The organism is Cyanobium sp. PCC 7001 (genome assembly GCF_000155635.1).
GTDB lineage: Bacteria > Cyanobacteriota > Cyanobacteriia > PCC-6307 > Cyanobiaceae > NIES-981.
This window is the reverse complement of record NZ_DS990556.1, coordinates 1,727,079-1,781,806: the sequence shown is the minus strand read 5'-3', so window position 1 is coordinate 1,781,806 and position 54,728 is coordinate 1,727,079. Positions and strand designations below refer to the sequence as shown.

The 54,728-nt window shown below is 69.9% G+C and carries 54 protein-coding genes (1 of these 54 only partly in view); 33 read left to right on the top strand and 21 right to left on the bottom strand.

The features are described from left to right. The 3 genes in view from CPCC7001_RS08860 to CPCC7001_RS08850 are tightly spaced (at most 22 nt apart) and all read right to left on the bottom strand, a layout consistent with a single transcriptional unit that may run on beyond the window. Positions 1-1,453, bottom strand: the 5' portion of a protein-coding gene (locus tag CPCC7001_RS08860; protein WP_006910528.1) for a class I adenylate-forming enzyme family protein. Its footprint begins 101 nt before the window's first position; only the first 1,453 of its 1,554 coding nucleotides appear in the window; its start codon is at positions 1,451-1,453; its stop codon lies off the left edge, out of view. Positions 1,454-1,470: 17 nt separating this feature from the next. Continuing rightward, the gene (locus tag CPCC7001_RS08855) at positions 1,471-2,499 is read right to left on the bottom strand and encodes an HEXXH motif-containing putative peptide modification protein (RefSeq protein ID WP_043368853.1); all 1,029 of its coding nucleotides are present in this window, start codon (positions 2,497-2,499) and stop codon (positions 1,471-1,473) included. Positions 2,500-2,521: 22 nt separating this feature from the next. Next, on the bottom strand, positions 2,522-2,722 hold the full coding sequence (locus CPCC7001_RS08850; RefSeq protein WP_006910953.1) for a hypothetical protein: 201 nt from the start codon (positions 2,720-2,722) through the stop codon (positions 2,522-2,524). A 359-nt stretch (positions 2,723-3,081) separates the two neighbouring features. Here CPCC7001_RS08850 and rplJ point away from each other — a divergent pair, with 359 nt between their 5' ends. Further along, positions 3,082-3,615: a 50S ribosomal protein L10 gene (rplJ, locus tag CPCC7001_RS08845; RefSeq protein WP_006909818.1), complete on the top strand. Its 534-nt coding sequence runs from the start codon at positions 3,082-3,084 to the stop codon at positions 3,613-3,615. 80 nt (positions 3,616-3,695) lie between these two features. Beyond that, on the top strand, positions 3,696-4,079 hold the full coding sequence (gene rplL / locus CPCC7001_RS08840; RefSeq protein WP_006910959.1) for a 50S ribosomal protein L7/L12: 384 nt from the start codon (positions 3,696-3,698) through the stop codon (positions 4,077-4,079). 295 nt (positions 4,080-4,374) lie between these two features. Here rplL and CPCC7001_RS08835 read toward each other — a convergent pair whose 3' ends face one another. Beyond that, positions 4,375-5,178 carry a DUF3747 domain-containing protein gene (locus tag CPCC7001_RS08835; protein ID WP_006911274.1) on the bottom strand — a complete coding sequence of 268 codons (804 nt, stop codon included), beginning with the start codon at positions 5,176-5,178 and terminating at the stop codon, positions 4,375-4,377. Positions 5,179-5,266: 88 nt separating this feature from the next. Here CPCC7001_RS08835 and CPCC7001_RS08830 point away from each other — a divergent pair, with 88 nt between their 5' ends. From CPCC7001_RS08830 to CPCC7001_RS08775, 12 genes are all read left to right on the top strand, one after another. Beyond that, the gene (locus CPCC7001_RS08830; RefSeq protein ID WP_006910763.1) at positions 5,267-6,067 is read left to right on the top strand and encodes a ribonuclease H; all 801 of its coding nucleotides are present in this window, start codon (positions 5,267-5,269) and stop codon (positions 6,065-6,067) included. A gap of 9 nt (positions 6,068-6,076) precedes the next feature. Then, entirely contained in the window at positions 6,077-7,282 is a 1,206-nt protein-coding gene (locus tag CPCC7001_RS08825; RefSeq protein ID WP_043368848.1) for a quinone-dependent dihydroorotate dehydrogenase, read from the top strand. A gap of 126 nt (positions 7,283-7,408) precedes the next feature. Then, positions 7,409-8,227, top strand: a complete 819-nt coding sequence (locus tag CPCC7001_RS08820; protein ID WP_043368846.1) for a hypothetical protein — start codon at positions 7,409-7,411, stop codon at positions 8,225-8,227. Then, positions 8,224-8,925: a PilN domain-containing protein gene (locus CPCC7001_RS08815; RefSeq protein WP_043368845.1), complete on the top strand. Its 702-nt coding sequence runs from the start codon at positions 8,224-8,226 to the stop codon at positions 8,923-8,925. Before CPCC7001_RS08820 ends, CPCC7001_RS08815 begins: the two co-directional genes overlap by 4 nt. Further along, the gene (locus CPCC7001_RS08810; RefSeq protein ID WP_006910364.1) at positions 8,922-9,689 is read left to right on the top strand and encodes a hypothetical protein; all 768 of its coding nucleotides are present in this window, start codon (positions 8,922-8,924) and stop codon (positions 9,687-9,689) included. Before CPCC7001_RS08815 ends, CPCC7001_RS08810 begins: the two co-directional genes overlap by 4 nt. A gap of 539 nt (positions 9,690-10,228) precedes the next feature. After that, positions 10,229-12,379, top strand: coding sequence for a type II secretion system protein GspD (locus CPCC7001_RS15805; protein WP_225867210.1), 2,151 nt, complete (start codon positions 10,229-10,231; stop codon positions 12,377-12,379). Positions 12,380-12,474: 95 nt separating this feature from the next. After that, positions 12,475-13,422 carry a DUF4115 domain-containing protein gene (locus CPCC7001_RS08800; RefSeq protein ID WP_006909493.1) on the top strand — a complete coding sequence of 316 codons (948 nt, stop codon included), beginning with the start codon at positions 12,475-12,477 and terminating at the stop codon, positions 13,420-13,422. 77 nt (positions 13,423-13,499) lie between these two features. Continuing rightward, on the top strand, positions 13,500-14,879 hold the full coding sequence (locus tag CPCC7001_RS08795) for a nucleotide sugar dehydrogenase (RefSeq protein ID WP_043368843.1): 1,380 nt from the start codon (positions 13,500-13,502) through the stop codon (positions 14,877-14,879). A gap of 4 nt (positions 14,880-14,883) precedes the next feature. Continuing rightward, positions 14,884-15,831, top strand: a complete 948-nt coding sequence (locus CPCC7001_RS08790; RefSeq protein WP_006910239.1) for a UDP-glucuronic acid decarboxylase family protein — start codon at positions 14,884-14,886, stop codon at positions 15,829-15,831. After that, positions 15,828-16,862 carry an NAD-dependent epimerase gene (locus tag CPCC7001_RS08785; RefSeq protein ID WP_043368841.1) on the top strand — a complete coding sequence of 345 codons (1,035 nt, stop codon included), beginning with the start codon at positions 15,828-15,830 and terminating at the stop codon, positions 16,860-16,862. The genes CPCC7001_RS08790 and CPCC7001_RS08785 overlap by 4 nt, the downstream gene beginning before the upstream one ends. A 47-nt stretch (positions 16,863-16,909) precedes the next feature. After that, positions 16,910-18,175: a histidine--tRNA ligase gene (gene hisS / locus CPCC7001_RS08780; protein ID WP_006910465.1), complete on the top strand. Its 1,266-nt coding sequence runs from the start codon at positions 16,910-16,912 to the stop codon at positions 18,173-18,175. 91 nt (positions 18,176-18,266) lie between these two features. After that, positions 18,267-19,097 carry an LpxI family protein gene (locus tag CPCC7001_RS08775; RefSeq protein WP_006909129.1) on the top strand — a complete coding sequence of 277 codons (831 nt, stop codon included), beginning with the start codon at positions 18,267-18,269 and terminating at the stop codon, positions 19,095-19,097. A gap of 15 nt (positions 19,098-19,112) precedes the next feature. Here CPCC7001_RS08775 and hisB read toward each other — a convergent pair whose 3' ends face one another. Further along, positions 19,113-19,742 carry an imidazoleglycerol-phosphate dehydratase HisB gene (gene hisB / locus CPCC7001_RS08770; protein ID WP_006911431.1) on the bottom strand — a complete coding sequence of 210 codons (630 nt, stop codon included), beginning with the start codon at positions 19,740-19,742 and terminating at the stop codon, positions 19,113-19,115. 75 nt (positions 19,743-19,817) lie between these two features. Between hisB and CPCC7001_RS08765 the strand changes: the two genes are divergently transcribed. Beyond that, positions 19,818-21,200, top strand: coding sequence for a glycoside hydrolase family 1 protein (locus tag CPCC7001_RS08765; protein WP_006911033.1), 1,383 nt, complete (start codon positions 19,818-19,820; stop codon positions 21,198-21,200). On the opposite strand, the gene fabI is transcribed toward CPCC7001_RS08765, so the two are convergent. Then, a complete protein-coding gene (fabI, locus tag CPCC7001_RS08760; protein WP_043368838.1) occupies positions 21,201-21,983 on the bottom strand; it encodes an enoyl-ACP reductase FabI in 783 nt (260 codons plus the stop codon). 39 nt (positions 21,984-22,022) lie between these two features. Here fabI and CPCC7001_RS14075 point away from each other — a divergent pair, with 39 nt between their 5' ends. Together CPCC7001_RS14075 and CPCC7001_RS16020 are read left to right on the top strand one after the other, a co-directional pair. Further along, positions 22,023-22,784, top strand: a complete 762-nt coding sequence (locus CPCC7001_RS14075) for a 4'-phosphopantetheinyl transferase superfamily protein (protein ID WP_006911448.1) — start codon at positions 22,023-22,025, stop codon at positions 22,782-22,784. Next, on the top strand, positions 22,781-24,103 hold the full coding sequence (locus tag CPCC7001_RS16020; protein ID WP_006910119.1) for an FAD-binding domain-containing protein: 1,323 nt from the start codon (positions 22,781-22,783) through the stop codon (positions 24,101-24,103). The genes CPCC7001_RS14075 and CPCC7001_RS16020 overlap by 4 nt, the downstream gene beginning before the upstream one ends. 31 nt (positions 24,104-24,134) lie before the next feature. Here the strand turns inward: CPCC7001_RS16020 and CPCC7001_RS08745 are convergent, their stop codons facing one another. After that, on the bottom strand, positions 24,135-24,692 hold the full coding sequence (locus tag CPCC7001_RS08745) for a hypothetical protein (RefSeq protein ID WP_006911107.1): 558 nt from the start codon (positions 24,690-24,692) through the stop codon (positions 24,135-24,137). 18 nt (positions 24,693-24,710) lie between these two features. Between CPCC7001_RS08745 and CPCC7001_RS08740 the strand changes: the two genes are divergently transcribed. Further along, entirely contained in the window at positions 24,711-25,337 is a 627-nt protein-coding gene (locus tag CPCC7001_RS08740) for a thioredoxin family protein (protein ID WP_050757218.1), read from the top strand. 33 nt (positions 25,338-25,370) lie between these two features. After that, positions 25,371-26,621 (top strand): DegT/DnrJ/EryC1/StrS aminotransferase family protein, encoded by a 1,251-nt coding sequence (locus CPCC7001_RS08735; protein ID WP_006909515.1) that lies wholly within the window; start codon positions 25,371-25,373, stop codon positions 26,619-26,621. A gap of 21 nt (positions 26,622-26,642) precedes the next feature. Here the strand turns inward: CPCC7001_RS08735 and CPCC7001_RS14830 are convergent, their stop codons facing one another. The 3 genes from CPCC7001_RS14830 to CPCC7001_RS08720 all read right to left on the bottom strand — a co-directional run bounded on the left by CPCC7001_RS14830 (position 26,643) and on the right by CPCC7001_RS08720 (position 31,446). After that, entirely contained in the window at positions 26,643-28,466 is a 1,824-nt protein-coding gene (locus CPCC7001_RS14830; RefSeq protein WP_006911171.1) for a TIGR03032 family protein, read from the bottom strand. Then, positions 28,463-30,706, bottom strand: coding sequence for a tetratricopeptide repeat protein (locus CPCC7001_RS14070; protein WP_006910234.1), 2,244 nt, complete (start codon positions 30,704-30,706; stop codon positions 28,463-28,465). Before CPCC7001_RS14070 ends, CPCC7001_RS14830 begins: the two co-directional genes overlap by 4 nt. A 68-nt stretch (positions 30,707-30,774) precedes the next feature. Then, positions 30,775-31,446, bottom strand: a complete 672-nt coding sequence (locus CPCC7001_RS08720) for a bifunctional 2-polyprenyl-6-hydroxyphenol methylase/3-demethylubiquinol 3-O-methyltransferase UbiG (RefSeq protein WP_006909130.1) — start codon at positions 31,444-31,446, stop codon at positions 30,775-30,777. 139 nt (positions 31,447-31,585) lie between these two features. Here CPCC7001_RS08720 and CPCC7001_RS08715 point away from each other — a divergent pair, with 139 nt between their 5' ends. Both CPCC7001_RS08715 and CPCC7001_RS08710 read left to right on the top strand, forming a co-directional pair. Next, on the top strand, positions 31,586-31,840 hold the full coding sequence (locus tag CPCC7001_RS08715) for an antitoxin (RefSeq protein WP_043368837.1): 255 nt from the start codon (positions 31,586-31,588) through the stop codon (positions 31,838-31,840). Continuing rightward, positions 31,837-32,247, top strand: a complete 411-nt coding sequence (locus tag CPCC7001_RS08710; RefSeq protein ID WP_006910656.1) for a type II toxin-antitoxin system VapC family toxin — start codon at positions 31,837-31,839, stop codon at positions 32,245-32,247. Before CPCC7001_RS08715 ends, CPCC7001_RS08710 begins: the two co-directional genes overlap by 4 nt. A gap of 16 nt (positions 32,248-32,263) precedes the next feature. Here CPCC7001_RS08710 and CPCC7001_RS14065 read toward each other — a convergent pair whose 3' ends face one another. The 6 genes from CPCC7001_RS14065 to CPCC7001_RS08680 all read right to left on the bottom strand — a co-directional run bounded on the left by CPCC7001_RS14065 (position 32,264) and on the right by CPCC7001_RS08680 (position 41,277). Next, positions 32,264-36,046 carry an Ig-like domain-containing protein gene (locus CPCC7001_RS14065; protein WP_006910625.1) on the bottom strand — a complete coding sequence of 1,261 codons (3,783 nt, stop codon included), beginning with the start codon at positions 36,044-36,046 and terminating at the stop codon, positions 32,264-32,266. 371 nt (positions 36,047-36,417) lie between these two features. Continuing rightward, complete coding sequence (locus CPCC7001_RS08700) at positions 36,418-37,932, bottom strand: FAD-binding domain-containing protein (protein WP_006909119.1); 1,515 nt, start codon at positions 37,930-37,932, stop codon at positions 36,418-36,420. Continuing rightward, positions 37,932-38,498: an NUDIX domain-containing protein gene (locus tag CPCC7001_RS08695; protein WP_006910201.1), complete on the bottom strand. Its 567-nt coding sequence runs from the start codon at positions 38,496-38,498 to the stop codon at positions 37,932-37,934. Before CPCC7001_RS08695 ends, CPCC7001_RS08700 begins: the two co-directional genes overlap by 1 nt. Before the next feature lie 57 nt (positions 38,499-38,555). Then, the gene (locus CPCC7001_RS08690; RefSeq protein ID WP_006909128.1) at positions 38,556-40,253 is read right to left on the bottom strand and encodes a DUF6798 domain-containing protein; all 1,698 of its coding nucleotides are present in this window, start codon (positions 40,251-40,253) and stop codon (positions 38,556-38,558) included. Then, complete coding sequence (folK, locus tag CPCC7001_RS08685; RefSeq protein ID WP_369699361.1) at positions 40,250-40,753, bottom strand: 2-amino-4-hydroxy-6-hydroxymethyldihydropteridine diphosphokinase; 504 nt, start codon at positions 40,751-40,753, stop codon at positions 40,250-40,252. The genes CPCC7001_RS08690 and folK overlap by 4 nt, the downstream gene beginning before the upstream one ends. Positions 40,754-40,767: 14 nt before the next feature. After that, entirely contained in the window at positions 40,768-41,277 is a 510-nt protein-coding gene (locus tag CPCC7001_RS08680) for a DUF1993 family protein (protein ID WP_006910525.1), read from the bottom strand. Positions 41,278-41,392: 115 nt separating this feature from the next. On the opposite strand from CPCC7001_RS08680, the gene bchD reads away from it, so the two are divergent. Next, on the top strand, positions 41,393-43,537 hold the full coding sequence (bchD, locus tag CPCC7001_RS08675) for a magnesium chelatase ATPase subunit D (protein WP_006910211.1): 2,145 nt from the start codon (positions 41,393-41,395) through the stop codon (positions 43,535-43,537). A 15-nt stretch (positions 43,538-43,552) separates the two neighbouring features. Here the strand turns inward: bchD and CPCC7001_RS08670 are convergent, their stop codons facing one another. Both CPCC7001_RS08670 and CPCC7001_RS08665 read right to left on the bottom strand, forming a co-directional pair. Next, positions 43,553-44,590, bottom strand: coding sequence for an MlaD family protein (locus CPCC7001_RS08670; RefSeq protein WP_225867209.1), 1,038 nt, complete (start codon positions 44,588-44,590; stop codon positions 43,553-43,555). Positions 44,591-44,605: 15 nt separating this feature from the next. Beyond that, positions 44,606-45,418: an ABC transporter ATP-binding protein gene (locus CPCC7001_RS08665; protein WP_006909089.1), complete on the bottom strand. Its 813-nt coding sequence runs from the start codon at positions 45,416-45,418 to the stop codon at positions 44,606-44,608. Positions 45,419-45,622: 204 nt separating this feature from the next. Here CPCC7001_RS08665 and yvcK point away from each other — a divergent pair, with 204 nt between their 5' ends. Both yvcK and CPCC7001_RS08655 read left to right on the top strand, forming a co-directional pair. After that, positions 45,623-46,951, top strand: coding sequence for a gluconeogenesis factor YvcK family protein (yvcK, locus tag CPCC7001_RS08660; RefSeq protein ID WP_006909476.1), 1,329 nt, complete (start codon positions 45,623-45,625; stop codon positions 46,949-46,951). 9 nt (positions 46,952-46,960) lie between these two features. Then, entirely contained in the window at positions 46,961-47,770 is an 810-nt protein-coding gene (locus CPCC7001_RS08655; RefSeq protein ID WP_006911045.1) for a sulfotransferase family protein, read from the top strand. 20 nt (positions 47,771-47,790) lie between these two features. On the opposite strand, the gene CPCC7001_RS08650 is transcribed toward CPCC7001_RS08655, so the two are convergent. Genes CPCC7001_RS08650 through ndhC form a run of 3 tightly spaced genes read right to left on the bottom strand, consistent with a single transcriptional unit; the run spans position 47,791 to position 49,533 of the window. Beyond that, positions 47,791-48,348, bottom strand: a complete 558-nt coding sequence (locus CPCC7001_RS08650; protein WP_006910233.1) for an NAD(P)H-quinone oxidoreductase subunit J — start codon at positions 48,346-48,348, stop codon at positions 47,791-47,793. Continuing rightward, positions 48,341-49,159: an NADH-quinone oxidoreductase subunit NuoB gene (gene nuoB / locus CPCC7001_RS08645; protein ID WP_043369797.1), complete on the bottom strand. Its 819-nt coding sequence runs from the start codon at positions 49,157-49,159 to the stop codon at positions 48,341-48,343. The genes CPCC7001_RS08650 and nuoB overlap by 8 nt, the downstream gene beginning before the upstream one ends. A gap of 11 nt (positions 49,160-49,170) precedes the next feature. Then, a complete protein-coding gene (gene ndhC, locus CPCC7001_RS08640; protein ID WP_006911271.1) occupies positions 49,171-49,533 on the bottom strand; it encodes a photosynthetic/respiratory NAD(P)H-quinone oxidoreductase subunit C in 363 nt (120 codons plus the stop codon). Positions 49,534-49,640: 107 nt separating this feature from the next. On the opposite strand from ndhC, the gene CPCC7001_RS08635 reads away from it, so the two are divergent. From CPCC7001_RS08635 to CPCC7001_RS15555, 9 genes are all read left to right on the top strand, one after another. Then, entirely contained in the window at positions 49,641-50,153 is a 513-nt protein-coding gene (locus CPCC7001_RS08635) for a rubredoxin (RefSeq protein ID WP_006910958.1), read from the top strand. A gap of 10 nt (positions 50,154-50,163) precedes the next feature. After that, a complete protein-coding gene (locus tag CPCC7001_RS08630; protein ID WP_006911364.1) occupies positions 50,164-51,231 on the top strand; it encodes a photosynthesis system II assembly factor Ycf48 in 1,068 nt (355 codons plus the stop codon). Positions 51,232-51,335: 104 nt separating this feature from the next. Beyond that, a complete protein-coding gene (gene psbE / locus CPCC7001_RS08625) occupies positions 51,336-51,584 on the top strand; it encodes a cytochrome b559 subunit alpha (protein WP_006911727.1) in 249 nt (82 codons plus the stop codon). 6 nt (positions 51,585-51,590) lie between these two features. After that, entirely contained in the window at positions 51,591-51,728 is a 138-nt protein-coding gene (gene psbF / locus CPCC7001_RS08620; protein ID WP_006909199.1) for a cytochrome b559 subunit beta, read from the top strand. A gap of 11 nt (positions 51,729-51,739) precedes the next feature. Beyond that, complete coding sequence (locus CPCC7001_RS08615; protein WP_006909086.1) at positions 51,740-51,859, top strand: photosystem II reaction center protein L; 120 nt, start codon at positions 51,740-51,742, stop codon at positions 51,857-51,859. Between the two features lie 15 nt (positions 51,860-51,874). Next, positions 51,875-52,075 (top strand): photosystem II reaction center protein J, encoded by a 201-nt coding sequence (locus tag CPCC7001_RS08610; protein ID WP_006910540.1) that lies wholly within the window; start codon positions 51,875-51,877, stop codon positions 52,073-52,075. A 124-nt stretch (positions 52,076-52,199) separates the two neighbouring features. Continuing rightward, entirely contained in the window at positions 52,200-52,871 is a 672-nt protein-coding gene (locus tag CPCC7001_RS14060; RefSeq protein WP_006910121.1) for a lysophospholipid acyltransferase family protein, read from the top strand. After that, the gene (locus tag CPCC7001_RS08600) at positions 52,861-54,321 is read left to right on the top strand and encodes a 3-deoxy-D-manno-octulosonic acid transferase (protein WP_006910504.1); all 1,461 of its coding nucleotides are present in this window, start codon (positions 52,861-52,863) and stop codon (positions 54,319-54,321) included. Before CPCC7001_RS14060 ends, CPCC7001_RS08600 begins: the two co-directional genes overlap by 11 nt. Continuing rightward, positions 54,321-54,728: tetraacyldisaccharide 4'-kinase (locus CPCC7001_RS15555; RefSeq protein WP_198006475.1), on the top strand; the 408-nt coding region annotated here is incomplete at its 3' end. The genes CPCC7001_RS08600 and CPCC7001_RS15555, both read left to right, overlap by 1 nt.

Below are 54,728 nucleotides of genomic sequence, written 5' to 3'. Positions count from 1 at the left end.
GCGGGCCCAGAGCCGTGCGGCACCGCTCCATCAATGCGGCCAGCAGCGTGGCCGTCTCCCCGTCACCGGACCCTGCAGCACTCCGGGGTTGCAGCACCACAGCCGCCATGGGAACGGCACCATAGTGTTCGGAATTGGCTCCGAACGCCACGCAGTCGCGCACGCGCGGGTCGGCGCGCAGCACATCCTCGATCTCCAGGGGGGAAATCAGCAGGGAGCTGAACAGAAACACGTCGTTGGAGCGGCCGCCGAAGATGAGTGCGCCGTCGGCGCTGCGGGCGATCAGGTCGTTCGGGTTGAACGGCTCCTGCACGGCCTGCTGCACCTCCATGCCGCCCCCCTCCCGCTCCACCTGCCAGCGCGTGACCTTGCTGACCAGCACCTCGTGGAAGCCGAGCCCATCACGCTGCAGTCGGGGCGCGCCGATCAGCGCCAGCCTCACGTTGTCCAGCGGATGGCCCAGGCCTTCGCGGTGGTCCAGCAGCGCCTCGGGGCTCAGCCAGCTGATCGGGCCGCACTGGCTGGTGGCGTAGGTGATCCCCAGGCTGCAGCTGTGGAGCCGCCGCACGGCCTCCCGCAGGGCCATCGGCACCCGGTCGGCCCCTGTGACGACGAGGAAGGAACCGGGCAGCCGATCCAGCTGCCCTGCCTCAAGCCGCCGTCGCAGGGCCAGTGGCGCCATCGGCGTGCCGGTGCAGCCCTGGGCGAGCACATCCGGGCCGATCGGAGCGAGGGGATCGCGCACCACCAGGCCAGTCCCCTGCATGACGCATGTCAGCTTGAACAGCCGGGAGCTGTGGTGCTGCAGACCGGGTCCGAGCAGGGGTCTGTGCAGCAGCTGATAGGGCGACCAGTCCAGCCGCTGCACACCGCTCAGGATCTGGGAGGCGGTCGTTCGGTTGATGCCGGGGCGCCCTGAGCTGGTTCCCGAGGTGGTGGAGAGCAGGAGGGCCTCCTCCGCTTCTCCAAAGGCGGCATGGGCCTCGGGGGAACCATCGGATTGGAGACCTGCGGAGAGCGGCACCACGTCGAACTGCTCCGGACTGGCGGGGGCGCCCTCCCAGTCCCCTTCCCCCGCCAGCTCAGAAGTCCGGCCCTGCCACGCCTGGCCCACCAGCCAGTGGGTGAGGCCGTACCGCTGAGCGAGGCTGGCGCGCTCCACGCTGGAGGCATCGTGGGGCACGATCGCCTGCCTGACTCCGCTGAGCAGGCAGGCGATCGTGCTGATCAGCAGGGGCAGGCCATCCGGGGCAAGGTGGGCGATGCAGGGGCTGGATCCGTCCTTGAACATGGCCCGCCAGGCCTCGAACCAGGCGCACTCCGCCTGCAACCGCTCCAGCAGTTCCGCCGCCGTGACTGGACGCCCCGCCCAGTCGACCATCACCTCGGCGGGATTCCGGCCGAGGGTCCGTGCGGTGTCGCGCTTCAGCTGACGGATCAGGGCAGGAGCCATGGCTGCTGTGCCGGAGTTCAGGCCGGCACGCCGCTGGCCAGCCGGGCCGCTGCCGCCTCCACCACCGCCTCCCCCAGGGTTGTGAGCTGGGCATGGCTCCGGATCACGGCGAGCGAGGAGGCTCCGTACTCCTGCTGTTGGGCGATGAGCAGCCTGCAGGAAGCGGTGAGCTCTTCGAACGCATCGCTCGGGGGGATGCCGCGGCTCAGCGCCCGTTGCAGCACGGGGCACACCCTGGACACCACATGCAGAGCGTGAAGAATGCCGTTCATCGGTCGTGGGTCCGGCCGGATCCTCACGCTGTGCCGCTCGTCATCACCATTCAGACAGAGCGGACCGTCCTGGGCCAGCACGAACAGCTCCGCATGGGCATACTCATGCACCAGGCGTTCCGTCATCTGGATGGGATTCGTGGGCCGTGAGGCGTTGAAGAGGCTGGCGCCGCGGAAGAAGAAGCAGGTGGCATTGCCGAAGCCCTCTCCGCTGAACCGGGCGTTGGAGCCTGGCGCGCAGAGCACCAGCAGCGGCTGAAGCCGGTCCATCAGGTCTGCCAGGGGGGGATCGAGGGTCCGGATCAGACCGCGGGCTTCGGGAATCACCGTCCGGTACTGATCCCCCACCTCGGCGGAAGGTGGCTCCATGCCGCCAGAGAAGTCGCCGCCTTCCTGAAAGAGGTCGAGGGCAGCCTGCCAGAGGGCCGGGTCCGCCCGGGCCGGGTTCCAGAACTCCACGATCTGGCCCACCGGCTGGGGGCGCTCGATCTCAGCGAGGAGGAGGTCGTGGAACCTGGGAAGAAGGTCACCCTGGCCGGTGAGGATCTGCCGGCCGAGGAGGTAGTAGCCCAGATACACCCACGGGGAGAGGGGGCTGTGGGCTGCCTGCAGCCGCTGTCGCAGGGCCAGCACGAGTGGGCCGAGGTTCAGCTGGGGAGCAGCGTTGCTCAACTGCTGGAACGAGTCGAGCAGATCGTGCTCCCCCTTGCGAGCATTGTGCTCGACACAGGCTGTCAGGACGGCGTCGTCGGCCAGGTTTGGGTGCGACGTCACCGGCACGGATCCCGGAGGTTCGTCAGCGACGTTGGGCGCCCGTGGGCTCACCGCCCACCTTGGCGGAAACCGAAGAGCTCATGGTGCAGGCGGTCGTTTGGGGCTCGGTGCCGAACTTGGCGCTGACCGCGGAGCGCAGGCCAACCGACTCGGCTGCGCCCTGCATGGCCGCGGCGTCGTGGGGCTGGCGAACCATCAGCTTGAAACCGAACAGGTTGTCCATGGTGCTTTTGCTGCGAAGACGAAGCCCATTCAAGCCTGGATTTCTGAAAAGCAAAGAACAGCTGTGGTGGTAAGGTGATTTGCTGGCCTCTATTGGCCAGATGGGCACGCGCCCAACCCCAGACAGCAGGTTGGCCTGGAATCCTCCGGTACCCCGGCGGCATTCCCATCCGTAAGCCCTGCCGAGGTGAACGCGACAGGTTTCGGCCCCAGGTCTTCAGCGGTGTGCAGCCGCCGACGGTCTGATCGGTCAGGAGCATGCAGCGGCCTCGAGCTGGCCTGAGGCGATCCTCCCCTGGATCACCTTGCCGGCGTCCCGGGCCGCGTACCCGGCTTGTTCCCCCGATCCGATCCTTTCCTATGGGCCGCACGCTGGAGAACAAGCAACAGATCGTCGAAGAGCTCAAGGGGCTCCTCGGCGAGGCCGAAATGGCGCTGGTCCTCGATTTCAAGGGCCTCTCCATCAAGGAAATGTCTGATCTGCGGACCCGTCTGCAGGCCAGCAACGGCGTGTGCAAGGTGACCAAAAACACCCTCATGCGCCGGGCCATTGATGGCAACAGCGCCTGGTCGGAACTCGAATCCCTGCTCACCGGCACCAATGCCTTCGTGCTCGTCAAGGGCGACGTTGGTGGTGCGGTGAAGGCCGTGCAGTCCTTCCAGAAGGACACGAAGAAGTCTGAGACCAAGGGCGGCCTTTTCGAAGGCAAGCTCCTCTCCCAGACCGAGATCAAGGCCATCGGGGATCTGCCCTCCAAGGAGGTGCTCATGGCCCAGATCGCCGGTGCGATCAATGCCGTGGCCACCAAGCTGGCCGTGGGCATCAACGAGGTTCCTTCCGGTCTCGCTCGGGCCCTCCAGCAGCACGCCGGTGGGGAAGGCCAGGCCTCCTGAGGCCAGGCTTCATCCCGCTCGCCGCTGTTGAGCTCAACCGATCCGACTGTTTCCCACAGATCTGTTGCTGATTCCCAACCATGTCTGCTACGACCGACCAGATTCTCGAACAACTCAAATCCCTCTCCCTGCTGGAAGCTTCCGAGCTCGTCAAGCAGATTGAAGAGGCCTTCGGCGTGTCCGCCGCCGCTTCTGCCGGTGTCGTGATGGCCGCTGCTCCGGCAGCTGCCGCTGAGGCTGCCGAAGAGAAGACCGAATTCGATGTGATTCTCGAATCCTTCGATGCCGCGGCCAAGATCAAGGTGCTGAAGGCCGTGCGCGAAGCCACCGGCCTGGGCCTGGGTGACGCGAAGTCACTGGTGGAAGCCGCTCCCAAGGCGGTGAAGGAGGGTATCGCCAAGGCCGATGCCGAGGCCCTCAAGAAGGCCATCGAGGAAGCCGGCGGCAAGGTTTCGATCAAGTGATCGCAGCCGGGGCCGGCATGTCCGGCCCCCCGCTTCCGAGCACAAAGCCGGCCCCTTGGGGCCGGCTTTGTTGTGTCGGCTGATCGTCAGTGACGCCAGTGCCGGTAGGCAGCCAAGAAAAAAGCCCCGCCGAAGGCGGGGCAGGACGTTGGAACGATCTTCGGGAGTCTGTCCTCGTTTCGACCCTGAAGAGACGTTCCGCACTCCTCACACCCCATGAACTTAAGGGGGGCTCTCCGGGAAAGGGGTGCGGGCGTGACGGTTGTCCAGCTGTCCCGTGCCCCCGGGTTTCCGGCTAGCTGCCGTACGGCACCACCTCCAGGGCCACCACGCCGGTGGGGCGGGAGGTGGGGCGGCTGGTGGTGCGCGACACCCGCGAATCCAGTCGGCCGAGGCGGCTGGTGCGCTCCAGCCGGCTGGCGGAGGCCACCGAGGGGGGTGGGGTCACCGCCGGCAGGGACGCCAGCTCGCCGCCGCCCCGGGCCCGGGCGATCAGCACCGGCAGGGGCTCGGCATGGGCCATGTAGAGGTGCCGCAGGGTTTCGCTGCCGTAGGTGCGGCGCTGGAAACTCCAGCCCGGGGCCAGCTGCAGGGCGGACAGGCCGTTGGCGGCAGCCCGGCCCGTGGCCACGGGAATCAGGGTGGTGTGCTGGGGATTGCTGGCCATCAGCCGCAGCTCCCCGTTGGTGCTCTCGACCCTCAGCCGCCAGGGGCTGCTGAGGTCGCTGTCGTTGACCCGCAGGGAGTAGGCGCTGCTTGAGAGGTAGCGGCCGCAGACCCCCTCAGCCACGTCGCCGTCGTAGGACACCACTGACCCATCGGGGAATTCACGCCAGCACGGAGGCTCGGGCTGGAGCTGTTCCAGCACGATCAGGTTCCAGCGGCCTCCTGCCAGAGGCTGGGCCAGGGCGATGGCCTGGCCTGCGGCGATCGGCTGGCTGCCGAACAGATTGGCCGCCTGGGCGCGCTCGGACGGGGCACTGCCCAGCAGGGCAGCGGCGCCCGTGCCCAGGGCCGTGGCGCCGAGGGCCAGCGGCAGACGCAGGGACCGCAGGCGGGAGGATGACGGCAGGAGGGGTGGGGTTGGTGTGCTGGCCATGGCCCTTTCTGCCCGGAGGGCAGCACAGATTAGAGAGTCTCTCTAGCGAAGATTTCAGGAGTGTCCAGTGGCGAGTCGGCCGGTGAGAGTGGTGGCGGCGGCCTGTGATGGGGCCTGCAGCGGCAATCCGGGGCCGGGGGGCTGGGGGGCTCTGCTGCGTTTCGAGGATGGGTCGGTTCACGAAATGGGGGGTGCCGAAGCGGACACCACCAACAACCGCATGGAGCTCACCGCCGCCCTGGCGCTGCTGGAGGCCCTGCGCGATCTGCCCCGTCACCCCGACCTGGCCATCCGCACCGACAGCCGTTATCTGATCGATGGCCTGGGCAAGTGGATCCAGGGGTGGAAACGGAAGGGATGGCGCACGGCGTCCGGCGGCGCCGTGCTGAACCGCGATCTCTGGGAGAAGCTGGATCGGGCCCGGCTGGCTGACGTGCCGCTGCGCCACGTGAGGGGGCACAGCGGCGATCCCGACAACGAGCGCTGCGACACCATCGCCGTGGCCTTCTCCCGCGGACGCATTCCTCCCTTGCAGGAGGGTGAGGTGCTCGGGATGGCGCGGCTGGAGGCCGACGTTCCCGCCATGGCCCCAGAGGCGGTGGAGCCCCGGCCCGGGCGCGAGCCGACTGCACTGGGTGATGCGTCTGGTGAGGATCCGGCTCCGGCGGCGTTGCAGCAGCTGCTGAGCCGGCTCGAATGGGCCGATCGGGTGGCTGAGCAGGCCTACGGCCTCACCCTGGTGGAACTGGCCCAGTTGGTGGAGCAGCCCCTGCGCAACCTGGAGCGCCGCACCAGGCCCTGGACGTGGCGCGACTGGCGGGTGGAGCCGATCGGGGACGGCCGCTGGCGGTTGCGGCGCGGGACGGCAGGATTGGGAGATGGCCGCTGAACAGCACAGATGGGGGAGGGCGCACAGGGCGGTGCGACGGTGGGACAGGCAGGGGCAGCAGCCAGCACCACCGGCGCGCTGTATCAGCGCTTCGTCGGCCCGTTGCTCTCCCAGGATGCGGGTGCCGACGCGGAGCAGCTGAGCCGCCTCACCCTGGCGGCCCTCGCCCAGGCCTCCCTGCGCCGTCGCTGGCCCGTGGTGAGTGGGGTGCTCGAGGGCCTCGGGGGCGAGCTGCGCCGTCCCGATCCGCGGCTGGAGCAGAGCCTGTTCGGCTGCCGCTTCAGCAACCCGGTGGGCCTGGCGGCCGGCTTCGACAAGGACGGCGTGGCGGCGGCCATCTGGGATCGCTTCGGCTTCGGCTTTGCGGAGCTCGGCACCATCACCTGGCACTCCCAACCCGGCAATCCCCGCCCCCGCCTGTTCCGGCTGGCCCAGGAGCGGGCCGCGCTCAACCGGATGGGCTTCAACAACCAGGGGGCCCAGGCCGCCCGCCGCACCCTGGAGCGCCAGCGGTTGCCCCCGCCGGGCCAGCGGCCGGCCGTGCTCGGCATCAACCTCGGCAAGTCGAAGGTCACGGCCCTGGAGCAGGCTCCCGACGACTACGCGGCCTCGCTGGAGCTGCTGGCTCCCCTGGCGGACTACGCCGTGATCAACGTGAGTTCTCCCAACACCCCCGGGCTGCGGGATCTGCAGGATGAGGTGCTGCTGCGCCGGTTGGTGGAGCGTCTGCGGCGGTTGCCGGCCTGCCCGCCGCTGCTGGTGAAGATCGCGCCGGACCTGGAGGACGACGCCATCGACGCCATCGCCCGCATGGCCTACGAGGAGGGCCTGGCCGGGGTCATCGCCGTGAACACCAGCCTGGACCGCCTCGGTCTGGAACAACGGCGCCTGGTGCAGACGGGACGCACCCTGGCGGAGGAGCCCGGTGGGTTGAGCGGCGCACCCTTGCGGGCCAGGGCGCTGGAAGTGTTGCGCCGACTGCGGGCCACGGCGGGCCCGGCCCTGCCGCTGATCGGGGTGGGGGGGATCGATTCCGCCGAGGCCGCCTGGGAGCGGATCGCCGCCGGAGCCTCGCTGGTGCAGCTCTACACCGGCTGGATCTACGCCGGCCCGGCTCTGGTGCCGGCCATCCTGGAGGGGCTCAGCCGGCAGCTCGATCGCCATCGACTCGCGCACATCGGTCAGGCCGTGGGCACGGGCCTTCCATGGCGGTGATGCCTTTCGTGGTGGCCGGTTTCCGAAAGTTCGGTAGCTTTGCCGCAATCGACGTGGACACCCTTGGTACTCGCGGGGATCAGGGAACGGTTACGCCCCCTGAGGGCGGACATTTTTCCGCGCACGGTGCTGCTCGATTTCTCCGACCCCCAGTTGCTGGTGGGGCAGACCATGAAGACGGGCAATGCCGATCCGCCCACCTGGCAAGCGCCCGTTCCGGCCCGCACCCTTCGGGACGGGGTGCCCATCGCCCCTGACGCGCTCGGTGATTTCGTGGGTGACCTGCTGCTGGAGCACGCCACGGTGATGGCCAATCTGGTGGTGGCGCTCCCGCGCCAGGCCAGTGCCTGGCGGGTGATCACCTGGCCGGGTGGTGTCTGCCCCGAGGAGCCGGTCGCCGCCCTGCGGGAGCTGAATCCTGATCTGCGGCTTCCCTTCGCCCTGCGCTCCGCGGCCATCGATCTTCAGCCCCTGCCCGGCAGAACGGCCCGTTCGCTGCTGGTGGCCGCGCCCACCAGCACGGTGGAGGCCTGGATCGACCTGTTCGCGATCGCCGGCGGCAGGTTCCGCCACCTGCTTCCGGCCCAGGCGTGCCAGATCCTGGCCCTGCGGGACCAGATCGATACGACGACTCCTGGCACCATGGTGGGAGTGCTGCAACCCACCAGCAGCCACTGTCACCTCGATGTGTGGGTGGCAGGTGCCCCGGAGTTCGAACGCACGCTCCCCCTGTCCTCCCAGGAGCTGATTCCCGAGTTGAAACGGGCGCTTGCGTTCTGCGAGGCCCAGTTCGGTTGTACCCGTTCGCGTCTGCTGGTGACCCAGCCGCTCGAGGGCCTCGAGGCTGTGGAGCAGGCGATGGGACTGGAGTTCCAGCAGATCGAACTGGCCGGCTTCGGTACGCTTGGCCTGAAGGGTCTGGCTGAGCTGGACAGAGCCCGATGATCACAACACCATTCGATCTTCTTCGCGACAAGCGCGAATCTCTGGGCCTGCCCGAACCCGCAGAGGCGCAGCAAACCACCCGTCAGACCCTGCTCAAGGGGGTCGCCATCGGTTCCGGCATCCTCGGCCTGACCCTCGGCATCAGTGCCCTCCTCTTCCTGAGGGGGCTGTATGTGCGGGGTGAACTGGACCGGCTGGCCACGGTGGAGGCCGAGGAGCAGCAACTGCAGAGCAGGCTGATCGCCAGCAACGCCAAGCTCAAGCAGGTGCAGGATGCCAACCGCAAGCTGGTGCAAGGACTGATCGGCACCCGCTCCTCCTCGGCCTTGATGCGCGACCTGCAGCTGCGGGTGCCTGAGGGGGTGCAGCTCACCGATGCCCAGCAGCAGGAGCAGGACATGGTGCTCAAAGGAGTGGCCAACGATCCCCAGGCCTTCGTGCGGATCAACGCGCTCCAGCTCGATCTGAAGCGATCTCCTCTGGTGGATTCCGCCAAGGGCGTCACGCTCCTGAAGGCCTCCCGTGACCGCAGCAATGCCAACAGCAACCTTCTCGCCCCTGCCGTGGCCTTCGAGTTGCGCTTCTCCTTCCGGGAGGGATTGCCGCCGGCCTCCGAGAAGCTGATCCTTGAGCAGCTCGGTGCCGAGGGCCTCGCCCGCCGCCTTGCCCTGCTTCAGAAGGAAGGACTGCTGCCATGACCAATCTTCAGGCCTCCGTCAGTCCGCAGCAGCTGCAGCTGCGTCAGCGCCTGCTTCTCGGGCTGCCCATCGCCGCCGGCGGCCTTCTGGCCGCGCTGGTGATCGGAGCTCTTGTCGTGCCCCAATGGCTGCGGCTTCGCACCGATTCCGAACGCCTCGATGAACTGCTGGCACTCCAGCAGCGGATTCCTCTGCTCCGGGGCCAGATCGATCAGACGGCCCAGAACCAGGAGAAAGCGGAGCGGCAGCAACGGCGCATCCTCAACCTGATCGAGGGCAGTGGAGAGTTCCTCACCTTCCTCTCCCAGATCGACCGGGAGGCCACCCGGGCGGCGGTGCAGCTGGAGCTGTACGAGCCCGTGCCAGCCCAGCCCGCCGCGGCCGAGGCACAGCCGGCCCAGCAGCCGGGAGCTGCAGCGGCACCACCACCTCCCAAGCCACCCCTGGAGGAAGCGGGCCTCAGCTCCGAGCGTGTTCTGGTCACCGCCCGGGGCAACACCCCAAGCCTGCTCACGTTCCTCCGCGCGGTGGAGAAACTCAGTCTGCTGGCGGTGCCCAGCCAGTTCACCATGGCCCTGGTGGAGAAACCCGGCGCCCCCCAGACGGGGGGTGCTGCAGCTGCCAAGGCCACGATCCCTGAACTCAAGCTGCTGCTGACCTATTACAAGGCTCCCGAAGGTGGGTTGAAGCCACCGCCGCCAGCGAAGCCTCCCGCTGCTCCGGCTGAAGGAGCTCCCGCAGCCCCGCCTCCGGCCCAGCCCTGAGCAGGTCGCTGCCGTTCTGGTGGTGACAATCGCCCGCCATGGCCTGGCTTGCAGCAGCAGTGTTGGTCGTGGCAGTGCAGCAGCTGCCAGCGCGGTGGTAGTGGCGTCAAATTTTGGTCGGTAAGATCCGCCCACAACTGGTGTCGGGCACGTTGGCCAAGCTCATGAGTTCTCGCCTGCTGCTTTCAGGCTGGGTTACCGGATGCCTTGCCATCGCTTGGTTGGCACCCGTCGGCAACGCGGCGCCCAGGGTGCCTGCGGCCACGGCACCCTCAGCAGGCGCGCAGCCGGAGATCACCGGAGCGGTGCAGCTGAAGGTGAGGCGGCTTCCCGATTCCGTGGAGCTGCTGATCGAGGGCACCGGCATCTCTCCCCAGTTGCAGCAATCCAGTGATGCCGCTGGATGGCAGGGGCAGTTGTTCACGGCTACCCCTTCGGCTCTCAAGCTCGGCCCCCAGAGGCTTTCCCTCCCGGAGGTGGGACTGCAGACCATCAGCTTCGATGGCGGTGGCAGCAGCTTCTCGATCGGCGTCACCCCCATGCCCGGCGTGACGCTGAGCCGGCCCGTGGTGAGCGCCGATGGTCAGAACCTGATCATCGCCTTCCCCTCACCGGTTCCCCAGGCTTCGCTGCAGGTGAACCGGGTGAATCTCACCCAGCCTGGTGCGGTGCCGCTGCCCAGCTATGCCCCGCCGCTTCAGCCCAGGGCTGTGGCCCCGCCGCTGGGGGACATGGCCGTGGGCACGATGACGCTGCGGAATCCCGGCTATGTGAACGTGTCCGGTCCTTCGGTCACGATGACGCTCAAGAATGCGCCGGCCCGTGATGCCCTGATGGCCCTTGCCCAGCTCGGCGGTTACGGCTTCGCCTATGTGGATGAGCCCCTGGCCGGCGCGGCACAGAACGCCGCTGCCACGAATCCTGGAACCCGGCCCCTCTCGATCTCCTTCCGGGGAGAGTCCTACTCCCGAGCCCTCAACACCACCCTGCTGGCGGCCGGTCTGCAGGGCAAGCTGGAGGGCAACATGATCTTCGCCGGCCCCAATGCCCTCTCCAAGAGCTTCGGGGCCCAGGTGTCCAAGGTCTATCGCCTCAACCAGGTGGGGCCGAATGCGGCGGCTGACTATCTGGCCAACCTCGGTGCTTCCGTCACCAAGACCAACACCATCACCACCTCGGTGACCCAGGGCGTGTCCCAGGGAGAAGCCATCTCCTCGGCCCCCAATGCCCAGACCACCCAGGCCAGCAGCGTCACCACCGTGGAGGCCTACGGGGCGTCCACCGGTCCCCTGATCGGCCTGCGTGCCACCACCGACACCCGCTTGGGCACCATCACCATGGTGGGTGATCCGGCCATTGTGACCATCGCCGAGCAATACCTCCGGCAACTGGACCTGCGGCAGCGCCAGGTGGCGCTCAACGTGAAGCTCCTGGATGTGAGCCTCGAGAACGATGCCGCGATCGACAACTCGTTCGCGTTCCGCTTCGGCAATAACTTCATTGTGAATGACAATGGCGCTCTGCTTGGAGCATTTGGGAGAAATCTGCCGCCTCAGGCCGATGCCTTCCGACGTAATCAGCCGGATAGCATCGAGTTCAGCGATGGTCAATTCACCACTGAAAATGGCCCTCCCAATCAGCGACTGACCGCCGGCGGAAATAACAGTGGGTTTGCCCGTTCGCTTTCGATTACTGCAACTCGGAATCGATCTCTCAACCGGAATATTCTCAGCCGGATTGAAAATGAAACGGGCAGTACCCTTGAGCGGATCACAGATCCGACGACTGGCGCAGAAAGCTTCGTTCTGACTCCCTCACAGAACAACCTCAATCGAGTTGAGCGCACGGTTCAACGAATCCTTGGGCGAAATGGTACGGTTTCAAGGACAAGATCAAGCAACAACGGTGGTTTCTCCAACCGTCTTGATGTGGCAAGCACGCCAGGCAATCCAGGCAACAATTACGCCGAAGACACGTTCTACGACTTCGTTCGTGCCCAGATCACGTCTGGCTCGACCAAGTTGTTGGCCAGCCCCACCCTCATCCTCCAGGAGAATGCCGCTGAATTGCGTGGCGCTGGAATCACCGGCAGCACGGACTCCCCTGGCGGACTGGATGAATACAGCCCGGATTCCCCCATCGGTCGGCGCCGTGCCAACGAGGGTGTTGTTCGGGTCGGCACCAACGTGGTGACGAACTATCAGGTCACCACGCCTGAGGGCGGTGGAAACATCGTCTGCGATCCCGAAGTGTCCACGGCCGGCCTGGTGCTCGGCGCCCGGATCGAGAAGATTGACGACAACGGCTTTGTCACGTTCGCGCTCTCTCCAAGTGTCTCCGCCATCACCGGCCAGGAGCAGGCGCCAGAAGGTTGTGGCTCCAACCTGAACATTCTCAGCGTCCGTCGCCTCGACACCGGCGCCGTGCGCGTGCGGGATGGCCAGACGCTGATCCTCACGGGTGTGATTTCCGACTTCGATCGCTCGGTGGTGAGCAAGTGGCCGATCCTCGGCGATATCCCCCTGATCGGTCAGTTCTTCCGCAGCACCTCCAATCAGAAGGAGAAGCGCGAACTCGTGATCATGGTGACACCGCGCATCATCAATGATGAGCAGGGCGGCGCCTTCGGCTACGGCTATCAGCCCGGTACCCGCCAGGTGCGCGATTTCCTGGGCACCAGCAGCTTCTAGCCTGTAGCCCCCGCCTTCAGGGTCGAGACCCTCCGGTCTCGCCACTGCTCGCCACTGTCTGTTGTTCTGCTGGTGCCGTCCTGCGCCCCCCTGCCATGGAGCAAGCGCCAACGCCGAACTCACGCCCTGAGGAGCCAGGCCCCTCCGAGGCGGAGTCGATCGAGACGCTGGAGCGGGAACTCGATCTGGCCCGCACCGAGCTGGCCGAGTACCAGGCCCTGATCGACGAACTCCCAGCCATCTACGAAGCGAAGTTTCGCCATCAGGTGCAGGGTCTGGCCCAGGACATCAAACGCCTGCTCGATGAGCGCCGTGCGTTGCAGAGCCAGTTGGACGGGGCGCTGCCCTCGGCGCCCCCAGATCGTCCGGCCCTGCCACCGGTTGTGCTGGAGCCGGTGGAGGGAGGACTGCCCCCAGCGGAGGAGCCGCGATCGCGTCGGCCGGCCTCCCTGAGGCTGCGGCGCTGGCAGCGTGGGATGGGCCGCAGCTGGCACCGCGTGCGTGATGGTGCCCTTCAGCGCAGCCGCGCCCTGCGGTCGTCGGTGTCTCCCCGGCTGCGCCTGCCGCTGGTGGCTGTCGTTTCCGCCTTCGGGGTGGCTGCCCTGGTGATCGGGGTGGAGGGTCTGCGGCGTCAGGGTGCTGCGCCCACCACGGGGACAGCGCCGCGGACGGTGACTCCCGCGACCCAACAACCGGCACCACCACGTCGCCAGGATCAGGACCTCACGCTGCGGTCCAGGGGAACGGCCTGGCTCGAGGTCCAGACCCTGGAGGGAGAGGTGGTTTACTTCGACACCCTGAAGAAGGGCGAGCAGCAACGTATTCCCCTGCAAGAGGGCCTGAAGGTCCGGGCCGGCCGCCCCGACCTGCTGGACGTGGCCATCGATGACGGGCCCTACGAGGTGCTCAACCCGATTCATGTCCTGGGCTGGAGGACGTTCATGCCCGAGCTGGAACCTGGAGTGCCCCCATCACCGGCTCCTTCGTCGCCGATGCTGCCTTCGCCTGGAACCCCTACTCCGGGAACGCCGCCCCAGCCCTGAAGCGGCACCCCGAGAGGACTGGCGGGGCGGCGTCGGGGAGCTGTCCTACCGTCACGGCCAGCTGATCTCCAGCCAGCGTGGCCCCACCCCTTCCGCGTCGCATCTGCTGCATCGGCGCGGGCTATGTGGGAGGGCCCACCATGGCGGTCATCGCCGATCGCTGTCCCGACATCGCGGTGACCGTGGTGGATCTGAACGCGGAGCGGATCGCGGCCTGGAATGATCCCGACCTGGGCCGTCTGCCGGTCTACGAACCCGGCCTCGATGCGGTGGTGGGCCGTTGCCGCGGCCGCAACCTGGTCTTCTCCACGGCCGTGGAGGACGCGATCGCCGCTGCCGACATGGTGTTCCTCTCGGTGAACACCCCCACCAAGACCCGGGGGCTCGGTGCCGGCCAGGCCAGCGATCTCAAGTGGGTGGAGGCCAGCGCCCGCACCGTGGCCAAGGCCGCCAGCGGTCACACGATCGTGGTGGAGAAGAGCACCCTGCCCGTGCGCACCGCCGAAGCGGTGAAGGCGATTCTTGGCTCCGGGGTGGCCGGCAAGACCTTTTCGGTGCTCTCCAATCCCGAATTCCTGGCGGAGGGCACGGCCATCCGCGACCTCGAGGATCCCGACCGGGTGCTCATCGGTGGCGATGATCCCGACGCCATCGATGTGCTCGCCGCCATCTACGCCCACTGGGTGCCGCAGGACCGGATCCTGCGCACCAACCTCTGGAGCAGTGAGCTCAGCAAGCTCACCGCCAATGCCTTTCTGGCGCAGCGGATCAGTTCGATCAACGGCATCGCCGCCTTCTGTGAGGTCACAGGGGCCGATGTGCAGGAGGTGGCCCGCGCCATCGGGGCCGACAGCCGCATCGGGTCGAAGTTCCTCAAGGCCGGACCGGGCTTCGGAGGCAGTTGCTTCCAGAAGGACATCCTCAACCTGGTGTACCTCTGCCGCCACTACGGCCTCGAGGAGGTGGCGGCCTACTGGGAGCAGGTGGTGGCGCTCAACACCTGGCAGCAGCATCGGATCGCTCGCCTGGTGGTGACCCGGCTGTTCGGCACGGTGACCGGGAAGCGGCTCGCCATCCTGGGCTTCGCCTTCAAGGCCGACACCAACGACACGCGCGAGTCGCCCGCGATCCGCATCTGCCGCGATCTGCTGGAAGAAGGGGCCCTGCTCCAGATCGTGGACCCCAAGGTGCGTGAGCAGCAGATTCAGCGCGATCTGGGCCAGCCGGCCGGCCAGGGGGAGGGCAGCTGGCAGCTCGCGCCCTCGGTGGAGCAGGCCGCGCAGGGGGCCGATGCTCTGGTGCTGGTGACGGAGTGGGAGCAGTTCGGCGCGATCGACTGGTCGGCTGTGGTGGCGGTGATGCGTCAGCCGGCCTGGCTGTTCGACGCCCGTGGCAGCGCCGATGAGGCCGCGGCACGGGCGGCCGGGCTCAGCGTCTGGCGCGTGGGGCAGGGCTAGGGCGTTGCCGGCCTCCCTGCTTCGCAATCTGGTCACCGGGGGAGCCGGTTTCCTCGGCTCCCATCTGGTGGACCGCCTGATGGAGGCCGGTGAGGAGGTGCTCTGCCTCGACAACTACTTCACCGGTCGCAAGAGCAACATCGCCCGCTGGATCGGTCATCCCCGTTTCGAGCTGATCCGCCACGACGTGACCGAGCCGGTCCAGCTCGAGGTGGACCGCATCTGGCATCTGGCCTGTCCCGCCTCGCCGGTGCACTACCAGCACAACCCGATCAAGACCGCCAAGACCAGCTTTCTCGGCACCTACAACATGCTCGGCCTGGCCCGGCGCGTGGGTGCCAGGCTGCTGCTCGCCAGCACCAGTGAGGTGTACGGCGATCCGGAGGTGCATCCCCAGCCGGAGGAGTACCGCGGCTCCGTGAACACCATCGGTCCGCGCAGCTGTTACGACGAGGGCAAGCGCATCGCCGAGACCCTCTGCTTCGACTACCGGCGCATGCACGGCACCGAGGTGCGGGTGGCGCGCATCTTCAACACCTACGGGCCGCGCATGCTGCCCGACGACGGCCGGGTGGTGAGCAACTTCATCGTGCAGGCCCTGCGGGGTGAGCCCCTCACCCTCTACGGCGATGGCTCCCAGACGCGCTCCTTTTGTTATGTGGAGGATCTGGTGGAGGGGCTGATCCGTCTGATGAACGGCCGCCATCCAGGCCCGATGAACCTCGGCAACCCGGGGGAATTCACCATCCGCCAGTTGGCCGAGCTCGTGCGTGAGCGGATCAACCCGGCGCTGCCCCTGGTGCTGCAACCCCTGCCCCAGGACGATCCGCTTCAGCGTCAACCGGAGATCGCCCTGGCCCGCCGGGAGCTGGGCTGGGACCCCACCATTCCGCTGGAGCAGGGCCTCGATGCCACCATCGCCTGGTTTCGAACCGGGAGCCCGGGTCCTTGAGCCCGCCCGTGCTGGTGACGGGGGCCGCGGGCTTCATCGGGGCGGCCGTCTGCGAACGCCTGCTGGCCCGAGGCGAACGGGTGCTGGGCTTCGACAACCTCAACGCCTACTACGACCCGGCCCTCAAGCGGGCTCGCCTTGCCCGGCTCGCGACCCTCGCCGCCCCGCAGCAGTGGGGCTTCGTTCCCCAGGCGCTGGAGGATGCCGCGGCGATCGAGGCCCTCTTCCAGGCCGAACGCCCCAACCGCGTGGTGCACTTGGCCGCCCAGGCCGGGGTGCGCCACTCGATCGAGAACCCTGCGGCCTACCTGAGCAGCAACCTGCTCGGTTTCGGCCATGTGCTCGAAGCCTGCCGGCACCATGGCGTGGAGCATCTGGTGTATGCCTCCAGCAGCTCGGTGTACGGCGGGAACACCAACCTGCCGTTCAGCGAGGCCCAGGCGGTGAACCATCCGGTGAGCCTCTACGCCGCCACCAAGAAGGCCAACGAGCTGATGGCCCACAGCTACAGCCATCTCTACGGGCTGCCGGCCACCGGGCTGCGCTTCTTCACCGTGTATGGCCCCTGGGGCCGCCCCGACATGGCGCCGATGCTGTTCGCCCGCGCGATCCTGGCCGGCGAACCGATCCAGGTGTTCAACCACGGCCGCATGCGCCGCGATTTCACCTACATCGACGACGTGGTGGAGGGGGTGATCCGCTGCCTGGACAAGCCGGCCACTCCCGACCCCGGCTTCGAGGCCATGCACCCGGACCCGGCCACCAGCTGGGCGCCGCACCGCGTCTTCAACATCGGCAACAGCCAGCCGGTGGAGCTGCTCTGCTTCATCGCCCTGCTGGAGCAGGCCCTCGGCCGGCCGGCCATCAAGGTGTTGCTTCCCATGCAGCCCGGGGATGTGGAGGCCACCGCCGCCGACACCTCTTTGCTGGAGGCCTGGGTGGGATTCCGGCCGTTCACGCCGCTGGAGCAGGGCGTGGAGCGGTTCGCGCACTGGTACCTGAGCGACTGGGCCTCCAACGGCGCGGTCTGATCCCTGCTTCGCCCGGCACACTGGGAAGCCCTGTGTGGCGCTGATCCGTGCAACCGCTCCAGAGCCTGCGTGGCATGGTCGACCTGCTGCCGGAGCACACCCCCCTGTGGCAGCACGTGGAGGCCACGGCGGCGGCCCATTTCCGCCGGGCGGCGATCCGGGAGATCCGCACGCCGCTGCTGGAGGTCACCGAGCTGTTCGCCCGCGGCATCGGTGAGGCCACCGACGTGGTGGGCAAGGAGATGTACACCTTCCTCGATCGCGGTGAGCGCAGCTGCACCCTGCGGCCCGAGGGCACGGCCTCGGTGGTGCGGGCCGCCATCCAGCACGGCCTGCTGAGCCAGGGGCCGCAGCGGCTCTGGTATGGCGGGCCGATGTTCCGCTACGAGCGGCCCCAGGCGGGCCGGCAGCGGCAGTTCCACCAGATCGGCCTGGAGCTGCTGGGTTTCGCCGATCCCCGCAGCGACGTGGAGGCGATCGCCATCGCCTGGGACCTGCTGGCCGACTTGGGCGTGGGCGGCCTGGCGCTGGAGCTCAACACCCTCGGCAGCCCGGACGACCGGGCCCGTTATCGCGCTGAGCTGGTGGCCTGGCTGGAGGCCCACCGCGATCAGCTCGATGCCGACTCCCAGCAGCGGATCAGCACCAATCCCCTGCGGGTGCTCGATTCCAAGCACCCGGCCACCCAGGAGCTGCTGGAGGGGGCCCCCAGCCTTGCCGACGCCCTCAGCGGCGAGAGCCATGAGCGCTTCTCCCAAGTGCGCCAGGGGCTCGAAGCGCTCGGCATCCCCTTCACGCTCAATCCGCGCCTGGTGCGCGGCCTCGATTACTACAGCCACACCGCCTTCGAGATCACCAGCTCCCAGCTCGGTGCCCAGGCCACGGTGTGCGGCGGCGGCCGTTACGACGGCCTGGTGCAGCAGCTGGGCGGCGCTCCCACGCCGGCGATCGGCTGGGCGATGGGGATGGAGCGGCTGGTGCTGCTGCTGCAGCGCTCGGCCGAGGCTGCCTCGGCCTCCGTGGCGCCCCCGGATCTCTACGTGGTGAGCCGCGGCGTGCAGGCCGAAGCCCTGGCCCTGCCCCTGGCCCGGCTCTGCCGCCAGGCGGGGCTGGTGGTGGAGATCGATCCCAGCGGCGCGGCCTTCAGCAAGCAGTTCAGGCGGGCCGACCGCTCGGGGGCGCCCCACGCGGCCGTGATCGGCGACGAGGAGGCGGCCGCCGGGGTGGTGATCCTGCGGGAGCTGCGCGGGGACGGAGCGGACCGGCGCCTCAGTCCGGAGCAGCTCCTGGCGGCCTTGCGGGAGGGCCGATGACGACCGAGGACGTGTCCACTCCAGGCGGTCAGCCCCGGCCTGCGGGCAGTTGACTGCGCAAACCATGACTGGGATGTGACAGCCGGCCTAGATGGGTGACCCGACCCTCGCGATCATTGCCGGTGCCGGCGTGTTGCCCAGGATGCTTTCACAGGCACTCACGGCATCGGGGCGTCCGCATCTCGTCTGCCGTCCCCATGGGCTGGAGGTGGAGATCGACGACGCCGAGGAGTTCTACTTCGAGCGCTCGATCTCCTTTTTCCGGTCCCTCGAGCAGCGGGGCATCCGGCAGGTGGTGATGGTGGGCAAGTTCCACCGCCCCCGCGCCCTCAACATCATGCGCTTCGAGGGGAGCACCCTGATGGCCGCCCCGCGCATCCTCGCCTCCCTGCGCAAGGGTGATGACGCCTCCCTGCGGGCCCTGGCCGAGATCATCGAGGAACTGGGCCTGGAGGTGGTGGGTGTGGAGGAGGTGGCCCCGAACCTGCTGCCTGAACCCGGCCTCTACGCCAGCCGCCTGCCGAGTGAGGCCGACCGCGCCGATGTGGAGCGGGCGGCCCACATCGTGGAAGCCATCTCGATGGTGGATGTGGGGCAGGGGGCGGTGGTGGCCGGCGGCCTGTGCCTCGCCACCGAGGCGCTGCCCGGCACCGATGCCATGCTCGACTGGGTGGCCAGCAGCCGGGCCCTGGGCCCCGAGGCCCCTCGTTCCGGCGTGCTCTACAAGGCGCCGAAGCTGCAGCAGGATCGCCGCATGGACCTTCCGGCCATCGGTCCCACCACGGTGGCCAAGGCCGCGGCAGCGGGCCTGAGCGGCATCGCCTGGGAGGCCCGCGGCGCCCTGCTGCTCGATGCCGAGCGCACCATGGCCGATGCCGAGCGGCTGGGCCTGTTCCTCTGGGCGCGGCAGCCGATCCGCTGAGCAGCAGGGACGCCCTCAGGCGCCGGCTTGCTCCAGCACCCCCTTGCTGCTGGGCACGGCGCCGGCGCGGCGCGGATCGATCTCGGTGGCCAGGCGCAGGGCCCGGGCGAAGGCCTTGAAGCAGGCCTCCACGATGTGGTGGGAATTGGCCCCCTCGAGCTGGCGGATGTGGAGGGTGAGGCCGGAATTGTTCACCACCGCCACGAAGAACTCCTTCACCAGCTCGGTGTCGTAGCTGCCGATCTTCTGGGCCGGGATCCGCAGGCCGAAGCTGAGGTGGGGCCGGCCGCTGCAATCGAGCGCCACCTGCACCAGCGCCTCATCGAGGGGGGCCACGAAGTGGCCGAAGCGGTGGATGCCGCGCCGCTCACCCAGGGCCTGGGCCAGGGCCTGGCCGAAGGCGATGCCCACATCCTCGTTGGTGTGGTGATCGTCGATGTGGGTGTCGCCCACGGCGCTGATCTCCAGGTCCAGCAGGCCGTGGCTGGCGATCTGGTGAAGCATGTGGTCGAGGAACGGCACGCCGGTGCCGGCCTTGCACTGGCCCGTGCCGTCGAGGTTGAGCTGCACGCGCACATCGGTTTCACCGGTGACGCGATGCACCGATCCGCTGCGGGCCTGGCTGGCGGAACTGCCGTTGTTCATGTGCTGATCATGGCCGAGCCCGTCCCAGGGCGCCCTGATCCTTGCCCAATTCCCGTGCTCCGGCCAGTTTGGGGGATGGCCACACCCGCTGAACCTCCCGACACCGCCGCGCCGGGCTTCACGGACGTCGAGGGCTTCGCGGATGTTCCGGAGAATCCCTTCGTGGGTCCCATGCCCGCGGACTTCCTGTGGGGCGTTGCCACCTCCGCGCACCAGGTGGACGGTCACACGGTCGGCAACGACTGGTCCCGCTTCGAGGCCCAGCCCGGGGTGATCGCCGAGGGTGCGGTGAGCGGGCCGGCGGCCGATCACTGGAACCGGTTGGAGGACGACACCGCCCTGATCCGCGATCTGGGCGCCAACGCCCACCGGCTGTCGCTGGAGTGGAGCCGGCTCGAGCCGGAGCCCGGCCGCTGGGACGCCGCCGCCTGGGAGCATGCCGAGCTGGAGCTGGCCTTGCTCGAACAGGCCGGCATCGCGCCGATGCTGACGCTGCTCCACTTCACCCTGCCGCTCTGGCTGGCCGACCGCGGCGGCATCGCGGCCCCGGAGTTCCCCCGGCGACTGGAGCGCTTTGCCAACGAGGCGGCGCGGCGTCTGGCGGGGCGGGTGCGGCTGTGGTGCACCGTGAACGAGCCGAATGTGCAGATGGTCTTCGGCTACGTCACCGGCCAGTGGCCCCCCTGCCGGCGGGATCCGGAGCTGGCCGCCCGCGCCTTTGCCGGACTGCTCAAGGGCCATGCCCTGGCCGCCGCGGCCGTGCGGCGGCACCGCCCCGACGCCCGCATCGGTGCTGCCGTGCATCTGGTGCTGGCCGAACCGCTGCGGAGCTGGTGGCCTCCCGATCACCTGGCGGCCGCCCAGGTGCGCCGCGGCTTCAACTGGCCCTTCTACGACGCCGTCCGCGACGGGGTGATCCGGCTGCGGTTGCCCGGCTTCCCCCGATTGGAGGAGCCCATGGCGGAGCTGCTGGGCTCCGCCGATTTCGTGGGCATCAACTATTACCGGCGCAACCTGGTGGCGTTCGATCCCCGCTCACCCGGCTGGGCCTCGCTGCACCAGGGGCCTGGCCTGCGCAGCGACGCCGGCGTGGAAATGCATCCGGCTGGCCTGCTGCAGCTGCTGCGCCAGGCCTGGCGGCGCTATCGCCTGCCGTTGATCGTCACCGAGAACGGCGTCGCCGATGCCAGCGGCCAGCTGCGGCCCACCTACCTGCGGGTCCATGCCCATGGGCTGGCCCGGGCCGTCGCCGAGGGCATTCCCGTGCAGGGCTACTTCCACTGGTCGCTGCTGGACAACTTCGAGTGGACGGACGGCTACACGCTGCGGTTCGGCCTCTACCGGGTGGATTTCCCAAGCCAGCGCCGCATCGCCACGCCCGGCGTGGCCGAGTTCCGGCGCCTCGCTGCGCTGCTGCGCGACGCGGCCGCTCGGCCGGCGGGCCTCACATCCCGGTGATCACATCCCGGTGATGCAGTAGCCGGCATCCACGTAGAGCACCTGGCCGGTGATGCCCGAGGCCAGCGGGCTGGCCAGGAAGGCGGCGGTGCTGCCCACCTCGTCCTGGGTCACGGTGCGGCGCAGGGGCGCCTTCTCCTCCACGTTGTGGATCATCTCGAGAATGCCGCCGATGGCGGAGCTGGCCAGGGTGCGGATCGGGCCGGCGCTGATGGCGTTCACCCGCACCTGCTTCTCGGGGCCCAGCTCGGCCGCCAGGTAGCGCACCGAGGCCTCCAGGGCCGCCTTGGCCACACCCATCACGTTGTAGTTGGGGATGGCCCGCTCGGCGCCCAGGTAGCTGAGGGTGATCACGCTCGCCCCCTCGCTGAACAGCGGTTTGGCGTGGCGGCAGAGGGGGGCCAGGGAGTAGGCGCTCACCTCCAGGGCGCGGGCGAAGCCCTCGGGGGTGATGGCGGAGTAGTCGCCCACCAGCTCCTCCTTGCCCGCAAAGGCCAGGCAGTGCACCAGCACATCCAGGCTGCCCCACTGCTCCTGAACCCGTTGGAACACCGCCGCGATCTGGGCCGGGTCCTGCACGTTGAGGGGCTCGAACAGGGTGGGGTTCAGGGGCGCGGTGAGTTCCCGCACCTTGGCCTCGAAGCGTCCCTTCTCATCCGGCAGGAAGGTGACGCCCAGCTCGCAGCCGGCCGCCGCCAGCTGCTGGGCGATGCCCCAGGCGATCGAGCGGTTGTTGGCGATGCCGGTGACGAGGGCCTTCTTGCCGCGAAGATCGAGGAGCATGAGGGGGAGGAGCGAGTGCCGGCTGCAGCGGAGAGACCGATGCGGGAACCGTGGCGTTCGAGCGATTCTCCCGCAGCGGCTGACCTGGAGCCCAGGACCTGGCATCCAGGGCTGCGTGCCCCTCGCCCCGATCAGGGGCCGCTTCCCAGCCTCTGGCTGATCGACCGCCGCCAGCCGCCGGTGCGCGCGGCTCTGCCCGACCTGCTCGACCTGCTGCCGCCGCAGGAGCGGGCCCGCCACGAGGCCTTCCGCCAGCACGACGACCGGGAGCGGTTTCTGCTGGGACGCGCGGTCCTGCGGCAGATGCTGGGCAGCTGGCTGGAGCGGGATCCCCGCCGCCTGGTCCTGAACGCCGGGCTGCACGGCAAGCCAGAGCTGAGCGTGGAGCACGGGCCGGCGGGTCCGGCGTTCAACGTGGCCCATTCCGGCGATCTCGTGGTGCTGGCGTTCCATGCCGCCAGCCCCGTGGGGGTGGACGTGGAGCAGAGCCGCCCCCAGCTGGCCTGGCGGCCGATCGCCCGCCGCGTGCTCCCACCGGCCACGGTGGAGTGGCTGGAGCAGCTCCCTGCTCTTCAACGCCGCGAGGCCTTTCTGCAGCAGTGGTGCCTGCTGGAGGCCTCGCTCAAGGCCCGCGGCACCGGCTTCGCCTCCGTGGGCGCCCAGGCCGGCGCACGAGCGCCTGGGGAACAGGGCCTCGAGCGCCTGGAGCCGTTGGTGGAGCAGCTGGTGGAGCAGCGGCTGTGGTGCCTGGCGCTGCCTCCGGGGTACTGCGGCGCGGTGAGCTTGCTGGGCTGGCCATGACGTCCACCCAGCAGCGCCAGGCCCTGCAGGCCACCCTCGCCGCCTGGTTCCCCCAGGCCGAAGGAGACCCGAGCCCGATCCAAGGAGGCGTGGCGGCGGCCCGGCAGCGCCTCGCCGCCATCGATCCGATCGCCTACGGCTGCAGCCGCAACCACCTCGATGGGGCCGTGACCGGCCTTTCGCCCTACATCCGCCATGGGGTGCTCAGCCTGGCCGAGGTTCGCGATGCGGTGTTCGGCTGGCTGAGGCAGCGGGGCTACGGCGAGCCCGGGCGGCGGGCCGAGGCGCAGCAGCTGGCCGGCAAGCTGATCAACGAGCTGGGCTGGCGTGACTACTGGCAGCGGCTCTGGCGGCTGCTGGGCGACGGCATCTGGCACGACCTGGAGCCGCTCCGCACCGGCCATCCCGCCGAGGCCTATGCCGCCGAGCTGCCGCCCGACATCACTGAGGCCCGCACGGGCCTGGCCTGCATCGATGCCTTCGCCGCCGAGCTCCGCACCAGCGGCTGGCTGCACAACCATGCCCGGATGTGGCTGGCCAGCTACGTGGTGCACTGGCGGCGGGTGCGCTGGCAGGCCGGGGCCCGCTGGTTCCTGCAGCACCTGCTCGACGGCGACCCGGCCAGCAACAACCTCAGCTGGCAGTGGGTGGCCAGCAGCTTCAGCAGCAAGCCCTACATCTTCAGCCGGGCCAACCTGGAGCGTTACGCCGGCGATCGCCACTGCCGCACCTGCCCCCTGGCCGCTGGCGGCTGCCCGTTCCAGGCCAGCTACGAGAGCCTGCAGCAGCGGCTGTTCCGGCCCGAGCCGGCGCCCGCCTCTCCGGAAGCCGCCCCTTTTGGCGCTGCCGCCACTGCGGCGCTGGCCCCCGCGCCGCCATCGCCCGCCGCGGCGTTCCGGCGGCCGATCGTGTGGGTGCACGGGGAGGCCCTGGGCCCCGCCAACCCCGCCCTGCGCTCCTGGCCCTCGGCACCGGCCCTGTTCGTGTTCGACGACGCCCTCATCACCTCCGCCGGCCTGAGCCGCAAGCGGCTGCTGTTTCTGCAGGAGTGCCTGCAGGAATTGCCTGTCACCGTGCGGCGGGGCGATGGGGCCGAGCAGCTGCTCGCCTTCGCGGCGGAGCACGGGGCCGACGGGGTGGTGACCTCGGCGGCGGTGGATCCCCGTTTTGCCCGCATCCGGGAGCGCCTGGAGCCCCGGCTGCCGGTGCAGGTGCTGGAGCCGGAGCCGTTCGTGAGCCTGGAGACCCCGCCCGATCTGCGCCGCTTCTCCCGCTACTGGCGCCGGGCCGAACCGCTGGTGTGGCGCCAGTTCAGCTGAGACCCGCCAAGGCCGCCTCCGCCAGCGGCCCTCACTCCTCGGGGCCGGCGCCGTTGAGCAGGGCCTCCTCCCGTTTGCGCACCTCGGCCGGCTCGCTGAGCAGATCGGGCTCCTCCAGCAGCGGGAACTTCTCCTCCTTCACCTGGGCCTGGCTCAGGGGCGGCTCCAGCCAGCGGAAGCTGCGGCGGGGATCACGGGCCAGGCAGAGGGCTTCGCTCTGCTCCTTCAGGGCCCGGCGCACATCCTGGCGGGCCACCACCTGGAAGAACTCCTCCCGCGGCACCAGGCCGGAACTGAAGGGGGCCGTGCCGTTGCCGTTGAACAGGCGGGCGGCATCGGGGGTCCAGCGCGGCTGGCACACGCCGCTCTGGCGGGTGTCGGTGTCCACCCAGATGTGCAGGCCGTAGCCGTCGGGCTGGCTCACCACCGCCAGGCCGTCGTGGGGCACGCGGCGCTGCAGTGGGTAGATCGCCCAGCTCGCCTGGCGATGGGCCGGCATGCAGCCGCTGAGGGGAGCCAGCGCGGTGAGCAGCAGCGCCGCCGGCAGCAGCGCCCGGCGGCGGGAGATCCGTAGCGTGGGGCTTGGCATTGATGAGGAGTGCAGCCCATGGCGCTGACGCCGTCCACCATGCTGCCCCTCGGCACGCCGCTGCCGTTCGGAGTGATCAGCGCCCAGCTGGCCAGCGGCTCCGTCCGGCAGGTGAGCGGTGACCCCCTCCGGCTCGACGCCCTGGGCAGCGAGCCGTTGCTGGTGCTGTTTCTGTGCGCCCACTGCCCCTTCGTGAAGCACGTGGAGCCGGAGATCAGCCGGCTCCAGAGCGACTTCAGCGGCCCCGGCGCGCGACCGCGGCTGCAGATCCTGGCGATCTCCAGCAACAGCGTGCAGACCCACCCGCAGGACGGGCCCGAGGGTCTGCGGGCCCAGGCGGAGCGCCATGGCTGGCGTTTCCCCTATCTCTTCGACGCTGACCAGCAGATTGCCCGCGCCTTCCGGGCCGCCTGCACTCCCGATCCCTACCTGTTCAGCCCCTCGCGGCAGGGCGAGCTGCAGCTGGCGTACCGCGGCCAGTTCGATGGCAGCCGTCCTGGCAATGGGGTGCCCCTGGATGGCCGCGATCTTCGGGCCGCCCTGGTGGCCCTGGCCGATGGCCGCCAGCCCGATCCAGACCAGCAGCCGGCGATCGGCTGCAACATCAAGTGGCATCCAGGTGCAGAACCGGAATGGGGGCGGTGATCCGGGGCTTGCGGGGCACTTAAGGTCTGCTGCATGAATGTGCCCCCCTTCAGCCTCGGCGAGCAGATCCAGGAGCTGGGTGGGTCGCTCGAAGCCGCTGTGCTCGAGGTCCTGCGCAGCGGCCAGTACATCGGCGGCCCCGCCATCGCGGGCTTCGAGGCGGCCTTCGCCGAGGCCTGCGAGGTGCCCCACGCCGTGGGGTGCAACAGCGGCACCGATGCCCTCATCCTGGCCCTGCGCGCCCTGGGGGTGGGTGCGGGCGATGAGGTGATCACCACCTCCTTCAGCTTCTTCGCCACCGCCGAGGCGATCAGCAGCGTGGGCGCCACACCGGTGTTCGTGGATGTGGACCCGGCCACCTACCTGATCGATCTGGAGCAACTGGAGGCGGCGATCACGCCGGCCACGCGGGTGCTGCTGCCGGTGCACCTGTTCGGCCGGCCGGTGGACATGGAGCGGGTGTGCGCCATCGCCGAGCGCCACGGCCTGCAGGTGGTGGAAGACTGCGCCCAGGCCACCGGTGCCTCCTGGGCGGGCAAGCCCGTGGGCAGCTGGGGCGATGCGGGCTGCTTCAGCTTCTTCCCCACCAAGAACCTCGGTGCCGCCGGCGATGGCGGCGCCGTGACCTGCCACGATCCGGCCCTGGCCCAGCGGGTGCGGGAACTGGCGGTGCACGGCATGCCGCGCCGCTATCTGCACACCGAGCTCGGCTACAACAGCCGCCTCGATGCCCTGCAGGCGGCGGTGCTGGGCGTGAAGCTGCCCCATCTGCCCCGCTGGCTGGAGGCCCGCCGGGCGATTGCCGCCCGCTACCACGGCCAGCTGGCCGGACTGCCCGGCGTGGTGCTGCCGGCCGAGGGCCCGGAGGGCCACAGCTGGAACCAGTTCGTGGTGCGGGTGCCCGCCTGTCCGCTGGGCCTGCCGGCCTGCGGTGCGGCCGGCGGCGTGCCCTGCGCCCCCTCCGCCGACAGCGCCAGCCATGGCCTGCCGGAGGCCTGCTGCCGCGACTGGCTCAAGCAGCAGTTGCAGCAGGCCGGGGTGAACACGATCATCTACTACCCGATCCCGATCCACCGCCAGCCGGCCTACGCCGAACTGGGCTATGGCCCGGGCAGCCTGCCGATCACCGAGCGGCTGTGCACCGAGGTGCTGAGCCTGCCGATCTTCCCGGAACTGGCCGTGGTGCAGCAGGAGCGGGTGGTGGAGGTGCTGGCCCAGGTGCTGGCCCCGCCTGTGGCCGCGACAGCCCCCAGCCCGGCCGAGCGCAGCAGCTGCGCGGCCTGAGGGCCGGTCTGGCGGGCCGCTTCAGCCGGTGGCCTCCTCCAGGCTGATCACGCGGCGGATCTCATCGCTCACGAAGCCGAGCAGCATCGGGTTGCGCACCCCGGGGAGGGTGATCACGTCGTAGAGCTCCTCCACCAGCCCCTCGAAGCGGATCCAGTGCACGGCATCGCCGCTGCGCAGATCCACCACCTGAATGCCGCAGCGGGGTTCGGCCTGGCGGCTGGCGAGGGCCTCATCGAGGGGGAGGCCGGAGAAGGTTTTGTTGTGGCGCGGTTTGGAGGTGCCGAGCAGGGCGTAGTCGCCGTGGAAGGCCACGCCGCGCAGGTAGCCGGCGCAGAAGGTGAGGGGCTGGAAGCGGCCGCTGGCCAGGTCGACCCAGCCGAATTCGCCGCTGCCGGAATTGCACAGCCAGAGGCGGTCCTGGTACCAGCGGGGTGAATGGGGCATCGAGAGGCCGGCGGCCACCACCTCGCCACTGGCCACATCGAGCACCACGCCGCCGTCTCTGCGGTGCTCGCGCCAGCCGTCGGTGGCATCGGAGCGGCTCACGGCGCTCACGTAGGCGGGCCGGCCACCTTTCAGGGCCAGGCCGTTGAGGTGGCAGCGGTCTTCCGCCGCCAGCCGGCTGATGAAGGGGGGGTGCCAGAGGGGCCGGAAGCTGTGGGTGGTGCTGAGGGTGGCCAGGCAGCTGAACAGGGTGTTGACGAACACCAGCTGGCCGTCGCCAGCGACGGCCATGTCATGGATGTCGCAGTCGCCGGTGGTGTAGCCCACCTGGGGCACGTAGAGGCGGTCGTAGCCGTTCTGGCTCTCGCCGGGGCTGAACACGTTCTCGAAGCGCCAGATCTGGTAGAGGCTGCTGAGGTAGAAGCCGTTGGACGTGCCGCAGAGCCCCATGCAGCGGTTGAAGCTGCGCTCGAACACCGAGAGTTCGCCGTTCGGCTTGAGGCCGAGGGTGAAGAGCTTGCCGATCTGGTAAGTGGTGAGGGCGATCGAGAGCTGCTGCTCGGCCAGCCAGGCCAGCAGCTGGCGGGAGGTGGTGATCTCGAAGGCCGGAGCGGCGCTGGACATCGGCGGGGCTGGGGATGGGGGCTGGCGGGCTGGCAAGGAATCGGCACCTCCGGAGGAGGGCCCGGCGCGCCCGGTGGGCAACGGCAGCCCCGGTTCCCACTTGCGGCGGTAGCGCTCCAGCCCATGCCACCAGCCGGGGCTGCCGGCCTGGCCGCCACTGGCATGGATCAGCTCGATCGGCCACACCCCCAGCCGCAGCCCGGCGGCCAGGGCGGTGCGGCAGAGATCGAGGTCGTAGAAGTGGAACTCGAAGGCCGGATCGAAGCCCACCCCTGCCGCCTGCAGCATGCCGGCGCGGGCGGCGAGGAACACACCATCGAGCAGGCGGGCCGCCGCGGGGCTGGGGCCGTAGGTGCTGAGCTCACTGGCCTGGGGGGCACCGTGGCGGATCCGGCCCACCAGATGGGGCGTGTCCCAGGCGTCGCTGTGGGGCTGCAGCCACCAGCCCATCTGCCCAGGCGTCAGGCGGCTGTTGCCGGCCACTCCCACCAGATCGAAGTTCTGCAGCGCCGTCTCCAGCAGCGCATCGAGGGGTTGATCACCGAGCCACACGTCGTCGTGGCAGAACACCACGAGACTCTCGGGCCGGGCCTCCGCCAGGGCGGCTTGGTAGAGGGCCCCCAGCCCCTGGTGGTTGTGGAAGCTGATGCGCTGCCCGTAGTGGCGGTGCTGCGGCAGGGCCAGGGAGCGGCCCAGCAGGGTGCCGGTGACAAAGGCCTGCGGGGAAGAGCGTGTGGCCGACACGAGCTGCAGGGGTGCAAGCGCCGCGCTCATGGCTGGGCTGCTGTTGTGGCGGGCTCGGCCATCAGCAGCCTGCAGCCCGGATCCTCGGTGTGGGCGCGCCAGAGGCGGCCGAGCAGCCGCTCGAAATCGCGGCTGTAGGCCTCGATGTCGCCCAGGGGGGAGCGGGCCAGGCGCTCGCGGAGCTCGGCGCGCTGGCGGCGCAGGGTGTGCACCTGGCTGGCCAGGGCCACGGCGATGCGCGCGTAGCTGTCGGGGTCGGCGCCGATCCACTCGGGCCGGCCGAGGCTGGTGAGAAAGCTGGCGCCCATACGGCTCACGAAGTTGCCCCCCTCCAGCACGACAACCGGCACCCCCATCCAGAGGGCCTGCAGGGTGGTGGTGCCGCCGTTGTAGGGGAAGGGATCGAGGCCGATGTCGATCTGGCCGTAGGTCTGCATCATGACGCTGAGCTCAGTGGGCCCCTCGAGCCGCAGGCGGTGGGGCCCGATGCCGTGGGCCGCAAAGCGCTCCTGGAAGGAGTGCCGCACCAGGCCATCCCGCAGGGAGGGGGCCTTGAGCAGCAGGCTCGACTCCGGCACCGCCTGAAGGATCCGGGCCCAGAGGGCGATGGTGCTGGGGGAGAGCTTCATCACGTTGTTGAAGCAGCCGAACACCACCGGCGCCGTCTCGGCCCTGGGGCGCGGCAGGGGGTAGGCATCCACCGGCGCCCAGCAGAACACGCTGTGGGGCAGCTGGGCGATGCCCTCGGAGAAGAGGTGGGCGTGCTCGGCGGGCGACACCACCGGGTCGCCGATCAGCCAGTCGATGCTGGTGAGCCCGGTGGAGTGGGGATAGCCCAGGAAGGTGGCCTGCACCGGGGCGGCGCGCAGGGCCAGCACGCCGAGGCGATGGCTGCTGGTATGGCCGGCCAGATCGAGCAGGATGTCGATCCCGTCGTCGCGGATGCGCCGCTGCAGGGCCCCATCATCCAGCGGGGCGGCCTCCACCCAGTGGGCGGCGGCCTGGCGGGCCTGGCGGGTGTACACGTCCACCATGCCGCCGGTGGCATACACGCTGACCTCGAGCTCCTCGCGGTTGAAGCGCTGCAGCAGCGGCAGCATGAACAGGTTCACCGGGTGCTGGCGGTGGAAATCCGCCGACAGCAGCCCCAGCCGCAGCGGGCGGCGGTGCGGATCGGCAGGGCTGGGGAAGGGCCTGGCCGGCTCGAGCCTGGCGCTGATCGGAGCGCAGAGCTCGCGGTGCAGCGCGGCCACCTGGCCCGGCTCGAGGTGATCGCAGTAGAGCGAGGCCATGGCGATGCTGGAGGCCAGGCGGGAGCCTGGATCGCCGAGGCGGGCGTGGTGCGCCTGCACCGCCTCGAAATGGGCGCGGGCGTCGCCCAGCCGGCCCGGCAGGGCATTGAGCAGATAGGGGATCTCGGCGTTGGCCGGATCGATCGCCAGCACCTGGCGGCCGAGGTCCTGGGCCTGGCTGAGGTTGTAGACCTCCCAGTGCAGCTTGGCCAGCTGCACCAGGGTGGGCACGTCGGCTGGCTGGAGCTCGAGGGCCCGCTCCAGGACCGGGATCGCCTCCTGCCAGTAGTTGTTGGCGTACACGCGCTCGGCCAGCAGCCGCAGGAAGGCTGGATTGCGGGAGTGGGAGGCGCGGGTGAAGGCCTTCTCGGCGGCGGTGGTGTTGCCCAGCTGCAGCAGGGCCTCGCCGAGGTAGAGCATCGAGCCATGGCGCTGGGGCTGCAGGTTCACCAGCCCCTTGAAGGCCTCCACGGCTCCCTGGGGATCACCGGCCTGCAGCCGCCAGAGGCCGAGCCAGTGGAGGGTTTCGCCGGCGATCGGCTCGTGGCTGACGGCTCTGGCAAGGGCGATGGGGTCAGGGTTGCTGGCGTTGTCTGGGGCGGAACCCTCGCCATCCCCCCAGCGCAGCCAGAGCAGGGCGCTGAGCCAGTCGCCCGGGGCCTGATCCAGCCACGGCCCCAGGGCTTCCAGGGCTGCAGGGGTGAGCTGGGGCAGGGGATCGGGGTAGACCAGCGCGGAAGCCGGCGGCGCCAGGTCCTCAGCCGCCAGCTGGGCTTCCAGGCGGGGATCCAGCCGGCAGGCCTGGCGGGCGGTGGCGGCGGCCTGCCAGGCGAGCTGCTGTTGGCGGTAGGCGCGGCTGAGGCTCAGCCAGGGGCCTGGCTGGATCGGCTGGGCGCGCAGCTCCCGCCAGAGCGCCGCGATGTGCTGGGCGCTGCTGCGGGTGGAGTGCGCCGTGGCATCCGGCTCGGAGGTGCCCATGGCAGGCAGGTGTTGCGCTCCATTGTCGTGGTGGCCGGCTGTGTTCCGCCGGGTTGCTGGGAGCAGGATCACCGCCGGGTGGCCACCACCACGTATTGCAGGGGTGCCACACCCTCGAGCAGGCGCTGGGGATCCACTGCCAGAGCGGGCAGGGCGGGCAGGAGTGCCTGCACGAACGCCCGCGCCTGGTCGGGCTGGAAGATGCGCGGGTGGATCTCCTGCAGCGTGAGCCCAGAGGACTGCAGCAGCTTCTCGATGCCGGAACGGGTGAACCAGCGCAGATGGGTGCGATCGAACAGGCCTTCCTCCATCACGGGCCACTCACCGCGCAGCAGGGCCAGCAGGGCACTCCAGTGCTGAACGTTCGGGATGCAGGCCAGCAGGGTGCCGCTGCTGTTGAGGAGCTGCACGTGGTGCTGGAGGCAGGCCCAGGGATCGCGCAGATGTTCGAGAACATCGCCATAGATCAGGCAATCCACGTTGGGGAGCGTGGAGAGCTGCAGGGCGGGTGACTCCACATCGGCGCAGATCACCAGATCCAGCACCTCGCGGGCGCGCCGGGCGGGCTCCTCCATCGCTTCCAGGCCGATGTAGCGGGCCTGGGGATGGCTGGCCTTGAACGCCGCTCCCATGGCGCCGGCCCCACAGCCCACCTCGAGAATGCAACGGGCATCCGGAGGGATGAGCTGGAGCAGATCAGGATTGATGCGCCCGTAGTAGTCGGGTGGGGTTGGGCTCATTCCGGAACCTCATGGAATGGGGGCCAGCGCGCCACGTTCGCCATTGCCACGGGCAGGCGCCACTCTGCCGGCTGTGGCGTGCAGGCTGCCAGGCCGGCAGCGACGGCGTCTACACTTTGGAGTACACACGATGTGGCCGATGGACGTGCTCCCCAGCCGGGTGTTCATGAACGGCAACAGCCAGGCTGTTCGCATCCCCGCCGAGTTCCGCCTCAGTACGGATCAGGTGCAGATCAGTCGCACAGCCGAGGGTGACCTGCTCATCCATCCCTGCCCCGCCCGTCGCGGGGAGGCCCTGCTGCGGGCTCTGCGCGGTTTCGATGCCGATTTCCTTGCTGTTCTGGAGCAGCAGCAGGCTCAGAGGCTGCCGCTGCAAGAGCGGGAGCCTCTGTGATTTACCTGCTCGATACCAACATCCTGATCTATCTGATCAAGAACCAACCTCCAGAGGTGGCCGATCGCATCAACACTCTCAGCGCTGGGGACTCCCTGGCGATGTCGTATGTGACCTGGGCGGAGCTCCTCCAGGGCGCGGAAGGCAGCCTGCGGCGTGAAGCCACATTGCGAAGACTGGACTCTCTGGCTCGGGTGGTGCCCGTGCTCTATCCCGATTGCCCTGCGATCTGCCGGCACTACGCCGAGCAGGCCACTGCTCTGCGGCGTCGTGCCACCCCGATCGGAGCCAACGATCTTTGGATCGCCTGCCATGCCCTGGCGCTCGGGGCCACATTGGTGAGCCACAACCTGCGCGAGTTCCAGCGGGTGCAGGGCCTCCAGCTCGTGGATTGGGCGTCTGCCTGAACGATCGAAGCTGGAATCAGAGCACCAGCGCCTGGTTGGGATCGAGGGGATCGCTGGCCAGGGTCTGGCTGTTGAAGGGATCGGAGCTGGCGGTTCTGCTGCTGGATGGAGGAGTGAGCAGGGGTTCGCTGGGAGGCGGGGTGAAGGTGAGGGGCTCGCTGGTGAAACTCTCGCTGCTGGTTGGGGTCGCGGCCGTCTCTGTGGTGGTGAGGGGCTCGCTGATCTCCTCGGGCGGCTGAGCGGTCAGCGGTTCCCCGGTGATGGGATCGGCGCTGGAGGTGGTGGAGGAGCTGGTGGTGGAGAGGCCCGTGGTGTCCTCTGTCTGAGCAGGGCTGGGTTCGCTGGAGGCCAAGGTGGGGCTGGTGGTGCTCAGCCCGGTGATCGGATCGAGGTTCTCGCTGCCGGACGTTGTGGTGGCGAACCAGACATCGGCGAGCAGGGCGGTGGAGCCGTCGGCACTGGTGTAGCTGCTGGTTTCGCGGATGAGGTTGCCGTTGTCGCTGCTGGATTCGGTGGTGGTGTAGCTAAGCGAGAGCGAGGTGATCTGGTGAGCGTCGAGGGTGCTCAGCTCCTCGGCCTGGGAGATGGCGTCGCCGTTGCTGTCCTGCCAGAGGCGGAGGCTGGAGAAGATGGTGTCGTCAGCTGTGATCTGTTGATCGCCGTTGCCGCCCTGCCCAGTGCTGTCGAACACGGCCAGGGCCTCGAAGCCGTTGCGCGCCGTTGTGCCATCAGGCAGCAGGGTGCTGCTGCCGAAAAGCTCGGCGCCCGAGGAGATCAGGCCATCGCCATCGCGATCGAGCACCAGGAAGGCATCGGCTGGGGAGAGCCACCCCGTCGATTCGGGCGTTCCATCAGCGTTGAGATCAAAGGCCAGAGAACCGGCCGGATCGGGGGCGGTGGTGCTGATGCCGCCACCATCGAGATCGAGCACCAGCGGGGAAGTGAGAAACAAGCCAGCGCGAATGATGTCTTCATCGACGATCAGCTGGGTTGCACTGGAGCTTTCGTTGTAGACCCGATAGGTCCCAGTGGGGCCAAGGACCGTGCCCTGGTCCATCCAGTTGCCACTCCCCCCGAAGAGTTGGTCTGTGCCATCACCGCTGACGACCAGTTGGTGGCGCTGCTCTATGGCCTGGAATGCATAACTTCCATTCGAGAAGCCAAGGTCGGAAGCCGATGAGCTGTTGAGGGTATTGAAACCACTCAGGTCACTGATGTCGTTGGGGTTTAGGAAGAGGAGTCCAATGCTTGAGCCGGAGAATACAATCTGCTCGATGGATGCCAGCCGTGACGCCGAGAAGGGTGCCGAAGCCCCCTGATTGGCAATGATGTTGAGGCCAAGCGTAGTTAGAGGGATTTCTTCTGAAGTTGCTGAAATAGAAATCGTATCGAACCCCGAGCCACCATCGATGCGGGCCAGCTGGTTGATATTCCCCCCAGAGCCAAGGGGCTCAGTGAGGGCCGAGAGCATGGAGGTGGTGAGGATGAAGGTGTCGTTGCCGGCACCCCCCAGCAGCACATCGGCGCCATTGCCGCTGAGGGTGTCATCGCCATCCCCGCCGACGAGGGTTTCAGCGGCCGCAGTGCCGGTGAGGGTGTCGTCACCGCTGGTGCCGAGCTGATCGACGGCGGTCTGGAAGAAGGCCCCCGACGTGGACCCGAAGACCACATAGCTGCGACCGACGAAGCTATCGGCGTCTTCAGCACCGATGATGAGATCGGCGAGACCATCGCCGTTGACATCGCCGGCGGCGCTGACGCTGATGCCGCTGCGGTCGCCACCTGATTCGCCATTGATGACGAAGCCACCTGAGCCTGCCGCGATGGCGGAGAGCTCGATGGGGCTGGTGTCTGTGGTACCGAAGACCACATAACTGCGGCCGGCACTGCTACTGAAATCGGCGCTGGGTGCACCGATGAGGAGATCGGCGAGTCCATCGCCGTTGACATCACCGGCGGCGCTGACGCTGAAGCCGCTGCGGTCGCTATCAGAGAAGAAGGGGGGGGCGCCAGCTGATTCGCCATTGATGACGAAGCCGTCTGTGCTTCCGGCGGTGATGGCGGCGAGGTCGATGGCTGTGGTGCCGGTCTTGCCGAAGACCACATAGCTGCGGCCGGCATAAGTTTGGCCATTGGGATCGGCGTAGGGAGCACCGATGAGGAGATCGGCGAGTCCATCGCCGTTGACATCGCCGGCGGCGCTGACGCTGCGGCCGCTGTTGTCGGAGGTGTTTTCGCCATTGATGACGAAGCCGCCTGTGCCTTCTGCGATGGCGGACAGCTCGATGGCGGTGGTGGCTGCAGTGCCGAAGACCACATAGCTGCGACCGGCAGAGCTGTCGGCGCGGGAGGCGCCGATGAGGAGATCGGCGAGGCCATCGCCGTTGACATCACCGGCGGCGCTGACGCTGCGGCCGCTGAAGTCGTTAGCGGTTTCGCCATTGATGACGAAGCCGTCTGTGCTTCCTGCGGTGATGGTGGCGAGGTCGATGGCTGTGGTGCCGGTCTTGCCGAAGACCACATAGCTGCGGCCGGTCAAGCCATCGGCGCTGTAGGCGCCGATGAGGAGATCGGCGAGTCCATCGCCGTTGACATCACCGGCGGCGCTGACGCTGTAGCCGCTGTTGTCGGAGGTGTTTTCGCCATTGATGACGAAGCCGCCTGTGCCTTCTGCGATGGCGGACAGCTCGATGGCGGTGGTGGCTGCAGTGCCGAAGACCACATAGCTGCGACCGGCAGAGCTGTCGGCGCGGGAGGCGCCGATGAGGAGATCGGCGAGTCCATCGCCGTTGACATCACCGGCGGCGCTGACGCTGCGGCCGCTGAAGTCGTTAGCGGTTTCGCCATTGATGACGAAGCCGTCTGTGCTTCCTGCGGTGATGGTGGCGAGGTCGATGGCTGTGGTGCCGGTCTTGCCGAAGACCACATAGCTGCGGCCGGCATAAGTTTGGCCATTGGGATCGGCGTAGGGAGCACCGATGAGGAGATCGGCGAGACCATCGCCGTTGACATCGCCGGCGGCGCTGACGCTGCGGCCGCTGTAGTCGCCACCTGATTCGCCATTGATGACGAAGCCGCCGGAGCCGTTGGCGATGGCGGAGAGCTCGATCGGGGCGTAGAGGCGCAGGGTCTGCTGCGCCGCTGCGGAGACGTTGCCGGCGGCGTCGGTGGCGGTGGCGGCGAGCGCCACCACGGCGCCTGCGCTGAAGGGGCTGGCGGGGGTGAAGGCCCAGGCGCCGTTGGCGGCGGCCGTGGTGGAACCGAGCAGCTGTGCGCCGCTGAAGAGGCGAACGGTGCTGCCGGCTTCCGCAGTGCCGGAGATGGTGGGTGTGGTGTCGGTGGTGCGGTCGCCGGAGGTGATCAGGGGCGCTGCCGGCGGTGTGGTGTCCGGCGGTGGCGGAGCCGGAGCCGGAGCCGGAGCCGGAGCTGGCGCTGGAGCAGGAGCAGGGGGTGGTGGCGGTGGTGCGGCGGTGAGGTTGGTGGCAGCCCTGTTCTTGAGGGTCTTCTGGTCGCGGCCCTTGGTGTTCTGGATGACGCCTTTCTTCTGATCGCCCCTGGGGTCCTTGTAGGTGACGAGCAGGCTGTCCCCGAAACGGGCGGCGCTGGCCAGGTTGAGCCTGAGGGAGCGGCGGTTGCGGCTGAGCCTGGGCTTGCCCGAGAGGGTGATGCGCTGGCCGTTGAGGAAGATGCGGAAGCGCTTGTTGCCGCGCAGACCCCTGATGTTGGCCGGCCTCTTGAAGCGCAGCACCAGGCGGTTGCCGTCAACGGTGATGCGGGAGATGAGCTTGATCGGCTTCACGAGGGGGCGATGTCCGCATCCATTTCATTCACCCTACGGGGCGCAACCTGGAGGGGCGGGAAGCCACCTGGCCGTGTGAATTGTTGTGATTGAGGTAGCGAAAATGACAGTGCTGGCTGAAACGTGAGTGCAGGCCTGGCCAGGCGGGTGGGCTCCAGGCGTGACAGTTTCGGCGTGGGCTTTGGGGATCCGTGTGCGGATGCCCTTGCGTCTTGTGAAGCGAATCTGTAGGTCGCCCACGGTTGTTGGATGCTGGGTCCAGAGCGTTCTCCACCTCGCGGCGCCGGTCCTCACCGCCCGCCAAGGTCCTAGGGGGTTCGGCTCGTGCCGGGGCACTCCTCACACCTGTGCCCCTCTTTTTCAGCTCTGTTTCAACGTGGCAGCGCCGCGTACAGGGCCTTGAACCTGGCCTGCTGGATCTTGTGCTCCACGATCGGCTCGGGGTAGCCGCGCCGCTCCAGGGGTGGAATGGCGCCGCTGATCAGATCGGCCGTGGCCACATGGCGCAGCTCCGGCAGCCAGGTGCGGATGTAGCTGGCCTCCGGATCGAACTTGGTCGCCTGGGTGGCGGGGTTGAAGATGCGCAGCGGTTTGGGGTCCATGCCGCTGCTGGCGCTCCACTGCCAGCCGCCGTTGTTGGCCGCCAGATCACCGTCCACCAGCTGGGCCATGAAGGCCCGCTCGCCCCAGCGCCAATCGCAGATCAGGTCCTTCACCAGGAAGGAGGCCACGATCATGCGGCAGCGGTTGTGCATCCAGCCGCTCTCATTGAGCTGGCGCATCGCCGCATCCACGATCGGCATGCCGGTGAGCCCCTGCCGCCAGGCCTCGAAGCGCCCTTCGTCGTTCTCCCAGGGGAACCGCTTCCACTGGGGCCGGTAGGGGCCCTCGGCCAGCTCCGGGAAATGGAACAGGGCCTGCTGGTAGAACTCGCGCCAGGCCAGCTCCTGCTCCCACACCGTGATCGACTGCTCGGCCTCGGTGCTGCGGGCCAGCGCCCGCGCCTGCTGGGCCGCCGCCCAGGCCTGGCGCGGGCTCAGGGTGCCGAACTTGAGCGCCGCGCTCAGCCCCGAGGTGCCAGCCTCGCCCGGCAGGTTGCGGCCCTGCTCATAGGCCAGCAGCGGCCCGCCATCGCAGCCGCCATCGCAGAAGGCCTGCAGCTGCTCCTGGGCGGCGGCCTCGCCGGGGCGGCAGGGGCAGAGGTCGGCGCCGGGGAAGCTGTGGGGCAGATGCAGGCCCGTGGCGGCGTCGGGCTCCACCAGGGGCAGGGGCGACGCAGTGGATCGGTGCAGCGCCTGGAGCTCCGGCTCGCCCAGATCCCGCAGGCCCGTGGGCGCCGCCACCGGCTCCAGGCCCCCTGCGGCGGCGCTGCCCAGGTCGGCCCTGGCCGCCACCTGGCCGCGCCAGTTGCGCCAGAAGGGGCCGTACACCCGGTAGGGATCGCCCTGGCCGGTGCGCAGGGCCTCCGGGGCGATCAGAAGCTGGTCCCAGTCCACCAGCACCCGCCGCCCCTCGGCCTGCAGCGCCGCCGCCACCCGCCGGTCGCGCTCGCGGCCGTAGGGCTCCACATCCCGGTTCCAGGCCAGCACCGGTGCCCGCAGCGCCGCGGCCAGCTGCGGCAGCACCACGGCCGGATCCCCCCGCAGCACCAACAGGCGGCTGCCGGCGGCCCGCCAGCGCTCCGCCAGCTCCCGCAGGCTCTCGGCCAGGAACCACAGCCGCGCCGGGGCCAGGTCCGCCGCCTCCAGGATCCCCGGATCCAGCACGAACACCCCCGTCACCGCCGGGGTGGCCGCCGCCGCCGCCGCCAGCCCCAGGTTGTCGGCCAGCCGCAGGTCGCGGCGGTGCCAGAACAGCCAGCGCTCAGCCCCGGTTTCCGCCGCCATCAGAGCCCCAGCAGCTGCTTGGCCCGCAGCCAGGCCGTCACGCTCTTGCCGTCGAGGTACTCATCGCCGCTGGCCAGGGCCGCGTCCAGTTCGTCCGGCTGCAGCAGCAGCACCTCCAGGTCTTCGTCGTCATCGCCCGGCGGTTGCTCCCGCTCCGCCAGCAGGGTCAATCCCCGGGCCAGGAACAGGTGGATCACCTCATCGGAATAGCCGGGGCAGGGCAGCAGCGTCCCCAGCGGATCCCAGCACTCTGCCGCATAGCCCGCCTCCTCCTGCAGTTCCCGCTGCATCGTGCTCAGCGGCGTCTCCCCGGGATCGAGGGTGCCGGCCGGAAATTCCAGCAGGCGCGTGGCCACGGCGAAGCGGTACTGGCGCAGCACCACCACGCGGCCGTCATCCAGCAACGGCACCGCCAGGGCGGCGCCGGGGTGGCGGATCACGCCGAAGGTGCCCTCCACCCCGATCGGCAGCGCGATCCGGTTCACCTCGAAGCGCAGCTTGCGGGCCTGCAGGGCGGCGGTGGTTTCCAGATGGCGCGCGGGCTCGGGGGCGGGCAGGGGCGCCATGGGGCAGGACGTCGGCTCAGCCCCAGCATGGCGCTCGGGGTTGCTGAGGGGTGGTGCTCAGGGGCGCTGCCACAGGGTCCAGGCTCCGTTGCGCGCGGCCGGGCGCCACCCCGGCGGGCCCGGCTGGGGCGTGGCAGTGATCAGCAGCGTCGCCCCATGGCGCTCCGCCAGGGCCGCCAGCGCCGCCGGCGACAGCCCGCCGTAGGCCCGCATCAGCCGGTCGCTGGCCTCCCAGCCCCCGGGCCCCCGCCACACGCCGGCCTCGCCCCCGGCCAGGGCCGTGAGGCGCATGAACCAGATGTGCAGGGCGCTGCTGGCCGTGGGCACCTGCTTGAACTGCACGAAGCCGGGGCGGCCGGTCTGGAGGGCCAGGTCTTCGAAGCCCGTGGGGGGGGCCACCACCAGGGCTGAGGGCGCGCTGCGGCTCCGGATCCAGGCGTAGAGCTCGGCCCGCTCCGGCGTGTCCACGAAGCCCCGGCTGCCCCGCGCTGCGGCCTGGGGCAGCTTCCGCAACAGGCCCGCCAGGCTCAGCAGCAGCGCCAGGCCCACCAGGCCCCGCTGCAGCCGCCGCCGGCCCGCCGTGCCGAGCGGCCCCCGGGCCAGCCACCGCGCCAGGGCTGCCGCCAGCAGCAGCCACAGGCCCAGCATCAGCAGCGTGTCGGCCACGCGGAAGGGATACAGGCTCAGCAGCAGCAGCGCCGGGGTGTCCCCCGCCGGCGCCTCCGCCGCGCTGGCGGAAACGCCCACCCCCGCCAGCAGGCCCAGCAGCGCCAGAGGCCAGCTCATCACCACCCACAGGGCCAGGTCGCGGCTGGCCTGCCGCTGCCGGTCGCGGCCGGGGCGGCCCACGCCGGCGGCGGCCGCCGCCAGGCTGAACAGCCCCAGCATCAGGGCCAGGCGGGCCCAGTCGCCCGCCGACCAGCTGGCGGGCAGCAGGTGGTGCGGATTGCGCAGCACCACATAGATCCAGCTCGCCGGCGGCAGGGCCGCCCCGGCGGGCTCCAGCGGGGCCGTGGCCCGCCCCAGCAGCTGCTCGGCCACCGCCAGCCCCGCCGGCAGGCCGGCCAGCCCGCAACCCCAGAGCCACGGGCCCAGGCGGCGCCAGCTCCAGGGCCCGCCACCCCGCAGCACGGTGAGCCCCGCCAGGGCCAGCACCCCGAAGCCCCCCACCAGCAGGTGGAAGGAACAGGCCAGGCCGCTGGCCAGTCCGCAGGCCCACCAGCGCCGCTGCCGCCAGGCCGCATAGGCCAGCAGCAGGGCGGCGTAGGCGAAGGTCTTGGGTTCGGCGCTGCCCACCATCCACTCGGCCGCCAGCACCCCCTGCTGCAGGCTGAACAGTCCCGCCGCCAGGGCCGCCAGCGCCGGCGGCAGCCCCAGCGGCACCGTGACGCCGGCCAGGGCCCAGCCCCAGAGGCCGTAGCCCAGCAGCCGCACCAGCAGCGACCCGGGCCCGAAGCCCAGCCACGCCACGATCCGGCCGCTCAGCTGCTGGAACAGCCACTGGTAGCCCTGGCTGTCGTTGAGATACCAGTCGGCCGGGATCCAGCCCGGATCCACCGCCTGCCGCGCCAGGGCCAGCTTGCCGGCCTCATTGCTGTCCAGGTTGCCGTCGAACAGGCACAGGGCGCCCACCACCAGGGTGATCGCCAGAGCGCTGCGCCAGCGGCTGGGGATGAGTCGTTCGGCACCGCGCCAGGGAGCGGGGGGCAACGCGGAGGGGGTGGCGATGGGGCTCGGCCCATTCAAGGACGTCATTCGGGCCAGCCGGGCCGGGGGGGCAGCCGCTCGGGAGCCGGCTCGGCGCTCTCCAGCGCCGGCAGGGCGGCCACCCGCTCCGGTGCCAGGGCCGCCAGCGGCGTCCGCACGAAGGCCCGCTGCCGCCAGCGGGGATGGGGCAGCCACAGGGCCGCGCTCTCACGGCGGTGCCCATCGCACCAGAGCAGGTCGAGATCGAGGCTGCGCGGACCCCAGCGCACCAGGCGCTGCCGGCCGAAGGCCGCCTCCAGGCTCTGCAGCGCCAGCAGCAGCGCCATGGGATCGGCACCGGTCGTGCCCTCCGTCAGCACCACGGCATTCACATAGGGCGGCTGGCCCGGCGGCCCCCCCACCGGCGCCGTGCGGAACAGGGGCGACCAGCGCAGTGGCGGGGCTTCCGCGCAGCGCTCCCCACCGGCGGCCCAGGCGCGCAGCACCTCGGCCAGCCGCGGCCGCACGGCGAGGAGCGTGGCGATCGGGTCGGCGAGGTTCGCCCCCAGGGCGATGGCGGTGCTCAGGGCTCGCCGAGGTAGTCGCGTTTGCCCAGCACCACGCCGTTGTGGCGCAGGATCCCGTAGGCGGTGGTCACGTGGAAGTACACGTTCGGCAGCACGAAGCTGGAGAGGAACGGCCAGCCCTCCATCGTGATCGTCTGGCCCCGGCCCACCGGCACGGTCACCTGCCGCCCGGCGCTGCCCTCCAGCTGCTCGGGGCTGTAGCCGTCGAGCTCGCCGATGGCGTTCCGGAGTCGCACGATCAGCTGCTCGAAGCTGGTTTCATCGTCGGCCACCGCTGCCGCCTCCACCCCGGCCAGGCGGGCTACGCCTCGGCGGGCGATGTCGGCGGCGATCTGCACCTGCCGGGTGAGGGGGAACATGTCCGGATAGAGGCGGCTGCCCAGCAGCACGGCCGGATCGAGGCCCTGGCTCTCGGCATGGGCCTGGGCCTTGGCCAGCACCCCGATCAGGTTGGTGAGGGTGCGGCGCAGGGGAGGCACGGCGGCCTGATGCATGGTGAGCTGCATGGGGCGGGCCAGCGGATCGACGGGATCGTCAGGCTAGGGGCCGGATCCGCTCTGAAAGCTGCCGTGGCGCCCCCATCGGCCAGACTGCAGCCCTCAGTGCACCAGGCCCCGCTTCATGGTTGTCAGCGGCTCCGCAGCGCCTTCGGCCCAGGCCGGCCAGGACGGTGCCCGCTCCTTCCCGCTGGCGGCCATCACCGGCCACGGCACCCTGAAGCTGGCCCTGCTGCTGGCGGCGGTGGACCCGGGCCTCGGCGGTGTGGTGATCGCCGGCGGCCGCGGCACCGGCAAGTCGGTGCTGGCCCGCGGCCTCCATGCCCTGCTGCCGCCGATCGATGTGCTCGATCTGGGCAGCGCCCCCGCCCAGGCCCTCAACGTGGATCCCCGCCGCCCCGAGGACTGGGACGCCACCATCCGCGAGCGCCTGCAGCAGCTCGGCGCCGATCCCAGCGGCAGCGCTGCCGATGCCCTGCTGCCCACCCGGGTGATCCCCGCCCCCTTCGTGCAGGTGCCCCTGGGCATCACCGAAGACCGGCTGGTGGGCTCGGTGGACGTGACCGCCTCGCTGGCCAGCGGCCAGGCCGTGTTCCAGCCGGGGCTGCTCGCCGAGGCCCACCGCGGTGTGCTCTACGTGGATGAGCTCAACCTGCTCGACGACAGCATCACCAACCTGCTGCTGGCGGCGGTGGGCAGCGGCGAGAACCGGATCGAGCGGGAGGGCCTCAGCCTCTCCCACCCTTGCCGCTGCCTGCTGATCGCCACCTACAACCCCGAGGAGGGGGCGGTGCGCGACCACCTGCTCGATCGCTTCGCCATCGCCCTCAGCGCCAACCAGGTGCTGGATCTCGAGCAGCGGGTGGCGATCACCCGCTCGGCGCTCGACCATGCCGAATCCAGCGACAGCTTCCGCGGCCGCTGGCAGGAGGAAACCGATGCCCTCGCCACCCAGCTGTTGCTGGCCCGCCAGTGGCTGCCGGATGTGCAGATCAGCCGCGAGCAGATCGCCTATCTGGTGAACGAGGCCCTGCGCGGCGGTGTGGAGGGGCACCGCTCCGAGCTCTACGCCGTGCGGGTGGCCCGGGCCCACGCCGCCCTCAGCGGCCGTGATCGCGTCGATGCCGACGACCTGCAGGTGGCCGTGCGCCTGGTGATCGCGCCCCGGGCCCGCCAGATGCCGCCGCCCGATCCCGATCAGCCGCTGGAGCCGCCGCCACCACCGCCGCCCCAGGGGGAGCAACCGCCCGAGCAGGAGCCCGAGCCACCGCAGAACGAGCAGGAGGACCCCGACGAGGAGGACCAGGACGAGGACCAGAACGACGACCAGGATCAGGACGAGGACGACACCCCCGAGGATCAGCCCCCCCCCTCGGTGCCCGAGGAGTTCATGCTCGATCCCGAGGCCGTGGCCATCGACCCCGACCTGCTGCTCTTCGGCGCCGCCAAGGCCCGCAGCGGCGGCAGCGGCAGCCGCGCCGTGGTGTTCAGCGACTCCCGCGGCCGCTACGTGAAGCCGATGCTGCCCCGCGGGCCGGTGAAGCGCATCGCCGTGGATGCCACCCTGCGGGCGGCGGCGCCGTACCAGAAATCCCGCCGCGAGCGGGAACCCCACCGCCGGGTGGTGGTGGAGGACGGCGATCTGCGCGCCAAGCAGCTGCAGCGCAAGGCCGGCGCCCTGGTGATCTTCCTGGTGGATGCCAGCGGCTCGATGGCCCTCAACCGCATGCAGAGCGCCAAGGGTGCCGTGATCCGGCTGCTCACCGAGGCCTATGAGAACCGCGACGAAGTCGCCCTGATCCCCTTCCGCGGCGAGCAGGCCGAGGTGCTGCTGCCCCCCACCCGCTCGATCACCGCCGCCCGCCGCCGGCTCGAATCGATGCCCTGCGGCGGCGGTTCCCCCCTGGCCCACGGCCTCTCCCAGGCGGCCCGGGTGGCCGCCAACGCCCTGGCCACCGGCGATCTGGGCCAGGTGGTGGTGGTGGCGATCACCGATGGCCGCGGCAACGTGCCGCTCAGCCGCTCCCTGGGCCAGCCGGAGCTGGAGGGGGAGGAGCCGGTGGACCTCAAGGAGGAGGTGAAGCAGGTGGCCAGCCGCTACCGGGCCCTGGGCATCAAGCTGCTGGTGATCGACACCGAGCGCAAGTTCATCGGCAGCGGCATGGGCAAGGACCTGGCCCAGGCGGCCGGCGGCAAATACGTTCAGCTGCCCAAGGCCAGCGACCAGGCGATCGCCGCCATCGCCATGGAGGCGATCAGCGGGGTGTGAGGCCGAGGTCGGCCTTCAGGGATCCGACGGCATCGGGAAGGCCTTGGGCTTGGTGCCCCTGGACCGGCCCTGTTGTGCTGCTTCGGTCGGGGCGCCTGAACCCTGTCCTGTGGCCTTCCCTGAAGCGGTCTCCTTCTCCTTCCCCTTCCCCTTGGCCGCCCGCTCCCGCTCCGCCTTGTCCTGGGCGGCTGCCGTCCGGGCGGGATAGAGCTCCTCGAAGAAGGCCCCCAGCCCCACCGCCACGCTGCGCAGCCCGTCCATGAAGCGTGGATCGGCCGTGAGCTTGTTCACATCGCCCCCCACCGCATCCCAGCGGGCGGTGAGCTGCTCGGCGTTGCTCACCGTCTGCTGCAGCTCGGCCACGGTTTTGGGGTTCTCCAGCGCAGCCATCAGGCGGCGCAGATGGGCGGAGCTGGCGTTGAGGTTGGCGATCGTGGGCTGCACCTCCTGCACCGACTGCTCCAGGCTGCCCACCAGGGCTCGGCCCTCCTCCAGGAAGGCGGCGGCGTCCTTGGACGTCTTGTCCACGCTGGAGGCCACACCGGCGAATTTCTGCACCAGCTGTTCCTTGTCGCCCTGCTGGAGCAGGGCCTCCATCCGGCTGATCACCGAGCCGAGGGTGGGTTCCTCGCTGCCCTTGATCCGGGAACCGTTGCAGAGCATGCGGGTGCGGGGGCAGTCCGCTGAGCGCGGACTCGGGGCCGACGTTTCCATCGGTGTGCCCGTGCTCACCAGCGACACCTGGGCCTCGCCCCCCAGCAGGGAGCCCTGGCCCACCACGGCCTTCGCCGGCAGCGCCAGCTTCAGGCTGGGATTGGTGATCTCCAGTTCCGCGATCACGGCTTCCGGCGTGACCCGCACCGAGCGCACGCTGCCCACCATCACGCCCCGGAACACCACCGGCGAGCGCGCCGCCAGGCCAGCGGCCTGGTTGAAGCTGGCCTCCACCGTCCAGAACTGGCGCGTCAGCGACAACCCTCGCAACCACAGGGAGAACCCCACGGCGCCGGCCACGGCTGCCAGCAGGGAGAACCCCACAATCGCCTCACGCACGGAGCGGCGCATCAATCAGGCCTCGGCCGGTTGCATGGGCCCGCGCAGACTACCGCTCCTGAACTGCACCACATAAGGGTTGTCCGTGTGTCGGTAGGCCTCCAGGTCGCCGCTCCAGCGGAAGGCCCCGTCGTAGAGGAGCACCACCTGGCCGCCGGTGCGCTCGATCGTGCTGTGCACATGGCTCACCACCACCGAACTGGCCTGGGCCACCGCGGTGGTGCGCACGATCAGATCCTCGATCCGGGTGCAGGCCACCGGATCGAGGCCGGCGGTGGGTTCGTCGAACAGCAGCAGCGGCATCTGGTCCTCGTCCTTCTGGGGGGCCGAGATCAGGGCGCGGGCGAAGCTCACGCGCTTCTGCATGCCGCCGCTGAGCTCACCGGGCAGGCGCTCCTCGATGCCGCCCAGGCCCACCGCCTCCAGGGCCTCGGCCACCTTGCGGCGGATCTCGGCCTCCGGCAGCCGGCCGAACCGGTAGAGCAGGAAGCCCACGTTCTCCCGCACCGTGAGGGAGCCGAGCAGCGCGGGATTCTGGAACACCAGGCGCACGTCCGGGGGGTTGTGCTGGTCGAGCCGCAGGTAGGTCTGGGGGCGGCCATGCAGCAGCAGCCGGCCGCTGCTGGGCAGCTGCAGGCCGGCGAGCAGGCGCAGGATCGTGGACTTGCCCGCCCCCGAGGGCCCCACCACCACCAGCCGCTCACCCGGCTGAACCGTGAGGCTGACCCCATCCAGCACGGTGTTGCGTCCCCAGCGCACGCTGAGGTTCTGCAGTTCGACCAGGGGCGTGGCTGGTTGGGGCGGGGCGGTCGCAGCCAGGCGGATCACAGCGTCACCGGGCCATCCTGACGCCTTCCAGGGCCAGGGTCTGCCAGAGCTGACACCGGGCACTGCTCCTACAGTCACCCCAGCATCCCCACCTCAGCCACGCCCACCCCTTCCCCAGCGTCGGCTCCCCGGCCGCGCCGGTCCCGCCGGTTCGGATCACGGGCCAGCTGGGTCGGGCGCGGTGAACTGCGCCAGCGCGATCTGGTGAGCCGCTCGCGCCGTGCCGTGCGCTGGCTGCAGCCGGGTCTGGTGGTGAAGCGCTGGGTGCTCACCTCCGGCCTCGGGCTGCTGATCGCCCTGCTGGGTGCGGCCGTGTGGGCGGATCTGCAGCCGATCTACTGGACCATCGCCGGCATCCAGTGGCTGCTGAAGAACATCACCACCGTGCTGCCGCGCGGCATCACCGGTCCCCTGGTGCTGGCGATCGGGGCCGCCCTCATCTGGCTGGGCCAGAGCCGCAGCTTCGGCACCATCCAGCAGGCCCTGGCCCCCGATCGCGGCACCCATCTGGTGGATGCCCTCGCCGCCCAGGGCCGGCTCAACCGCGGCCCCAGCATCGTGGCGGTGGGCGGCGGCACCGGGCTCTCCACCCTGCTCAGCGGCCTCAAGCGCTACAGCAGCAACCTCACGGCGATCGTCACCGTGGCCGATGACGGCGGCAGCAGCGGCGTGCTGCGGCGGGAGCTGGGCGTGCAGCCCCCCGGCGACATCCGCAACTGCCTCGCCGCCCTGGCCAGGGAGGAGCCCCTGCTCACCCGTCTGTTCCAGTACCGCTTCAAGGCGGGCAACGGCCTGGAGGGCCACAGCTTCGGCAACCTCTTCCTCTCCGCCCTCACGGCGATCACAGGCAGCCTCGAGTCGGCGATCACCGCCAGCAGCCGCGTGCTGGCGGTGCAGGGCCAGGTGGTGCCCGCCACCAATGCCGACGTGCGCCTCTGGGCCGAGCTGGAGAACGGCGAGCGGCTCGAGGGGGAATCGGCGATCGGCCATGCTTCCAGCCGGATCGTGAGGCTGGGCTGCACGCCGGAGCGCCCCCCCGCCCTGCCCCGGGCGCTCGAGGCCATCGCCCATGCCGATCTGATCGTGCTGGGCCCGGGCAGCCTCTACACCTCCCTGCTCCCCAACCTGCTGGTGCCGGAGCTGGTGGCGGCCATCGCCCGCAGCAAGGCACCGAGGCTCTACATCTGCAACCTGATGACCCAGCCGGGCGAGACCGATGGCCTCGATGTGGAGGGGCACCTGCGGGCGATCGAGGCCCAGCTGGCCACCCTCGGCGTGCAGGACCGCCTGTTCACGGCGGTGCTGGCCCAGGAGGATCTGGAGGACACACCGCTGCTGGACCGCTACCGCCAGAAGGGAGCCACGCCGGTGCGCTGCGACGTGCGCCAGCTGCAGCGCCTGGGCTACGAGGTGATGCAGGCGGCCCTGCAGGGGGGCCGGCCCACCGCCACCCTGCGGCACGATCCCCGCAGCCTGGCGGTGGCCGTGATGCGCTTCTACCGCCGCCACCGGGCCGCCGTGAGGGCCGTGTAGTCTCCGCCCATGGCGGCTTCCGACCAGCACTTCCTTCACCTGCCCGGCCACCACCTGCTTTACGGCCGCGTTCCCAAGGCCGCCAACAGCAGCGTCAAGGCGGCCCTCACCGTTCTGATCCGCCCGGAGCTGCGACACTCACGCCAGAGCCTGCGCCAGCGGCTGCTGCATCGGCTCTGGCCCAGCCGCTCCTGGCTGGGCTTGTCCTGCCGGATGGATGAGTACTGGGAGCGGCTGCCGGGCGCGATCGCCAACCCGGTGGACCGGGACACGGCGCGTGCCCTGCGCGGCCAGTGCTTCAGCTTCGCGGTGGTGCGCAACCCGTTCGACCGGGTGCTCTCGGCCTACAACAACAAAGTGATCGAAATCCCTGACTGCACCGCCAGGCTGAAGGCCATCGGCGTGCGTCACGGTATGCCCCTGCCCCAGTTCCTCGCCTGCGTGTGCGCCGCCTCCAGCGACGATCTGGATGTGCATGTGCTGCCCCAGAGCGACATCCTCTGCCTCGGGGACGAGCCCGTGCCCACCTGGGTGGCCTACGCCGAGAGCCTGGAGGACCACTGGCCGTTCCTGGTGCGCAAGGCCCGGCGCGCCGGTGTGCAGGGGTTGCCCCGGCGTCTTGGCACCCGCAACAGCCGCCGCGGCGGCGACACGGCGGATCTGGAGGCCCTGCTGGCCCAGCCCGAGCTGGTGGCCCTGCTGCGCCGGCGTTACGCCGAGGATTTCCGCCTCTTCTATCCCTGGCTGCTGGACGGGGAGCTCAGCGTGGAGAAGGTGCGGCGGGGCGGACCCCGCCGGCCGCGGCACTTCGTGCCCTGAATGTGCCTCAGTGAGGGTGCCTAGTAGGCGTCCTGCATTTCGTAGAAGTCAGGCTGCACATAGTCCTTGCGCAGCGGCCAGCCCTTCCAGTCCTCCGGCATCAGCAGCCGCTTCGGATGGGGATGCCCCGCGAACTGGATGCCGTACATGTCGAAGGTCTCGCGCTCCTGCCAGTCCGCTCCGCGGAACAGGCCGTAGAGGCTGGGGATGGTGAGATCGCCGTCCCTCGCGAGGAACACCTTCAGACGCACCTCCTGGGGGCGCACGTCGCTGGGCAGCTTGGGGGTGGCGGCGCTCTGCTCCGCCAGCACCGCCAGCTTCACCAGGTGGTAGAAGCTCACCAGCCGGCCGCCGGGGCCCTCGTCGTAACCGCCCTGACACTGGAGGTAGTCGAAGCCGTGGGCCTTCAGGGCCGTGGCCAGCACCGGCAGGAAGGCCGGCTCCACGCCGATCACCTCCACGCCGAGGTGGTCGGCAGGGAGAACCTCATGGTCGAAACCCTGGCTCCGCAGCCACTGGCTCACTGGGCCGGGTTCCACGGCCGCGATGGCGTCGCTGGTGGGGGAGGACTCAGGCATCGGTCTGGGAAGCGGGGCTGTCGGAGTCGGGGCTGTTGGCGGAGGGTTGGACGGCGGGGCTCGACGCGGCGTCGATGGCCGCCTTGGCCGCGGCGTCCTCCTCGCGGAGGGTGCCGAGCGGCAGGCCGGCGGCGGCCGCCAGAGCCTGGCGCTGGGTTTCAGCGGCCAGGTAGGCGCCGGTCACGATCGGCTCCACCGCCTTCATCTGGTGGGCCACCGTGCAGTAGCGGTGGGTGGGAAGGATCCTGCCCCGTTCGGCCAGGGCCTCGTTGCCCACCTTCTTGCGCAGCTTGATCACCGCATCGAAGATCGCCTCCGGCCGCGGAGGGCAGCCGGGCAGGTAGAGATCCACGGGGATCAGCTTGTCCACGCCGCGCACGGCCGTGGTGGAGTCGGCCGAGAACATGCCGCCGGTGATGGTGCAGGCGCCCATGGCGATCACGTACTTGGGCTCGGGCATCTGCTCATAGAGCCGCACCAGGGCCGGGGCCATCTTCATGGTCACGGTGCCGGCCACGATCAGCAGATCGGCCTGGCGTGGGCTGGAGCGCGGCACCAGGCCGAAGCGGTCGAAGTCGAACCGGGAGCCGATCAGGGCCGCGAACTCGATGAAGCAGCAGGCCGTGCCGTAGAGCAGGGGCCAGAGGCTGCTCAGCCGCGCCCAGTTGTGCAGGTCGTCGAGCGTGGTGAGGATCACGTTCTCCGAGAGATCGGAGGTGACCGCCGGGGAGCCGACAGGCCCGCAGCTGGCCGCCCGGACGTCCCGCAGGGCGTCGATGCTGGGGCTGGAGGAGGAGGGGGTGAGGGTCATGGTGGGATCCGTCAGCTCCATTCGAGGGCGCCCTTGCGCCAGGCGTAGGCCAGGGCCACCACCAGGATGGCGATGAACACCAGGGCTTCGATGAAGGCGAGCAGGCCGAGGCGGTGGAAGGCCACGGCCCAGGGATAGAGGAACACGGTCTCGACATCGAAGATGACGAAGACCAGCGCAAACATGTAGTAGCGGATGTTGAACTGGATCCAGGCTCCGCCGATCGGCTCCATGCCGGACTCATAGGTGAGCTCCCTCTCTCCCTGGCGGCTGTCGGGGGACAGCAGCTTGTTGGCCACCAGAGCCAGAACGGGAACGGCGGCGGAAATCAGCAGAAAGCCCAGGAAGGCGTCGTAGCCGGAGAGCACGAACATGCGGGCGCAGCCAACGTGGCGCGCAGTCTGGCACCTGTGCCGGGTTCCGATGGGCACAACTGGGCACAACGGCTGGTTCCTACAGTTGCGTTCCCTGCCCGTGTCCCGTGACCGACGAGATCGCTCCGCAGGAGCAACCGCCCGCCGACCCGGACACGGCGCCCCAGGCCGTCTCCGACGCGCCCGTCGGCACCGCCGCATCCGACACCGCCGCATCCGACACCGCTGCATCCGCCGAAACCTCTGCCTCTGTCGAGTCGGCTGAGTCCGTCGAGCCGGCTGATTCCGTCGAGTCGGTCGACGATCCCGACTGCCATCGTTTCGAGTGCCGCAGCTGCGGTTACGTCTACGACCCGGGGGAAGGCCTGAAGAAGCTGGCGATTCCCGCCGGCACGCCCTTCCTCAGCCTCGATGCCGCCACGTTCCGCTGCCCGGTGTGCCGCAGCAAGATCGGGGCCTTCAAGGACATCGGGCCTCGCAACAAGCCCAGCGGCTTCGAGGAGAACCTCAATTACGGCCTTGGCGTGAACCGGCTCACCCCGGGCCAGAAGAATGTGCTGATCTTCGGTGGCTTCGCCCTGGCCATCGCCTTCTTCCTCTCCCTCTATTCCCTGCGTTGACCCTGCGCCGATGACCCGCCCCTCGCCCCAGCCCCGTTCAGCTCAGGCTTCAGCTCACGCTCCCGCCGATCGCCCCGGCCTGGCCTCCCGCCTGCTCCCCTCGCTGCTGTCCCTGGTGCTGGTGGTGGTGCTCGCCTTCGGCCTGGGCGGCTGCGTCACCACCGGTCTGCCCGAGGCGGCCGCCAGCCCCTGGGAGGCGGTGCCGCTGGCCACCACGGCCAACCCCCTCTCGGTGGCCTTCTCCGATGCCCGTCACGGCTTCCTGGTGGGCAGCAACCGGCTGATCCTGGAAACCGACGACGGCGGTGCCCACTGGGAGCCGCGGGCGCTCGACCTGCCGGTGGAGGAGAACTTCCGCCTGATCAGCATCGACTTCAACGGTGACGAAGGCTGGATCGTGGGCCAGCCCGGTCTGCTCCTGCACAGCACCGATGCGGGGCGCAACTGGAGCCGCCTGTTCCTGGACACCAAGCTGCCCGGCGAGCCCTACCTGGTCACCGCCCTCGGCCGCAACAGCGCCGAGCTGGCCACGAACGTGGGGGCCATCTACGACACCCGCGACGGCGGCAACAGCTGGCAGGCCCGGGTGGGCGATGCCGCCGGCGCCGTGCGGGAACTGCGCCGCAGCCCCGACGGCCGCTACGTGAGCGTGAGCAGTCTCGGCAACTTCTTCTCCACCTGGGATCCCGGCCAGGACGTGTGGCAGGTGCACCAGCGGGTGAGCAGCCAGCGCCTGCAGACCATCGGCTTCCAGCCCGACGGCAACCTCTGGATGCTCGCCCGGGGGGCCCAGATCCGTTTCGGCTCCGACGCCGCCGATCCGGAGCAGTGGAGCAAGCCCGTGATCCCGATCACCAACGGCTACGGCTACCTCGACATGGCCTGGGATCCCCGCGGGGCCATCTGGACCGGGGGCGGCAGCGGCACCCTGCTGGTGAGCGACGACGGCGGCAGGAGCTGGCAGAAGGACCCCGTGGGGGCCGAGCAGCCGTCCAACTTCACCCGCATCGTGTTCACGCCCGACGGCAAGGGCTTCGTGCTGGGAGAGCGGGGCTCCCTGCTCCGCTGGGTCGGCTGAGCCGCTCGCCAACGCCGCCCGCCAACTTCTGTAACCAAGGGGGGCCGCCGTTCCCGCTGGATCAGGCCAGCCCCCTAGGATCACCTGGCTGAACGCTTGTCGCTATGGCTGCCGGCTCCACTGGGGAACGCCCGTTCTTCGAAATCATCACCAGCATTCGCTACTGGGTGATCCATGCGGTCACCCTGCCCGCGATCTTCCTGGCTGGCTTCCTCTTCGTGTCCACCGGCCTGGCCTACGACGCCTTCGGTACGCCCCGCCCTGACGCCTACTTCCAGGCCCAGGAGAGCAAGGCTCCGGTCGTGAGCCAGCGCTACGAAGGCAAGAGCCAACTCGACCTGCGCATGCAATAAGACGCCATGACCCAGTCTCCCGTTTCCACCACGCCGCGCAATTACCCGATCTTCACGGTGCGCTGGCTGTCTGTGCACGCCCTCGGCATCCCCACGGTGTTCTTCCTGGGGGCCCTGGCCGCGATGCAGTTCATCCGTCGCTGAGGCCTGCTGTCATGCAACGCAACCCCAACCCCAACAACCTGCCGGTTGAGCTCAACCGCACCAGCCTCTACCTGGGCCTGCTGCTGATCTTCGTGACCGGCGTGCTGTTCACCAGCTACTTCTTCAACTGATCCGGAGAGCACCCCATGAGCGGCAAGAAATCCTCCATGCCTGACGGCCGGATCCCCGACCGGCTGCCCGATGGCCGCCCGGCCGTGGCCTGGCGCTCCCGCTGGACCGAGGGCGTGCTTCCCCTGTGGATGGTGGCCACCGCCGGCGGCATGGCCGTGATCTTCGTGGTGGGCCTCTTCTTCTACGGTGCCTACACCGGTGTCGGTTCGGCCTGATCCGGCCACCCACGACAGCACCAGCCCCCGTCCCCCGGCGGTCAGCCCTGCTGGCCCCCGGGGGATCCGCATGTGGGGCCCTCCCCTGTCGAACGCCGTTTCCCGGCTCCCCCGCCGCCTCCCGGTGAAGAAGCGCACCCTCCTGAATCACGACGCCCTGGCCTGGCTGGCGGGTGCCCTGCTCAACGCCTACGGCCAGCTGATCCTGCTCACCTCGCGCATCGCCGTGCAGCGGGATCCCGCCACCGCGCGGCTGGTGCTGGAGCAGAGGGTGCCGGTGATCTATGCCCTCTGGCACTGCCACGTGTTCTTCATGCCGATGCTGCGGCTCAGCAGCCGCCAGCCGGTGGCGGTGCTGCTCAGCGCCCACCGGGACGCCCAGATCGTGGGTGTCGCGGCCCGCATGCGCGGGGTGGAGCTCGTGGCCGGCTCCTCCACCCGGGGCGGCGTGAGGGCCTACCTGCAGCTGATCCAGCGGCTGCGCGGCGGCAGCTCCGTGTGCATCACCCCGGATGGCCCGCGGGGACCGGCGCGCCGGGTGAAGCCTGGCGTGGTGCACCTGGCCCAGCAATCCGGCTGCGCCGTGGTGCCGATGGGCCTGGCCGCGACGCGGCAGCGGCGGCTGCGCTCCTGGGACCGCACCCTGCTGCCGCTGCCCTTCGGCCGGGTGGTGCTCACCCTTGGCCCCCCCCTGTGGTTGCCTCCCGCCCCGGACGCCTGCACCCTCGGCCTGCAGGCCGAGCAGCTGGAAGCGGCCCTGGACGCCGCCTCGGAGCGGGCCATCCGTGCCCTTTGAGCCGTCGCCACCGGGTCGCCGGCTGCTCGAGGCGGGCCTGGCGCTCGGCCTGTGGGGAGCGCAGACCCTGCTCACCCCGGCCATCGCGGTGGTGCTGCTGGTGCGTCTCTGGCAGGGCAAGGAAGACCGCCAGCGCCTGCCGGAGCGGCTGGGATGGTGTGCCCGGCGCCGCCCCCCCGGTCCCTTGCTCTGGCTCCACGCCGCCAGCGTGGGGGAGATCACGGCGCTGGTTCCCCTGCTGCGGGAGCTGGACGAGGGGAGCCGCCAGCGCGGCCTGCCGCCGCCGGCGGTGCTGGTCACCAGCGTGAGCCGCAGCTCGGCCCGGATGGCTCCCCAGCTGCTGCCCCAGGGCGTGATCCACCAGTGCGCGCCGGTGGATCACTGGCTCGCCCTGGCCCTGTTCCGCCGCCACTGGCGTCCCGATCTGGGGGTGCTGGCGGAGGCGGAGCTCTGGCCGGAGCTGGTGCGCTCCATGCCCCGGCTGCATCTGGTCAATGCCCGGATGAGTGAGCGGTCGTTCCGCCGCCACCGCCGTCTGCCCTGGTTCGCCGCCTGGCTGTATGGGCATGCCCGGCACTGCTGGGCCCAGTCGGAAGCGGATGCGGCCCGCCTGCGCCGGCTCGGAGCTCCACGGGTGGAGGCGGTGGGCTCCACCAAGCGGGATGCCGATCCCCCCGCGGCCGATGCGGCGATCGTGGCGCGGCTGCTCCCCCGGCTGCGGGGCAGGAAGGTGCTCCTGCTGGCCAGCAGCCACCAGGGGGAGGAGCAGCTGCTGCTCCAGACCTGGCCACGGCTGCGGCAGGGGCTCGGCCGCCTGACCCTGCTGCTGGTGCCGCGCCACCCGGAGCGGGCCGCGTCGGTGCTGCGGCAAGCCCGGCAGGCCGGCCTGCGCAGCTTGCTCTGGACCGATCTGGCGCCGATCGAGCCGACGCACCAGGGTCGTCGCTCCAGCAACCGCTCAAGCAACCCCTCCGACGACCGCTCTGACACCCTCTCCGACCGTCCCCCTGGAGAATCCGATGGCCCAGGGGATGGGGCGGGCGAGGCAGGGCCCGAGGAAGGTTTCGATGCTCTCGTGGTGGATCGGCTCGGCGCCATGGGCAGCTGGCTGGCGGTGGCGGACCTGGTGCTGATGGGCGGCAGCCTGGCCGCAGGCGGCCGCTGCGTGGGCGGCCACAACCCCCTGGAGCCGATCCGGGCCGGACGCCAGGTGGTGTGCGGCCCGGACATGGCCAACTTCATCGGCCTCACCGAGGAGCTCCAGGCCAGTGGCTGGCTGCACCGCCTGCCCTCCACCGAGGCCCTGGGGCCCACGCTGCTGGAGCTGCTGCGCGCTCCGCCGCCGCCGCCGCCGCCGTTGGCCCTGCGCGGCCCCTGCCGGAGGATTGCCCGGCATCTGCTCGACGCCCTGCCCTCCCCAGCCAGAGCACACCCTGCGGGTTCCCCCTGATGCCGTTCATCACGCCACTGTTCTGGTATCGCCGCAGCCCCTCCCTGCGGGCGCAGCTGTTGCGGCCCCTGGCCCTGCTCTACGCCCTGGCCACGGGGGTGCACCGCGGCTGGGTCAGACCCCTGCGGCTGCCGGTGCCGGTGGTGTCGATCGGCAACATCACCCTGGGGGGCACGGGCAAGACGCCCCTGGTGATCGGGCTGGCCCGGGAGCTGCAGCGGCGCGGCACCCGGGTGGCGGTGCTCACCCGCGGCTACGGCAGCGGGCGCCGCGTGCCGATCCGGCTGGAGCCCACGCGGGATCCCCGGCTGTTGCGGGGGGTGGGGGATGAGGCCCTGGAGCTGATCGGCAGCCTGGCCGATGTGCCGGTGTGGGTGGGCTCCGACCGCCGCAGCGCCGGACGCCGG

Excerpts from the sequence above, each read along its gene's own strand:
- CPCC7001_RS08815 (WP_043368845.1), top strand. The coding sequence starts at position 8,224 with ATGATCACAACACCATTCGATCTTCTTCGCGACAAGCGCGAATCTCTG.
- CPCC7001_RS08850 (WP_006910953.1), bottom strand. The coding sequence starts at position 2,722 with ATGGACAACCTGTTCGGTTTCAAGCTGATGGTTCGCCAGCCCCACGAC.
- CPCC7001_RS08655 (WP_006911045.1), top strand. The coding sequence starts at position 46,961 with ATGGCGGCTTCCGACCAGCACTTCCTTCACCTGCCCGGCCACCACCTG.
- psbE (WP_006911727.1), top strand. The coding sequence starts at position 51,336 with ATGGCTGCCGGCTCCACTGGGGAACGCCCGTTCTTCGAAATCATCACC.
- CPCC7001_RS08690 (WP_006909128.1), bottom strand. The coding sequence starts at position 40,253 with ATGACGTCCTTGAATGGGCCGAGCCCCATCGCCACCCCCTCCGCGTTG.
- CPCC7001_RS08720 (WP_006909130.1), bottom strand. The coding sequence starts at position 31,446 with ATGAGCCCAACCCCACCCGACTACTACGGGCGCATCAATCCTGATCTG.
- rplL (WP_006910959.1), top strand. The coding sequence starts at position 3,696 with ATGTCTGCTACGACCGACCAGATTCTCGAACAACTCAAATCCCTCTCC.
- ndhC (WP_006911271.1), bottom strand. The coding sequence starts at position 49,533 with ATGTTCGTGCTCTCCGGCTACGACGCCTTCCTGGGCTTTCTGCTGATT.
- CPCC7001_RS08615 (WP_006909086.1), top strand. The coding sequence starts at position 51,740 with ATGCAACGCAACCCCAACCCCAACAACCTGCCGGTTGAGCTCAACCGC.
- CPCC7001_RS08695 (WP_006910201.1), bottom strand. The coding sequence starts at position 38,498 with ATGGCGCCCCTGCCCGCCCCCGAGCCCGCGCGCCATCTGGAAACCACC.
- CPCC7001_RS08680 (WP_006910525.1), bottom strand. The coding sequence starts at position 41,277 with ATGCAGCTCACCATGCATCAGGCCGCCGTGCCTCCCCTGCGCCGCACC.
- hisB (WP_006911431.1), bottom strand. The coding sequence starts at position 19,742 with ATGAACAACGGCAGTTCCGCCAGCCAGGCCCGCAGCGGATCGGTGCAT.
- CPCC7001_RS08715 (WP_043368837.1), top strand. The coding sequence starts at position 31,586 with ATGGACGTGCTCCCCAGCCGGGTGTTCATGAACGGCAACAGCCAGGCT.
- CPCC7001_RS14830 (WP_006911171.1), bottom strand. The coding sequence starts at position 28,466 with ATGAGCGCGGCGCTTGCACCCCTGCAGCTCGTGTCGGCCACACGCTCT.
- nuoB (WP_043369797.1), bottom strand. The coding sequence starts at position 49,159 with ATGACCCTCACCCCCTCCTCCTCCAGCCCCAGCATCGACGCCCTGCGG.
- bchD (WP_006910211.1), top strand. The coding sequence starts at position 41,393 with ATGGTTGTCAGCGGCTCCGCAGCGCCTTCGGCCCAGGCCGGCCAGGAC.
- CPCC7001_RS15805 (WP_225867210.1), top strand. The coding sequence starts at position 10,229 with ATGCCCGGCGTGACGCTGAGCCGGCCCGTGGTGAGCGCCGATGGTCAG.
- CPCC7001_RS08630 (WP_006911364.1), top strand. The coding sequence starts at position 50,164 with ATGACCCGCCCCTCGCCCCAGCCCCGTTCAGCTCAGGCTTCAGCTCAC.
- rplJ (WP_006909818.1), top strand. The coding sequence starts at position 3,082 with ATGGGCCGCACGCTGGAGAACAAGCAACAGATCGTCGAAGAGCTCAAG.
- CPCC7001_RS08810 (WP_006910364.1), top strand. The coding sequence starts at position 8,922 with ATGACCAATCTTCAGGCCTCCGTCAGTCCGCAGCAGCTGCAGCTGCGT.
- CPCC7001_RS08800 (WP_006909493.1), top strand. The coding sequence starts at position 12,475 with ATGGAGCAAGCGCCAACGCCGAACTCACGCCCTGAGGAGCCAGGCCCC.
- CPCC7001_RS08825 (WP_043368848.1), top strand. The coding sequence starts at position 6,077 with ATGGGGGAGGGCGCACAGGGCGGTGCGACGGTGGGACAGGCAGGGGCA.
- CPCC7001_RS08700 (WP_006909119.1), bottom strand. The coding sequence starts at position 37,932 with ATGGCGGCGGAAACCGGGGCTGAGCGCTGGCTGTTCTGGCACCGCCGC.
- CPCC7001_RS08740 (WP_050757218.1), top strand. The coding sequence starts at position 24,711 with ATGGCGCTGACGCCGTCCACCATGCTGCCCCTCGGCACGCCGCTGCCG.
- CPCC7001_RS16020 (WP_006910119.1), top strand. The coding sequence starts at position 22,781 with ATGACGTCCACCCAGCAGCGCCAGGCCCTGCAGGCCACCCTCGCCGCC.
- CPCC7001_RS08650 (WP_006910233.1), bottom strand. The coding sequence starts at position 48,348 with ATGCCTGAGTCCTCCCCCACCAGCGACGCCATCGCGGCCGTGGAACCC.
- fabI (WP_043368838.1), bottom strand. The coding sequence starts at position 21,983 with ATGCTCCTCGATCTTCGCGGCAAGAAGGCCCTCGTCACCGGCATCGCC.
- CPCC7001_RS08745 (WP_006911107.1), bottom strand. The coding sequence starts at position 24,692 with ATGCCAAGCCCCACGCTACGGATCTCCCGCCGCCGGGCGCTGCTGCCG.
- CPCC7001_RS08610 (WP_006910540.1), top strand. The coding sequence starts at position 51,875 with ATGAGCGGCAAGAAATCCTCCATGCCTGACGGCCGGATCCCCGACCGG.
- psbF (WP_006909199.1), top strand. The coding sequence starts at position 51,591 with ATGACCCAGTCTCCCGTTTCCACCACGCCGCGCAATTACCCGATCTTC.
- CPCC7001_RS08765 (WP_006911033.1), top strand. The coding sequence starts at position 19,818 with ATGGCCACACCCGCTGAACCTCCCGACACCGCCGCGCCGGGCTTCACG.
- CPCC7001_RS14070 (WP_006910234.1), bottom strand. The coding sequence starts at position 30,706 with ATGGGCACCTCCGAGCCGGATGCCACGGCGCACTCCACCCGCAGCAGC.
- CPCC7001_RS14075 (WP_006911448.1), top strand. The coding sequence starts at position 22,023 with ATGCGGGAACCGTGGCGTTCGAGCGATTCTCCCGCAGCGGCTGACCTG.
- CPCC7001_RS08835 (WP_006911274.1), bottom strand. The coding sequence starts at position 5,178 with ATGGCCAGCACACCAACCCCACCCCTCCTGCCGTCATCCTCCCGCCTG.
- CPCC7001_RS08775 (WP_006909129.1), top strand. The coding sequence starts at position 18,267 with ATGGGTGACCCGACCCTCGCGATCATTGCCGGTGCCGGCGTGTTGCCC.
- CPCC7001_RS08735 (WP_006909515.1), top strand. The coding sequence starts at position 25,371 with ATGAATGTGCCCCCCTTCAGCCTCGGCGAGCAGATCCAGGAGCTGGGT.